General features: G+C 54.2%; 64 protein-coding genes, 1 tRNA gene, 2 pseudogenes and 1 other annotated feature (1 of these 68 only partly in view). Of the genes and pseudogenes, 51 read left to right on the plus strand and 16 right to left on the minus strand.

Going from position 1 to position 54,459, the window contains the following annotated elements:
- Positions 1–157: 157 nt before the first annotated feature.
- Both NI21_RS0107595 and NI21_RS0107600 read left to right on the plus strand, forming a co-directional pair.
- Positions 158–1,093 (plus strand): alpha/beta hydrolase, encoded by a 936-nt coding sequence (locus NI21_RS0107595; protein ID WP_242842827.1) that lies wholly within the window; start codon positions 158–160, stop codon positions 1,091–1,093.
- Positions 1,094–1,112: 19 nt separating this feature from the next.
- Positions 1,113–2,414, plus strand: a complete 1,302-nt coding sequence (locus tag NI21_RS0107600; protein WP_033125647.1) for an SLC13 family permease — start codon at positions 1,113–1,115, stop codon at positions 2,412–2,414.
- Positions 2,415–2,558: 144 nt separating this feature from the next.
- On the opposite strand, the gene NI21_RS0107605 is transcribed toward NI21_RS0107600, so the two are convergent.
- Positions 2,559–3,245, minus strand: coding sequence for a YoaK family protein (locus NI21_RS0107605; protein ID WP_033125648.1), 687 nt, complete (start codon positions 3,243–3,245; stop codon positions 2,559–2,561).
- A gap of 168 nt (positions 3,246–3,413) precedes the next feature.
- On the opposite strand from NI21_RS0107605, the gene NI21_RS0107610 reads away from it, so the two are divergent.
- Positions 3,414–4,304 (plus strand): LysR family transcriptional regulator, encoded by an 891-nt coding sequence (locus NI21_RS0107610; RefSeq protein WP_033125649.1) that lies wholly within the window; start codon positions 3,414–3,416, stop codon positions 4,302–4,304.
- Here the strand turns inward: NI21_RS0107610 and NI21_RS0107615 are convergent.
- Both NI21_RS0107615 and NI21_RS0107620 read right to left on the minus strand, forming a co-directional pair.
- Positions 4,285–4,572: a phage holin family protein gene (locus NI21_RS0107615; protein WP_033125650.1), complete on the minus strand. Its 288-nt coding sequence runs from the start codon at positions 4,570–4,572 to the stop codon at positions 4,285–4,287. The two genes, NI21_RS0107610 and NI21_RS0107615, sit on opposite strands and share 20 nt — an antisense overlap.
- A 210-nt stretch (positions 4,573–4,782) precedes the next feature.
- Positions 4,783–4,855 (minus strand) — tRNA-Ala (locus NI21_RS0107620).
- A gap of 138 nt (positions 4,856–4,993) precedes the next feature.
- Here NI21_RS0107620 and NI21_RS0107625 point away from each other — a divergent pair.
- The 12 genes from NI21_RS0107625 (at position 4,994) to NI21_RS0107680 (ending at position 13,948) form a co-directional block, all read left to right on the plus strand.
- The gene (locus NI21_RS0107625; RefSeq protein ID WP_147581174.1) at positions 4,994–5,503 is read left to right on the plus strand and encodes an HD domain-containing protein; all 510 of its coding nucleotides are present in this window, start codon (positions 4,994–4,996) and stop codon (positions 5,501–5,503) included.
- Positions 5,504–5,612: 109 nt separating this feature from the next.
- Complete coding sequence (gene arcC, locus NI21_RS0107630; RefSeq protein WP_033125651.1) at positions 5,613–6,542, plus strand: carbamate kinase; 930 nt, start codon at positions 5,613–5,615, stop codon at positions 6,540–6,542.
- 223 nt (positions 6,543–6,765) lie between these two features.
- The gene (locus NI21_RS0107635) at positions 6,766–6,978 is read left to right on the plus strand and encodes a helix-turn-helix transcriptional regulator (RefSeq protein WP_033125652.1); all 213 of its coding nucleotides are present in this window, start codon (positions 6,766–6,768) and stop codon (positions 6,976–6,978) included.
- 1 nt (position 6,979) lies between these two features.
- The gene (locus tag NI21_RS0107640) at positions 6,980–7,429 is read left to right on the plus strand and encodes a hypothetical protein (protein WP_033125653.1); all 450 of its coding nucleotides are present in this window, start codon (positions 6,980–6,982) and stop codon (positions 7,427–7,429) included.
- Between the two features lie 172 nt (positions 7,430–7,601).
- Positions 7,602–8,375 carry an ABC transporter ATP-binding protein gene (locus tag NI21_RS0107645; protein WP_033125654.1) on the plus strand — a complete coding sequence of 258 codons (774 nt, stop codon included), beginning with the start codon at positions 7,602–7,604 and terminating at the stop codon, positions 8,373–8,375.
- Complete coding sequence (locus NI21_RS0107650) at positions 8,376–9,593, plus strand: ABC transporter permease (RefSeq protein WP_033125655.1); 1,218 nt, start codon at positions 8,376–8,378, stop codon at positions 9,591–9,593. It abuts the gene before it with no gap.
- 104 nt (positions 9,594–9,697) lie between these two features.
- Positions 9,698–9,952 (plus strand): PRC-barrel domain-containing protein, encoded by a 255-nt coding sequence (locus NI21_RS0107655; RefSeq protein ID WP_033125656.1) that lies wholly within the window; start codon positions 9,698–9,700, stop codon positions 9,950–9,952.
- A 68-nt stretch (positions 9,953–10,020) separates the two neighbouring features.
- Positions 10,021–10,482 (plus strand): transcriptional regulator NrdR, encoded by a 462-nt coding sequence (nrdR, locus tag NI21_RS0107660; RefSeq protein ID WP_033125657.1) that lies wholly within the window; start codon positions 10,021–10,023, stop codon positions 10,480–10,482.
- A gap of 4 nt (positions 10,483–10,486) precedes the next feature.
- Positions 10,487–11,725, plus strand: a complete 1,239-nt coding sequence (locus NI21_RS0107665) for a threonine/serine exporter ThrE family protein (RefSeq protein ID WP_033125658.1) — start codon at positions 10,487–10,489, stop codon at positions 11,723–11,725.
- A gap of 127 nt (positions 11,726–11,852) precedes the next feature.
- Positions 11,853–12,587, plus strand: a complete 735-nt coding sequence (gene truA, locus NI21_RS0107670) for a tRNA pseudouridine(38-40) synthase TruA (RefSeq protein WP_033125659.1) — start codon at positions 11,853–11,855, stop codon at positions 12,585–12,587.
- Between the two features lie 21 nt (positions 12,588–12,608).
- The gene (xth, locus tag NI21_RS0107675) at positions 12,609–13,361 is read left to right on the plus strand and encodes an exodeoxyribonuclease III (RefSeq protein ID WP_033125660.1); all 753 of its coding nucleotides are present in this window, start codon (positions 12,609–12,611) and stop codon (positions 13,359–13,361) included.
- A gap of 47 nt (positions 13,362–13,408) precedes the next feature.
- Entirely contained in the window at positions 13,409–13,948 is a 540-nt protein-coding gene (locus NI21_RS0107680) for an isochorismatase family protein (protein WP_033125661.1), read from the plus strand.
- 43 nt (positions 13,949–13,991) lie between these two features.
- Here the strand turns inward: NI21_RS0107680 and ymfI are convergent, their stop codons facing one another.
- The 3 genes from ymfI to NI21_RS0107695 are packed head-to-tail and all read right to left on the minus strand — an operon-like array spanning position 13,992 to position 16,208.
- Positions 13,992–14,738, minus strand: a complete 747-nt coding sequence (gene ymfI, locus NI21_RS0107685; RefSeq protein WP_033125662.1) for an elongation factor P 5-aminopentanone reductase — start codon at positions 14,736–14,738, stop codon at positions 13,992–13,994.
- A 59-nt stretch (positions 14,739–14,797) separates the two neighbouring features.
- Complete coding sequence (locus NI21_RS0107690) at positions 14,798–14,998, minus strand: hypothetical protein (protein WP_138302850.1); 201 nt, start codon at positions 14,996–14,998, stop codon at positions 14,798–14,800.
- The gene (locus NI21_RS0107695; protein ID WP_369792780.1) at positions 14,985–16,208 is read right to left on the minus strand and encodes a sugar MFS transporter; all 1,224 of its coding nucleotides are present in this window, start codon (positions 16,206–16,208) and stop codon (positions 14,985–14,987) included. The genes NI21_RS0107690 and NI21_RS0107695 overlap by 14 nt, the downstream gene beginning before the upstream one ends.
- Positions 16,209–16,323: 115 nt before the next feature.
- Between NI21_RS0107695 and NI21_RS0107700 the strand changes: the two genes are divergently transcribed.
- Positions 16,324–17,214, plus strand: coding sequence for an AraC family transcriptional regulator (locus tag NI21_RS0107700; protein ID WP_052084007.1), 891 nt, complete (start codon positions 16,324–16,326; stop codon positions 17,212–17,214).
- Between the two features lie 174 nt (positions 17,215–17,388).
- Positions 17,389–17,925 (plus strand): HD domain-containing protein, encoded by a 537-nt coding sequence (locus tag NI21_RS0107705; RefSeq protein ID WP_033125665.1) that lies wholly within the window; start codon positions 17,389–17,391, stop codon positions 17,923–17,925.
- Positions 17,926–18,001: 76 nt separating this feature from the next.
- Here the strand turns inward: NI21_RS0107705 and NI21_RS0107710 are convergent, their stop codons facing one another.
- From NI21_RS0107710 to NI21_RS0107730, 6 genes and pseudogenes are all read right to left on the minus strand, one after another.
- Positions 18,002–18,337: a hypothetical protein gene (locus NI21_RS0107710; protein ID WP_033125666.1), complete on the minus strand. Its 336-nt coding sequence runs from the start codon at positions 18,335–18,337 to the stop codon at positions 18,002–18,004.
- A 31-nt stretch (positions 18,338–18,368) separates the two neighbouring features.
- The gene (gene bcp, locus NI21_RS0107715) at positions 18,369–18,821 is read right to left on the minus strand and encodes a thioredoxin-dependent thiol peroxidase (protein ID WP_033125667.1); all 453 of its coding nucleotides are present in this window, start codon (positions 18,819–18,821) and stop codon (positions 18,369–18,371) included.
- An 84-nt stretch (positions 18,822–18,905) separates the two neighbouring features.
- The gene (locus NI21_RS0107720) at positions 18,906–19,514 is read right to left on the minus strand and encodes a helix-turn-helix domain-containing protein (RefSeq protein ID WP_052084008.1); all 609 of its coding nucleotides are present in this window, start codon (positions 19,512–19,514) and stop codon (positions 18,906–18,908) included.
- Between the two features lie 165 nt (positions 19,515–19,679).
- Positions 19,680–19,763: pseudogene (locus NI21_RS17175) on the minus strand (DNA alkylation repair protein); the annotation flags it as partial.
- A 64-nt stretch (positions 19,764–19,827) separates the two neighbouring features.
- On the minus strand, positions 19,828–20,193 hold the full coding sequence (locus NI21_RS0107725; RefSeq protein WP_033125668.1) for a helix-turn-helix domain-containing protein: 366 nt from the start codon (positions 20,191–20,193) through the stop codon (positions 19,828–19,830).
- 113 nt (positions 20,194–20,306) lie between these two features.
- Entirely contained in the window at positions 20,307–21,122 is an 816-nt protein-coding gene (locus tag NI21_RS0107730; protein WP_033125669.1) for a DUF3658 domain-containing protein, read from the minus strand.
- Positions 21,123–21,494: 372 nt separating this feature from the next.
- Between NI21_RS0107730 and NI21_RS0107735 the strand changes: the two genes are divergently transcribed.
- On the plus strand, positions 21,495–22,304 hold the full coding sequence (locus NI21_RS0107735) for a hypothetical protein (protein ID WP_147581175.1): 810 nt from the start codon (positions 21,495–21,497) through the stop codon (positions 22,302–22,304).
- Here NI21_RS0107735 and NI21_RS0107740 read toward each other — a convergent pair.
- The 3 genes from NI21_RS0107740 to NI21_RS0107750 all read right to left on the minus strand — a co-directional run bounded on the left by NI21_RS0107740 (position 22,273) and on the right by NI21_RS0107750 (position 23,660).
- Positions 22,273–22,749: a GNAT family N-acetyltransferase gene (locus NI21_RS0107740; protein ID WP_033125670.1), complete on the minus strand. Its 477-nt coding sequence runs from the start codon at positions 22,747–22,749 to the stop codon at positions 22,273–22,275. The two genes, NI21_RS0107735 and NI21_RS0107740, sit on opposite strands and share 32 nt — an antisense overlap.
- Entirely contained in the window at positions 22,746–23,075 is a 330-nt protein-coding gene (locus NI21_RS0107745; protein ID WP_033125671.1) for a hypothetical protein, read from the minus strand. The genes NI21_RS0107740 and NI21_RS0107745 overlap by 4 nt, the downstream gene beginning before the upstream one ends.
- Positions 23,076–23,315: 240 nt before the next feature.
- Complete coding sequence (locus NI21_RS0107750; RefSeq protein WP_033125721.1) at positions 23,316–23,660, minus strand: TIGR04076 family protein; 345 nt, start codon at positions 23,658–23,660, stop codon at positions 23,316–23,318.
- A gap of 145 nt (positions 23,661–23,805) precedes the next feature.
- On the opposite strand from NI21_RS0107750, the pseudogene NI21_RS17025 reads away from it, so the two are divergent.
- The 21 genes and pseudogenes from NI21_RS17025 to NI21_RS0107850 all read left to right on the plus strand — a co-directional run.
- Positions 23,806–24,135: pseudogene (locus NI21_RS17025) on the plus strand (Crp/Fnr family transcriptional regulator); the annotation flags it as partial.
- A gap of 151 nt (positions 24,136–24,286) precedes the next feature.
- Entirely contained in the window at positions 24,287–24,475 is a 189-nt protein-coding gene (locus NI21_RS17030; RefSeq protein WP_033125673.1) for a helix-turn-helix domain-containing protein, read from the plus strand.
- Between the two features lie 257 nt (positions 24,476–24,732).
- The gene (locus NI21_RS0107765) at positions 24,733–25,659 is read left to right on the plus strand and encodes a DUF1848 domain-containing protein (protein ID WP_033125674.1); all 927 of its coding nucleotides are present in this window, start codon (positions 24,733–24,735) and stop codon (positions 25,657–25,659) included.
- Between the two features lie 23 nt (positions 25,660–25,682).
- Positions 25,683–26,486, plus strand: coding sequence for a protein-ADP-ribose hydrolase (locus NI21_RS0107770; protein ID WP_033125675.1), 804 nt, complete (start codon positions 25,683–25,685; stop codon positions 26,484–26,486).
- A 157-nt stretch (positions 26,487–26,643) separates the two neighbouring features.
- Positions 26,644–26,901 (plus strand) — a binding site (T-box leader).
- A gap of 100 nt (positions 26,902–27,001) precedes the next feature.
- Positions 27,002–29,665, plus strand: coding sequence for a valine--tRNA ligase (locus NI21_RS0107775; RefSeq protein ID WP_033125676.1), 2,664 nt, complete (start codon positions 27,002–27,004; stop codon positions 29,663–29,665).
- Between the two features lie 72 nt (positions 29,666–29,737).
- Complete coding sequence (locus NI21_RS0107780; protein WP_033125677.1) at positions 29,738–31,951, plus strand: LTA synthase family protein; 2,214 nt, start codon at positions 29,738–29,740, stop codon at positions 31,949–31,951.
- A 2-nt stretch (positions 31,952–31,953) separates the two neighbouring features.
- Positions 31,954–33,315, plus strand: coding sequence for a folylpolyglutamate synthase/dihydrofolate synthase family protein (locus tag NI21_RS0107785; RefSeq protein WP_081958012.1), 1,362 nt, complete (start codon positions 31,954–31,956; stop codon positions 33,313–33,315).
- Entirely contained in the window at positions 33,309–33,452 is a 144-nt protein-coding gene (locus NI21_RS16880; RefSeq protein WP_164488608.1) for a hypothetical protein, read from the plus strand. The genes NI21_RS0107785 and NI21_RS16880 overlap by 7 nt, the downstream gene beginning before the upstream one ends.
- A 44-nt stretch (positions 33,453–33,496) precedes the next feature.
- On the plus strand, positions 33,497–34,825 hold the full coding sequence (locus NI21_RS15860) for a hypothetical protein (protein WP_052084011.1): 1,329 nt from the start codon (positions 33,497–33,499) through the stop codon (positions 34,823–34,825).
- Positions 34,826–34,932: 107 nt separating this feature from the next.
- Positions 34,933–35,244 carry an anti-sigma factor antagonist gene (locus NI21_RS0107795; RefSeq protein ID WP_033125678.1) on the plus strand — a complete coding sequence of 104 codons (312 nt, stop codon included), beginning with the start codon at positions 34,933–34,935 and terminating at the stop codon, positions 35,242–35,244.
- Position 35,245: 1 nt separating this feature from the next.
- Complete coding sequence (spoIIAB, locus tag NI21_RS0107800) at positions 35,246–35,713, plus strand: anti-sigma F factor (protein WP_033125679.1); 468 nt, start codon at positions 35,246–35,248, stop codon at positions 35,711–35,713.
- Entirely contained in the window at positions 35,692–36,405 is a 714-nt protein-coding gene (gene sigF, locus NI21_RS0107805; protein ID WP_033125680.1) for an RNA polymerase sporulation sigma factor SigF, read from the plus strand. Before spoIIAB ends, sigF begins: the two co-directional genes overlap by 22 nt.
- 79 nt (positions 36,406–36,484) lie before the next feature.
- Positions 36,485–36,685, plus strand: coding sequence for a hypothetical protein (locus NI21_RS0107810; protein ID WP_033125681.1), 201 nt, complete (start codon positions 36,485–36,487; stop codon positions 36,683–36,685).
- The gene (locus NI21_RS0107815; RefSeq protein ID WP_033125682.1) at positions 36,655–37,341 is read left to right on the plus strand and encodes a stage V sporulation protein AA; all 687 of its coding nucleotides are present in this window, start codon (positions 36,655–36,657) and stop codon (positions 37,339–37,341) included. The genes NI21_RS0107810 and NI21_RS0107815 overlap by 31 nt, the downstream gene beginning before the upstream one ends.
- Positions 37,301–37,723: a stage V sporulation protein AB gene (locus NI21_RS0107820; protein WP_033125683.1), complete on the plus strand. Its 423-nt coding sequence runs from the start codon at positions 37,301–37,303 to the stop codon at positions 37,721–37,723. Before NI21_RS0107815 ends, NI21_RS0107820 begins: the two co-directional genes overlap by 41 nt.
- A 91-nt stretch (positions 37,724–37,814) precedes the next feature.
- Positions 37,815–38,282: a SpoVA/SpoVAEb family sporulation membrane protein gene (locus NI21_RS0107825; RefSeq protein ID WP_330635886.1), complete on the plus strand. Its 468-nt coding sequence runs from the start codon at positions 37,815–37,817 to the stop codon at positions 38,280–38,282.
- The gene (locus tag NI21_RS0107830) at positions 38,279–39,313 is read left to right on the plus strand and encodes a stage V sporulation protein AD (RefSeq protein ID WP_207750573.1); all 1,035 of its coding nucleotides are present in this window, start codon (positions 38,279–38,281) and stop codon (positions 39,311–39,313) included. Before NI21_RS0107825 ends, NI21_RS0107830 begins: the two co-directional genes overlap by 4 nt.
- 1 nt (position 39,314) lies before the next feature.
- The gene (gene spoVAE, locus NI21_RS0107835) at positions 39,315–39,671 is read left to right on the plus strand and encodes a stage V sporulation protein AE (RefSeq protein WP_033125685.1); all 357 of its coding nucleotides are present in this window, start codon (positions 39,315–39,317) and stop codon (positions 39,669–39,671) included.
- Between the two features lie 161 nt (positions 39,672–39,832).
- Positions 39,833–40,552, plus strand: a complete 720-nt coding sequence (locus tag NI21_RS0107840; RefSeq protein ID WP_081958013.1) for an ABC transporter ATP-binding protein — start codon at positions 39,833–39,835, stop codon at positions 40,550–40,552.
- Entirely contained in the window at positions 40,536–42,080 is a 1,545-nt protein-coding gene (locus NI21_RS0107845; RefSeq protein WP_033125687.1) for a COG1361 S-layer family protein, read from the plus strand. Before NI21_RS0107840 ends, NI21_RS0107845 begins: the two co-directional genes overlap by 17 nt.
- Positions 42,049–43,518 (plus strand): ABC transporter permease, encoded by a 1,470-nt coding sequence (locus NI21_RS0107850; RefSeq protein ID WP_033125688.1) that lies wholly within the window; start codon positions 42,049–42,051, stop codon positions 43,516–43,518. The genes NI21_RS0107845 and NI21_RS0107850 overlap by 32 nt, the downstream gene beginning before the upstream one ends.
- Positions 43,519–43,555: 37 nt before the next feature.
- Here the strand turns inward: NI21_RS0107850 and NI21_RS0107855 are convergent, their stop codons facing one another.
- Positions 43,556–43,822, minus strand: a complete 267-nt coding sequence (locus tag NI21_RS0107855) for a hypothetical protein (RefSeq protein ID WP_033125689.1) — start codon at positions 43,820–43,822, stop codon at positions 43,556–43,558.
- Between the two features lie 393 nt (positions 43,823–44,215).
- Here NI21_RS0107855 and NI21_RS0107860 point away from each other — a divergent pair, with 393 nt between their 5' ends.
- The 12 genes from NI21_RS0107860 to NI21_RS0107915 form a co-directional block, all read left to right on the plus strand.
- Positions 44,216–44,731 (plus strand): cysteine hydrolase family protein, encoded by a 516-nt coding sequence (locus NI21_RS0107860; RefSeq protein ID WP_033125690.1) that lies wholly within the window; start codon positions 44,216–44,218, stop codon positions 44,729–44,731.
- A gap of 93 nt (positions 44,732–44,824) precedes the next feature.
- Positions 44,825–45,349, plus strand: a complete 525-nt coding sequence (locus NI21_RS0107865) for a cob(I)yrinic acid a,c-diamide adenosyltransferase (RefSeq protein ID WP_033125691.1) — start codon at positions 44,825–44,827, stop codon at positions 45,347–45,349.
- Positions 45,350–45,512: 163 nt separating this feature from the next.
- Positions 45,513–46,163: a GTP pyrophosphokinase family protein gene (locus NI21_RS0107870; RefSeq protein WP_033125692.1), complete on the plus strand. Its 651-nt coding sequence runs from the start codon at positions 45,513–45,515 to the stop codon at positions 46,161–46,163.
- Between the two features lie 87 nt (positions 46,164–46,250).
- Positions 46,251–47,138, plus strand: coding sequence for a YitT family protein (locus NI21_RS0107875; RefSeq protein WP_033125724.1), 888 nt, complete (start codon positions 46,251–46,253; stop codon positions 47,136–47,138).
- A 285-nt stretch (positions 47,139–47,423) separates the two neighbouring features.
- On the plus strand, positions 47,424–48,341 hold the full coding sequence (locus tag NI21_RS0107880) for a substrate-binding domain-containing protein (RefSeq protein ID WP_033125693.1): 918 nt from the start codon (positions 47,424–47,426) through the stop codon (positions 48,339–48,341).
- Positions 48,342–48,373: 32 nt separating this feature from the next.
- A complete protein-coding gene (gene pstC, locus NI21_RS0107885; protein WP_033125694.1) occupies positions 48,374–49,267 on the plus strand; it encodes a phosphate ABC transporter permease subunit PstC in 894 nt (297 codons plus the stop codon).
- Positions 49,260–50,120: a phosphate ABC transporter permease PstA gene (pstA, locus tag NI21_RS0107890; RefSeq protein ID WP_033125695.1), complete on the plus strand. Its 861-nt coding sequence runs from the start codon at positions 49,260–49,262 to the stop codon at positions 50,118–50,120. Before pstC ends, pstA begins: the two co-directional genes overlap by 8 nt.
- A 14-nt stretch (positions 50,121–50,134) precedes the next feature.
- Positions 50,135–50,884 (plus strand): phosphate ABC transporter ATP-binding protein PstB, encoded by a 750-nt coding sequence (gene pstB, locus NI21_RS0107895; RefSeq protein WP_033125696.1) that lies wholly within the window; start codon positions 50,135–50,137, stop codon positions 50,882–50,884.
- A 3-nt stretch (positions 50,885–50,887) separates the two neighbouring features.
- Positions 50,888–51,544 carry a phosphate signaling complex protein PhoU gene (gene phoU / locus NI21_RS0107900; RefSeq protein WP_033125697.1) on the plus strand — a complete coding sequence of 219 codons (657 nt, stop codon included), beginning with the start codon at positions 50,888–50,890 and terminating at the stop codon, positions 51,542–51,544.
- A gap of 23 nt (positions 51,545–51,567) precedes the next feature.
- A complete protein-coding gene (locus NI21_RS0107905) occupies positions 51,568–52,242 on the plus strand; it encodes a winged helix-turn-helix domain-containing protein (RefSeq protein ID WP_033125698.1) in 675 nt (224 codons plus the stop codon).
- Between the two features lie 8 nt (positions 52,243–52,250).
- Positions 52,251–53,561, plus strand: coding sequence for an ATP-binding protein (locus tag NI21_RS0107910; protein WP_033125699.1), 1,311 nt, complete (start codon positions 52,251–52,253; stop codon positions 53,559–53,561).
- 377 nt (positions 53,562–53,938) lie between these two features.
- On the plus strand, positions 53,939–54,459 hold the 5' portion of the coding sequence (locus NI21_RS0107915) for an FprA family A-type flavoprotein (RefSeq protein ID WP_033125700.1). The gene runs 700 nt beyond the window's last position; the window shows 521 of its 1,221 coding nt (coding positions 1–521); the start codon lies at positions 53,939–53,941; its stop codon lies beyond the right edge, outside the window.

Here is a 54,459-nt window from a genome sequence, read left to right on the forward strand (position 1 = left end):
ATACAAACAAAAATTTTCGGTTTAAGCGAAATTCTATAGATTATGAGAATGGAAAACGGATTGACATGAAAGCTGGAGATAGTTATAAAATTAACAATATCAAGAAGGTGCGACACAAAAGAGAGACATAAGAAAAGAAAAATATGAAGAGAAAGGAATGGAGAAAATGACGCGCGAAGAAGTAAAAAGCATGGATTTTGAAGCCTTCAAGGCGGCGCTCCCCACTATGGAGGACGTGCATTATCTGGAGGCGGACGGCACAGAGGTATACGGTATCTACAAGCATGATGTGTGCTACATGGAAAAGGACGGCATACAGCGCACTCTGCAGATGATCGTGCCGGAGATGAAGCCGGACAAAGGCTACACCTACCCGGCAGTCCTGTATGTACAGGGATCTGCCTGGATGAAGCAGGACAACTACAAGCGCCTGGGTGTGATGGCAAGGCTGGCCCAGCGGGGCTATGTGACGGCCATCCTCCAGTACAGAGAGAGCTCTCTGGCTTCCTACCCGGCGCCGGTGGAGGACGCCAAGACGGGCGTGCGCTTCCTCAGGATGCACGCAGAGGAGTACCACATTGATCCGGAGAACATTGTGATCATGGGTGACTCAAGCGGCGGACACACGGCTCTGGCAGCAGGACTCACCGCAGATGACGACTGCCTGGACGGGGGGATCTACCCGGAGGTGTCCTGCGGCGTGAAGGCCATCGTGGATCTCTACGGCGTGACCGATATCTGCCAGAAGGGCGATTTCCCCACCACTCCCAACCAGGGCGAGGCGGACAGCCCGGAGGGCATGCTCATCGGCGGCAACAATGTGTACGAGCACCCGGAGCTCTCAGGCCCGGTCATCCTGACAAACTATGTCAGGGCAGACAAAGAGATCCCGCCGATCCTGATGATGCACGGGATCGCGGACGATATGGTCTCCTACAATCAGAGCGTGCGGCTGTACAAGAAATTTCTGGAGGAGGGCAAGGACGTGACCCTGTACCTTGTGGAAAACGCGGGCCACGGGGATATTGCTTTCTGGACAGAGAAAAATATGGATATTGTGGAAGGATTTATCCGGAAACATACCGGCAGATAAACAGGAGGGGCGGTAGAAAATGAATACAATATTGTTAATGGCCATTATTCTGATCTTGATCGTGGTGGCCACAGTTATAACGAAAAAGGTTCCCTTTAACTTTGTGCTTCTCATCGTGCCCATTGTCTGTGCCCTCATCCTGGGACACAGCGTGGAGGAGACCAGCACCTTTGTTGTGGAGCAGCTTTCATCCATGATGCAGTCGGCATGCTTCATGCTTCTGTTCGCATTTCTGTATTTCCAGATGCTGACAGAGGCGGGCGTGTTTGACACTATCGTAACGGCAGTGACGACAAAGCTGGGACACAAGATGAACGTCATCGTGATCATGATCCTGACCACCCTGATCGGCGGCTTCAGCATCCTGACAGGTAACTTCACACCTGCCTACCTGATCACCTTCCCCATCCTTGTGCCTCTGTACAAGAGATTTGATTTTGACAGGGAGGCGGCCTTCATCATCGCCCAGACAGCTATGTCCGCCCTGTGCTTCATCCCGTGGGGCATCGGCATGGCCTACACAGCCTCCTCCGCAGGGCTGGACGCCAATGAGCTGGCGGCAGCCTCCATGCCCTGGGGCCTGTGCTTCATCCCGGCCATCATCCTCCAGTGGATCTACTTTGGCCTGCAGCACAAGAAACGTGTGGGAACCTTCCAGGCAGTGGCTGAGGTGGAGACCGCTGAGGAGAAGAAGGAGGAGAACCCGAACCTTCGCCCGAAGCTCTTCTGGGTCAACCTGATCATCTTTGTGATCGCCCTAGTGGCCCTTGGCGTGTTCGGCATTGCGCCCTACTTCGTGTTTATCGTGGCCACGGTTGTGACCGCCATGCTCAACTACCCGAAGAACTTTGGCGAGATATTCGCCAAGGTGGGCCCCATGTACCTGAATATCCTCATCATGCTGATCGCCATCAACGTGTATCAGGCTGTGTTCAACAACACCGGAATGGTGGGAGCTATCTCAGACGCGCTCATGCAGTTCTGCCCTGAGTTCCTGCTCCGCTACATCCACATCATCCTGCTGCTCCTGTGCGTGGTGATCATATACGTGATCCCCTTCCAGATCTTTAACGCACTGTACCCGATCTTCATTTCCATCGGGGCAGGCTTTGGGATCCCGGCCGTGGCAGTCATCGCACCCTTTGTCTGCAACCTGTCACTGGCTACCAGCTCCACGCCGACCAACTCATCCACATACACTGGCTGCGCGCTGACGGAGACGGAGGTACAGCACTTCTGCAAGAAGGCAGTGCCCATCCAGACCGTGACCAACGCGGTGGTCGTGCTGACAGCGGTGATCTTCGGGGTGCTGCAGCTGTAGTACTGAACATATCGCAGAATTATATTAAGAAATGGAAAGGCTCCTGCCGGATGTGGCGGGAGCCTTTTGCACTGGGAAAATGCCAGTCTGATGTAGAATGGAGACATGGCATGACAGAAAGAGAAAGGAAGGCGTCTTGCCTGCCTATCCCTGTTCCTTTGCGCCCTCTGTCACAGCCAGAGGAAGCCACTCATTTGCCAGGCATACGGTGTACAGAGCGATGCCCAGGGGCAGCAGGGCGCACCAGATGCTCCTTGGCCCGATGAGCGACCTGGCGGCAAAGGAGCAGGCCACACCCACATGGAAAGAGAGCAGAGTACATCCGAAGAACTTTGCCTTTACCGTGTGGGTTTTATCTTTATTTAAGAAGACTTCCGTGACAGCCATTGTGAACTGTTTCAGGTTGTTGGTGGAAAATAAAGTGGAGCTGGCAAAGCCCTTTGCCCCCTTAAAGCTGTTCCACTGGAAGGCGGTGGCGAAGAAGAAGGGGTAGAGAGCCAGAACCGGGTGGATGTCCATGGGAAAAAGTCCGATAAGGACTGCTGCGGCCCCGTCCAGGAAAATGCTGGCCACCTGAAGGTTGATGGAGCTGTGTCTGGGAAGCCATACTGTCAGGGCGATGGCAGCCATAAAGAGGAGCACGCCGCCCAGCCGCAGACAGGCGTCCGCGAAATCATGGCCGAGAAGGTCGGTCACAAAGTAGATCATATTGGCAGTCTGGGCATTTCCGAAGAGGTCGCAGAAGCTCAGGATCGCATAGACCCCGAAAAAACCGCCTACAAAGGCCATCATATAATGAAGGGGAGTTTCATATTTTTTCTTGTTTTCCATCTGTGTTCACCATTTGAATAAAGATTTTCTAAAATGCGGTGTAAACCGCTGTCCTGTGTATTATAGCATATTGCATACATATATAAAAATACATATAATATATGAATAAACATATAAAAAAAGTATGGGAAAGGTGCGGCCCGTTTGGCAGGGAGAAAGGAGAGGCAGATGGATATAAAGTCTTTGAAGTATTACCTTGCGGTGGTGCAGGAGGGAAATATTACCCAGGCGGCAAAAAAGCTGTGCATCGCCCAGCCGCCTCTGAGCAGGCAGATCCGGCTTCTGGAGGAGGAGCTGGGTGTCACTTTGTTTCTGCGTGGAAAAAAAGAGATACAGCTGACAGAGGAGGGGAGGTTCCTCAAGCAGCAGGCAGAGGAGATCATAGAGCTCATGGAGAAGACGAAGGAGCAGCTCGGGAAATTTGGCGGCACCGTCCACGGACTTGTCTCCGTGGCGGCGGCGGAGTCCTTCGGCATTGGGCTTCTGTCGGAGATGGTGGAGGCGTTCCACAGGGAATATCCCCAGGTGCATTTCCAGATCTGGTGCGGAAACAGCGACGAGGTCCGGGACAAGCTGGAGCGGGGCCTTGCGGATGTGGGGATCGTGAGGGCGCCGGTCTATATGGAGCAGTGCGAGCAGATTTTTCTGCGGAGCGAGCCCTGGGTGGCGGCCATGAGCCGGAACCATCCTCTGGCCGGGGAGGCAGGGGACGAGGTGCGCCTGGAGCGGCTCGGCGGAGAGACGCTGATGGTCCCTGTCCGGGCCTCCCTCCAGGAGGAGATCAACCACTGGTTCAACGAGATTGCCCAGGACAGGGAGATCCTCTGCTACTACAATTCCTCCGCCTCCATGCTGCCCATGGTGGAGCGGGGCATGGGCATTGCCATCTGCCCCGGCTCCGCCCGGTATTTTACAGGGGGCGATGGGATCGTGTACAAGACCATTGTGGAGCCCAGGAAGGAGTCCCGGCTCTATATGGTGAAGCGCCGATACCAGATGCTTCCCCAGGCCGCCGGGGCCTTCTGGGATTTTGTCTGCTCTACTTTCCCGCCTGCTTGATGATCTGATTGACGTAGGTGGAAAGCCCCGCTACCAGCACGCCCTGGACAATGGCAGTAAATGCGGCCATGGCGATCTCCGGTCCGGTGCGCAGAGGGCTTGTGGCCAGGACCCAAACGGCGCACAGAGCGATGCCAAGCCCGCCTAGAATGAGGGGGATATACTTGTCTTTGACGGTCTGCGCCTGTTTGAGCCAGATGCCGATGAAATACAGGATGACAGATACTATGAGAAGCTCCGGTTTGATATATTGAACGATCTGTTCCATGAGATTACCTCCGCTGTTTTTTTGAGGCGGTTGCATGTCGCCGCTGCTTTAATCTATGCGGAGGACTGCCGGAATGTGCGAGGGGCAGAACAAGGCGGCTCAAAACCGGCTGCCAGATAGTCATGGATGATCGTAGATATAAAGTGGGAAAATAAAGAAAATATAAAAAACGGAACTGCCGGTCTGATACCGGAGCTCCGTTTTTTGTCCTGGAGCATACGGGATTCGAACCCGTGGCCTCCACAATGCGAATGTGGCGCGCTCCCAACTGCGCTAATGCCCCATAAGGAAATTATACCACTTCAGGGGAAGAAATCAAGATGAATTTATGATAGAATACTTCTGTCAATATTTAAGCGGAAGATGGCAGGCCGGCAGATGAGGGCCGGCGCTGCGGGAAGAAAAGGAGATGGACAGGCATATGAAGAGGAATATGGATTTGGATAAAATACAGGCGCTGAAGGAGAAGATGGTGGAATTTTACAGGGGATGCCCGGAGCAGATCCAGCATTTCCTGAAGGTGTACGCATTTGCGGAGATGATCGGTGAGGCGGAGGGACTGGATGAACACACCTTGTTTCTTTTGAAATCCACGGCTCTTGTGCACGACATAGGCATCCGCCCGGCAAAGGAAAAGTACGGGTACTCCAACGGAAAGCTGCAGGAGCAGGAGGGGCCGGCTGAGGCCGGGAGGCTGCTGGACGAACTGGGCTACGGGGAGGCGGACCGGGAGCGGATCTGCTATCTGGTGGGACATCACCACACCTACACAGGGGTGGACGGCGCGGATTACCGGATCCTTCTGGAGGCGGATTTCCTGGTCAACGGCTACGAGGAGAAAATGTCCCGGGAGGCCCTCACACACGGTCTTTCCGCCGTTTTTGAGACGGAGACGGGGAAGAGACTTCTAAAGACTATGTTTGACGTGTAAAATCCATTGCATTTTCTGTGAAAAAATAATATAATTTCCTTATATTTACTACAAAAGACAGACAAAACAGAGGTCTGAAAAGTCATAGAGGCGTAAAGGAGAAAGAGCGATGAAAAAAAGAGTAGTAGTTGCATTAGGACACAGAGCGCTGGGGATCACGCTGCCGGAGCAGAAGGAGGCCGTGAGGAGGACGGCGGTATCCATCGCGGATCTGATCGAGGAGGGATACCAGGTAGCCATCACCCACAGCAACGCACCCCAGGTGGGGATGATCCACACAGCTATGAATGAGTTTGGGAAGGTGCACCAGGATTACACGCCGGCTCCCATGTCTGTGTGCTCAGCCATGAGCCAGGGGTATATCGGATATGACCTTCAGAACGCGATCCGGGAGGCGCTCCTGAACAGGGGCATTTACCGTACCGTCAGCACCATACTGACGCAGGTGACAGTAGATCCCTACGACGAGGCCTTCTACACGCCCACCAAGGTGCTGGGCCGCTACATGACAGCCGAGGAGGCGAACGAGGAGCGCAAGAAGGGGAACTATGTGATCGAGGAGCCGGGAAAGGGCTTCCGCCGCGTAGTCTCTGCCCCCAACCCGGTGAGCATTGTGGAGATCGACGCCATCAAGGCGTTGATAGGCGCGGATCAGGTAGTCATTGCCTGCGGAGGCGGCGGCATCCCTGTCATGGAGCAGGATCACCGCCTGAAGGGCGCCAGCGCGGTCATTGAGAAGGACCTGACAGCCGGAAAGATGGCAGAGGAGATCGACGCGGACGAGCTGATCATCCTGACAAGCGTGGAGAAGGTGCGCATCAACATGAACACCCCTCAGGAGTCCGAGCTGGGAGAGATCTCCCTTGCTGAGGCCAAGCAGTACATGGAGGAGGGGCACTTCGGCGTGTACAACATGCTTCCCAAGTTCAAGGCCTCAGTGGAGTTCATTGAGAAGAGAGAGGGGAGAAGCGCCCTCATCACTTCCTTTGACAAGCTGAAGGACGGACTCAAGGGAAAGACCGGCACAATCATCCGGTAAGAAAAAAGCAGTATATCGATCTATTGATCCCGGCCGCGCAAGAACCGCGGCCGGGATTTTTCTATGCAAGAAGTGTGTTAAAAATGTAACAGGAGACGTAACACTTTTTAAAAGTATTACGTCTGAAATGAACAATTGTAAAACACACTTGACATTTCATGTAAAGCCAACTATACTGAAAATGTAAAGTAAACTATACGATTGTGAAGGGGATGTCGAGCCTATGAAGACCCGGATTCAGGAGCTGCGCAGGAAATACAAGCTCTCCCAAGAGGAGCTTGCCCTGGCGGTGGGGGTCACCCGGCAGACGATCATTTCGCTGGAGAAGGAGAAGTACACGGCTTCCCTTGTGCTGGCCCACAAGATCGCCAGATATTTCGGGGTGACCATTGAGGATGTATTTGATTTTTCAGAAGTGGACGAGGAGGAGATGTGAGATGAAGGAGTACAGAGCAAAGCTGAAGAGACAGATCATCTGGATGATCGTCGGTATCATTTTTTCCTGCATGATCATTGTGATCTGCTGCGTCAGCGCCATGCGGCTGGGGGCGGATGAGCATGAGGCCAGCTTTATGAGAGGATTTCAGAGCGGCCTGTTCCTGGCCTGGGCGACCATCGCGGTCTACGGGATCGTGGTGAATGTCCGGGCGCTGCGGGATGAGAAGCGGCTGCGGGCGCTCTACATCAAGGAGCACGACGAGCGGCTGCAGGCCATCCAGAGGGAGTCGGGCCGGGCAGCCTACTGCATCAGCCTGTTCGGACTTCTGACAGCGGCCATTGCGGCGGGATTTTTCAGCATGACTGTGTTCGCGGTGCTGATCGGAGCTGTGCTCTTTGTGAGCCTGGTGGGCCTGGGTGCGAAAATCTGGTTCCACAGGACGATGTGATGCAGCCCTGTGTCATACGGGCCTGGAAATTGTGTAAAATTTAGGGAAAAAGTGTTGACAAATTTTCGGAAGATGTATATTATTGTACTAAATTAATAATACAGACGTCTGAGGAAATAGAATTGAAAAATAAGGAAGATCATCCCATGAGGGGAGAAAGGAAACAGAGGCTATGATTGAGATCAGAGACCTGACCAAGGTGTACAGACTGAACAAAAAACAGATGGCTGAGTCCCACACGAAAAATCCGAAGAAGACGGCTGTGGACCACCTGAGCCTGACGGCGAAAAAGGGGGAGATCTACGGACTTCTTGGGCCAAACGGGGCAGGGAAGACCACCACTTTGCGGTGCGTTTCCACCATTATAAAGCCTACCGGCGGCGAGATCTACGTGGACGGCCACGAGGTGCAAAGGGAGCCGGAGGCGGTCCGCAACTGCATCGGATTTCTCACAAGCGATATCAAGCTGGACGACCAGTTTGACGCGGATTACATGTTCCGCTTCTTCGGCCGTCTCCACAAGGTGCCTGAGGAGAAGCTCAGGAAGCGCAGGGAGGAGCTGTTTGACTATTTTGGCATCAGCGAGTTCGCCCACAAGAAGATCAAGGAGCTGTCTACAGGTATGAAGCAGAAGGCGGCTATCGCGGTCAGCCTTGTGCACGACCCGGATATCGTCATCTTTGACGAGCCCACCAACGGGCTGGATATCATCACTGCGAGAAATGTGACGGACTATCTGAAAAAGCTTCGGGACGAGGGCAAGCTGGTCATCGTTTCCACCCACATCATGTCCGAGGCGCAGAAGCTCTGCGACCGCATCGGCATCATTATCGACGGGCAGAAGGTGGCAGAGGGCACCCTGGATGAGCTGCTCACGCAGACATGCACGAACGACCTGGAGGATGCGTTCTTCCAGCTCTACTCGGCCAGAAAGGGGGAGAGGTAGATGTTAAACGGTATTAAACAGATATTTGGAAAAGAGATGGCCAGGATATTGAAGGACAAAAAGATGGTTTTCTCCGTCTTTTTTCTCCCGGTCATCATCATGGTAGCCCTGCTCACCATCATCAACAGCCTGGCGGGACAGATGCAGTCAGATATAGAGGATCACAAGTCCATTGTCTGGATGCAGAACGAGCCGGAGAGCTTTGAGGCCTTTCTCTCCTCCGCGGGGATGGAGTACAGTGTCAGGACAGTGGACTCTGACAGCGACCGGGCGGAGGCGGAGGATCAGATCCTGAACGGGAAGGCGGACCTTCTCATAGAGTTCCCGGAAAATTTTGATCAGCTGGTCGCCGGCTTCCAGGAGGGAGACCCGGTCCCACAGGTCAAGACCCACTATAATCCCTCTGAGGATTACTCCGCTCAGGCATATCAGGAGATTTCCGTGGGTGTGCTGGAGTCCTATCGCCAGACCCTGCTGGCAGGGCGGGTGGGAAACCCGGACGCCATCACTGTATTTACCGTCAATTCGGACAATGACGATATGGTGATCCAGGACGACGAGAAGGCCAGCGGCCGGGCCCTGGGCATGATGCTTCCCTATTTCATCACGATCCTTCTCTTTGCCGGAGCCATGGGAATCGGCACTGACATGATCGCCGGGGAGAAGGAGAGGGGAACCATGGCCAGCCTTCTGGTGGCGCCTGTAAAGCGATCCTCCATTGTCCTTGGAAAGGTGTTCGCCCTGATGGCGGTATCGGGAATTTCCTCCCTCATCTACGTGGCAGGTATGGTGGTGTGCACGCCCTTTATGATGGACTCCATGACTGGTATGGACGAGGCCCTCAACCTGAACCTGGGAGCGGACCAGATCATCATGATGGGACTTCTCCTCATTGCCATCGCCTTCCTGTACTCCGCCGTTGTGGCGCTGATCTCCGTCTTCGCGAAGACGACGAAGGAGGCCAGCAGCTATATCATGCCGGTGTACATGGTGGTTCTGGTTGTGGGACTTCTGACCATGTTCCGCATGGGAGACGGAGGACGCTGGGATTTTTATATTCCATTCTACAACAGCGCCGTTGCCCTCCAGTTGATACTGAGCCATGAACTGACTATGTCCCAGTACCTGATCACTCTGGTGGAGACCCTTGCGCTGGGCGGTATCCTGACCGTGCTCATTGCCAGAGCCTTCAACAACGAGAAGGTCATGGCGCTGTAGGCAGGAAAGCGGAATAAAAGAACAAAAAGTCAGGACAGGATAAAGAGCCTTGTGCCCTCACCGTCCCTTTTCCATCAGCATATGATGAAAGGGGAGGTGACAGCATGAGGCTCTGTGATTTTCAGCAGAAGGAAGTGATCAATGCCTGCGACTGCCGGAAGCTGGGGTATGTGGCGGACCTGGTCTTTGACGAGTGTACAGGCTGCATTGAGTCGGTGATCGTGCCAAGAGGAGGATTTCTGTGCGGCTGGTTCGGGGATACCGGGGAGTACGTCATCCCCTTTGACTGTATCAGGAAAATCGGCCCGGATATCATCCTTGTGGAGATCCACGAAGAAAAAAGGCACAGGTCGAAGTAATAAATTGACAAGTCCGGCCGGCGGGATATATACTTGTCTTAATATTTGAGAAAGGACGGAAGACCAAGATGAAATGCCCATATTGCAACCATCCGGATACGAGAGTCATCGACTCCAGACCGGCAGACGACGGTAATTCCATCCGCAGAAGGCGCTCCTGCGATGTATGCGGAAAGCGGTTTACCACCTATGAAAAAGTAGAGACTATCCCGCTGATCATTATAAAGAAGGACAACAACAGGGAGCAGTACAACCGCGGAAAGATCGAGACGGGCATCCTGCGGGCCTGCTACAAGAGGCCAGTGTCCGCAGCTGAGATACAGAAGTGCATCGACAGGGTGGAGACAAAGATATTCAGTCTGGAGGAGAAGGAGATCCCCAGCAGCGCTATCGGCGAGATCGTCATGGATGAGCTGAAGAAGCTGGATGAGGTGGCCTACGTCCGTTTCGCTTCGGTGTACAGGGAATTTAAGGATGTAAACACATTTATGGACGAGATTAAGAAAATACTGGACAGAGGAAATGCGTAAAACAATGGATTATCAGCGGATTTTGGAAGGCATACTGGACATTGGAGAGGCCATGCTCTGCAGCGGAGCGGAAAATTTCAGACTGGACGACACCATGTACCGGATGTGCAAAAGCTACGGCTTCAAGAGGTACGATGTGTTTGTCATCCCCAGCAACATCCAGATTACAGTGGAGACGCCGGAGGGGGAGATCCTCACCCAGATCCGGCACATCGAGTCCACGGGCATCAACTATGACCGGCTGGACTACATGAACAATCTGGCCAGATACGTGTGCGCCCACACGCCGGACGCGGATGAGCTGCACAGGAGGTATGTGGAGGTCATGAACCGGAAGGAGCAGCCGCTTTGGATCACCTACCTGGCGGGAGTCATGGGCGGCACCGGGTTCGCCGTCTTCTTTGGATGCGGGCTGACGGACGCGGTAGTGGCAGTGCTTGTGTCCCTCATGATCGTGTTTGTGGGAAACTGGCTTGGAAAGCGGGAGGACAATCTCCTGATATACAACTTAATCCTGGCCTTTCTGTCGGAGACGGTGATCATCGGCATGGATTTCCTGGGGATCGGCACCCACCCGGACCGGATCATGATCGGCATTGTCATGCTGCTCATCAGTGCCCTGAGCACCACGAACGGGATCCGGGAGATCCTGCAGAGAGATTTTCTCTCCGGTCTTATCAATATCATGAACTCTGTCCTGGGAGCGGCGGGCATTGCCTTTGGCATCGCCATCGCCATGCAGCTTCTTGGGGAGGGCGCCTACGACGGCTTCACGCTGAACCACAGCGTGCCCATCCAGCTTATCTCCTGTACCGTAGCCTGCGTGGGATTTGCCATGTGGTTCAAGATCCAGGGGAAGCAGGTGCTCTTTTCCGGCATCGGTGCTTTTTTCACCTGGGCTATCTACTGCCTGGTGTATGCGGTCTGGCCCAGCAACTTTGTGGCCACTATGGCAGGAGCTGTCTTTGTAGCGGCGTTTGCCTTCATCATGGCCAGGGTCAACAAGGCGCCGGCGACTATTTTCCTGACTGCGTCAGCCTTTCCGCTCATTCCCGGACCGAATCTCTACTATATGATGTACGGCTGGGTGAGCGGCGACAGTGTCCTGGCAAGCCAGGAGACAAGCGTGCTGCTTGAGACCTGCCTTGGCATTGCCCTGGGTTTCCTGATCGTGGACGTGGTGTCCAGGTGTGTCCTTTACGCGGTGAAGCGAGAGGGCTTCCGGGGAGAAAATATCATCTGACCCGGTGAGAAATAAATTGCGCATCCTACTGGAAAGTGCTATGATAAAAGAGGAAGCATATACAGCTTCTTCTTTTTTGATATGCAAATTTATTTTCAAGTTTTACAGATAGATCGGGTGTGTGTATATGAGAAACTATAAATTGACCATTGCCTATGACGGAAGCCGCTACCAGGGGTGGCAGCGGCAGGCCACGACGGACAATACGATCCAGTATATTATAGAGTGGAGCCTTGGAAGAATTGTGGGCTACCGGGTGCAGGTGGACGGCTCCGGACGGACGGACAGCGGCGTCCACGCCAGAGGGCAAGTGGCCAGCGTGAAGCTGTCCGGCCTCTACGACCCGGAGGAGCTGAAGGCTGCGCTAAACCGCTACCTCCCGGAGGATATCCGCATTCTCAAGGTGGAGCTGGTAAAGAATAATTTTCATGCGAGAAAAAGCGCCAAGGGAAAGAAATACGAGTACTATATAGACTGCAGGGAGAAGCCGGATGTGTTTTCCCGGCGCTACTGCTACCACTATCCGGAGAAGCTGGATATAGAGGCCATGCGGGATGCGGTGAAATACCTCATCGGCGTCAAGAATTTTGCCAGCTTCACGGACAACAAAGAGACAAACGATACAGTCCGCAGGATCTACAATATCAAGATCGTGCGTTCCGGGGAGAAGGTCAGGATCACCTACTACGGGTCCGGCTTCCTCTACCACATGGTCCGCATCCTGACAGGGACTCTGATCGAGATCGGGACAGGCAGGCGGGACGCCAGCAAGCTGCCGGTGGTCATCGCAGCGGAGGACCGCAGCCTGGCGGGATTTCTGGCGCCGGCCAGAGGGCTGTTCCTGCGGAAAGTGTATTATTAGACGACAAGGAGAACAGAGCATATGAAATTCATTTCCTGGAATGTGAACGGCCTGCGGGCCTGTGTGCAGAAGGGCTTTACAGACTTTTTCAAAGAGGTGGATGCGGATATTTTCTGCATCCAGGAGACAAAGCTGCAGGAGGGGCAGATCGACCTGGAGACGCCGGGCTACCATCAGTACTGGAACTATGCGGTGAAAAAGGGCTACTCCGGCACGGCTGTGTTTACAAAGGAGGAGCCTCTTAGCGTGTCCTGCGGCATCGGTATGGAGGAGCACGACCAGGAGGGGCGGGTCATCACCCTGGAGTACCCGGAATTTTACTTTGTCACTGTGTACACGCCCAACTCCCAGAACGAGCTGGCCAGGCTTTCCTACCGGATGCAGTGGGAGAGCGATTTCCTGGCCTACCTTAAGAGGCTGGAGGAGAAAAAGCCGGTGATCTTCTGCGGGGACCTGAATGTGGCCCACAGGGAGATCGACCTGAAAAATCCCAAGACGAACAGAAAGAACGCGGGATTTACAGACGAGGAGAGACAGAAATTTACGGAGCTTCTGGAGGCTGGGTTTATCGACACCTTCCGGTACTTCTACCCCGACAGGGAGGGGATTTATTCCTGGTGGTCCTACCGGTTCAAGGCCAGGGAGAAGAACGCAGGGTGGCGTATCGACTATTTCTGTGTGTCCAGATGTCTGGAGGACAGGCTGGAGGACGCCAAAATACTGACCGATGTGATGGGATCCGACCACTGTCCCGTGGAGCTGGATCTGAAATAGCAGGGAAAAGAGAGAAAAAGAAAAGTAAGGGAAAGAGGCGGGCGAATATGAGGATTGAGAGAGAACACGCGGCGGCAGTTGTCATTGATTACCAGGAGAAGCTGATTCCTGCCATGGACAGGAAGGAGACGCTCATAGAGAACTCCTCCATCCTGCTGGCGGGTCTTCGCGCGCTGGGCATCCCCATGGTGTTCACCCAGCAGTACACAAAGGGGCTGGGCAGTACAGTGAGGGAGCTGACCCAGGCTGCGGGGACGGAAGAATTTGTGGAGAAGATCCGCTTCAGCGCCTGGCAGGATGTGGTCAGCAGCCATCCCTGGATACAGGGGAAAAAGTACATTATCCTCTGCGGCGTGGAGTCCCATATCTGCGTGCTGCAGACCCTGATAGATCTGCGTGCCGCAGGCTTTGTGCCCGTGCTGGTGACAGACTGCGTTTCCAGCAGGAAGAGGACAGACTATGAGACGGCTCTGATCCGGGCCAGGCAGGAGGGGGCTATCCTCACCACATACGAGGCGCTGCTCTTTGAGCTGCTTGAAAAGGCCGGTACAGAGGAGAGCAAGAAGATCCAGCGGCTTGTGAAATAGGAAAGACAAAAGAAAAGGGAGGGTATATCTGATCTGTTCCGGATCAGATATACCCTCCGTCTATTCCGATGATTTGCCCGGTCATGTAGGCCGGGGCATGGGCGGTCTGCCACACAAGGTCCGCTGCCTCCCGGGGCGTCCCGAACCTTCCGGCGGGGATCTCCTCCTCCAGCGCCTCCCGCTCCACGGGGGAGAGCCAGGAGTTCATAGATGTGTCGATGACCCCGCAGGCGATGGCGTTGACCTGGATGTTGCTGGGGGCCAGCTCCTTTGCCAGGGCCCGGGTCAGGCCGTGGATCCCGGACTTGGCGGCCGAGTAGGCGGCCTCGCAGGAGGCGCCCACTGTCCCCCACATGGAGGAGATGTTGATGATCCGCCCTTTTTTGCGCGTCACCATGGGCGGGACGGCGCTGCGGCAGCAGTAGAAGACAGAGGACAGGTTGGTGTCCAGCATTCTCTGCCACTCCAGGTCCGTCATGTCGGTGAGGAGCCCGGTGTGGGAAATGCCGGCATTGTTCACCAGCACGTCCAGACGGGGACAGAGCTGATAAATTTTCTTAAAGATCTGCCGGACCTCCTCCGGGTTTCCCACGTCCCCGGGGACAAGCGTGCACTGGCCGGGGAGCTGCTCCTGGATTTCCTGCCAGACCTTCTCCAGCTCCTCCAGCGAGGAGCGGCAGTTGAGAAAGACGTGCCACCCCTCCTCGGCAAAGCGGAGGGCGCAGGCGCGGCCGATGCCCCTGGAGGCTCCTGTGACGAGTACGTATTTTACAGACTGTGTTGCAGACATGAACATTCTCCTTTTGTCTTTATCGTTTCTCCCATTTTACACCAGAGTATACCTGCTGTCTACCTGTCCGGGCAGGCGCGTATTTTCAGTCCGCTTTCTTCTGTGCATACAAAGCAGCTCTCGTACATGCCGCCAATGTTTTTAGGTTCATAGAGAACGTCCAGACCTGTTTCTATCATGTCAATGGTCAGCGCATTTACCTCCTCTGTGCTTTCTACAGAAAATACGATAAAAATAAATCCATCCTTACGCTTTTCCAAGGACAGCATCCCTTTCATTGCTGCATTTCACCTCCGGCCTTTTTGCAAGCACGATCCCTGCTGACAGAAGGAGCGGGAACAGTACGCCTGCTAAAATACCTATTCTCAGATCGTTATCCATAGCGTCTGAGACAAGGCCCACCAGCGTGGGGCCTCCTGAGCATCCGATATCCCCGCCAAGGGCCAGCAGCGCAAACATAGCTGTCCCGCCTTTTGGAAGAGAGGCGGCCGCCTTGCTGAAGGTACCCGGCCACATGATCCCCACAGACAGGCCGCAGACAGCGCAGGCGGCCAGACTGAGCTGGGGAACCGGAAGGAGGGAGATCCCCAGGTAGGATACAATACACAGAAGCCCGCTTGCGGCCATAAAGCGCTCCAGGTTGATCCGGTGTCCGTATTTTCCGTAAAACAGACGTGACAGCCCCATCAGCAGGGCAAATGCCATCGGGCCGGCCAGGTCCCCGGCGCTTTTGGAGATGCCTAGGCCCTTCTCGGCAAATACGGATGCCCACTGGCTCACCGCCTGTTCACTTGCCCCGGCGCACACCATCATGACAAGCAGGACCCAGAACAGCTTGTTTTTAAAAAGTGAGCCCGGCGTCATTTCGCTTTCACCGTCCTCAAGCAGGGGAGCCATGGGAACCCTTGTAAAGGCGAAAGCGTTGCAGATGGGCAGAAAAGCCCAGGCCAGCGCCAGGAACTTCCAGTTTTCCATGCCCGCCAGATGGAAAAAGAGGGTGGATACGAGCACGACTCCCGCATAGCCCCAGCAGTAGAAGGAATGCAGCATACTCATGGTTTTTTCTTTGTGGCCGGTGGGGCAGGCTTCCACGACTGGGCTGACAAGTACTTCCAGCAGCCCGCCGCCGACTGCGTAGACCATGACGGAGATCAGTATGCCGGCAAACGGTACCGGCAGCAGGTCCGGCAGAACGGTGAGAAGGATCAGGCCTGCGGCTGAAAAAATGTGTGCCGCAACCATGGAGGCCCGGTATCCTATCCTGTCTGCGAATCTGACGGACAGAAGATCGACCAGGAGCTGTATCCCGAAATTAAAAGTTACAAGCAGCGTGATCTGAGAGAGGGGGATATGATAGGTTTCCTGAAACAGTAAAAAAAGAAGCGGCGCGAAATTATTGACAACAGCCTGGACGATGTAGCCCGTGAAGCAGGCTGCAATGGTTTTGTTATACTGATTTTTTATTCTCATTTTGTCTCCTCCTGTTCTGAATATGGATTATATCATATAGAGAATGCCAAATCATTGAATATAATTGCTTTTATATGGTACAATATCACAAAATGAGATGAATCGGAGGATGAGTATGGATCATTGCGTGACAGTTACGGACGAAACGCTCCGGGAAACGGCAGTCCATGGAAGCAGCGGTTATCCGTTTGCCTATTATCCGGAAAATATCTGGCAGTTTGACTTCCACCGGATAGACTGGCACTGGCACCATGAGGTGGAATTTATATATTTTTCTGAAGGAAGTGTATTCTGTTTTGCCGGGGAAGACCGGATAGAGATGCGGCAGGGAAGCGGGATCTTTATCAACAGCGGCGTGCTGCACCGATTTGAAGCGCAGGAGAGCGCATGGGCGCCCAACATCGTCTTTTCCCCGTATCTTCTTGCGGCAGAAGACACTTTTGTCTACCATAAGTACATCATGCCTGTCATCAGCTCATCTGTCCCTTACCAGGTTCTGGAGCCGCAGACAGGCTGGCAGGAACAGATCCTGCAGATCCTCCTGCAGATTTTTGATCTTCAGGAGACAGGGGAGGACTGCGAATTGTCCACTGTGAGAATGCTTCTGGAAATATGGGAGCTGCTGGCAGGGAATATGGATCTGCCGGCGGGCGGTTCCCGGCTTCGCCGCCTGACCCACAAACAGGCTAAACTGCAGACCATGATGCAGTTCATCCACGATCACTATATGGAAGAAATAACGCTTGAACAGATTGCCGCGTCTGCCTCTTTGAGCAAAAGCGGCGCCCTGCACATTTTCCGGTCAGGAATACATATATCCCCGGTGGCTTATCTCATCCGCCACAGGCTGGCACAGGCGGCAGAGCAGCTTCAGGCAACCCAGAAGTCCATATCTTCCATTGCCGCGGATACGGGATTTTCGGATGCCGGCTATTTTTGCAGGAAATTCAGGCAGCAGTATCATATGAGCGCCAGTGCGTACCGACAGAAAAAATGGGGAAAATGACTGCGTCAGGGAAAATCTGGAGGAGGGGTTTAAATTTTACAAGGGAGTTGCTATTTCTGTCCACTGATGCTATGATGTAGGCATGATTCAGACAAGCGATATTTGCCGAGAGAGGAGATTTTAAAGGAAATTATCATTAGCGATGGAAGCAGAGGATGAAAAAGAGGTATGAATATGATCGACAGGGCAATTGAATTTGCGACGAAGGCTCATGAAGGGCAGTTCCGGAAGGGGACAAGGCGTCCCTATATCGTGCACCCCATTGAGGTGAAGGAGATCGTGTCCACTATGACCCGGGATGAGGAAGTGATCAGTGCCGCGGTACTCCACGACACAATTGAGGACTGTAAGGGAGTGACCAGGGAGGTGCTGGCGCTGGAGTTCAGTCCCAGGGTGGCGGCCATGGTGGCCGGAGAGAGCGAGGATAAGTCCAGGACCTGGATGGAGAGGAAGACCGCAACGATCCAGTCCATTGGGAACGCTCCCAGGGAAGTGCAGATGATCGGGCTTGCAGATAAATTGTCCAATATGCGTGATATCGACCGGGATTACCCCAAGGTGGGCGAGGAGCTCTGGAACCGCTTCCGGATGAAAGATAAGAAAATGATCGGCTGGTACTACAAGGGTGTCCGGGATGCCCTTGCGAAGGACTTTCAGAAGGAACCGGTATTCCAGGAGTACTGCCGGCTGATCCGGAAGAATTTCGATTAGAAGCATAGCAAGAGGGCCGGATATGCGGGATGTGACGCCTGCATATCCGGCCCTAATGATTTATCTGTCAGCTCTTCTACCCGCGCAGCTTCCTTTGAAGGACAGCCCTGAAAACACACCCCAGTCCAAGCCCCATATATCCGTCCGCCAGGTACCAGAGGGCGTGGGAAAGGGCAGTGGCATTGTAGTGGATGGGAACTGTGGGCAGAAACAGGGCGCACACGAGAAGCGGATAGGCATACTTGAAAGGCGTCCGGGACAGAGCACCCAGAAGAAGAGACAGAAGAAAGGAGGAGAACAGCAGGACAACCACCAGTCCCATCATATCAGTGGGGCCGGCGGTCAGGGGAAACAGATAAAACATGACAGCCTGTATCGCAGTGATCACAAGCTCTTTCCTGTACTTTTTCATTGTCCTGCCCTCCTTTCCGGGACGGGGGAGACTACAGCTCTGCCAGCATCTGGGCCGGATTGTCGGCTGCCTTCACCTTTCCGAAGGCTTTGACGATGGTGCCCTCCTCATCGATCAGGTAGGTAGTGCGCACCACGCCCATGGTCTTCCTCCCGTACATATTTTTCTCCTTCCACACATCGTAGGCCTGGATGCAGGTGAGCTCCGGGTCAGAGAGCAGTGTGAAGGGAAGGCCGTATTTTTCCTCAAATTTCTTGTGGGAGGCCACGCTGTCCTTGCTGACGCCAAGGACGACAGCGCCCTTTTCGGCAAACTGGGGATAGAGATCCCCGAAGCCGCAGGCCTGCTTGGTACAGCCGGGAGTGTTGTCCTTGGGATAAAAATAGAGGATGACCTTCTTTCCCCTGTATTCCTCCAGCGTGTGCATGTCTCCGTTCTGGTCCGGCAGAGAAAATGCCGGCGCCTTTGTTCCGATTTCTAACATAGTGGTTCCTCCTTTAGTCTGAAATTTTATTCTGAAATGAAAGGGATCCCTCAGCTTGCGCAGGGAAGGTGTCCATGCGAAGCCTTATGATCCTATGTCTGTATCCCTTTCTTTTTCAGGAGCGGTGTTTTCCTCTCTGACGAGACTGACCCGCAGAAAGCTTTCTTTTACTTTGGCGGCATACTGCAGCTCATAGAACGTCTTTCCCTCCAGCATGGCCTGTGAGATAGCTTCTGTCTCCCTCTGGACATCCGCCCCGTGGGCATACCAGCCGAGCATGGTTCTGTTCTCGCCCCAGAAGGAGGAGCTGTCCACTCCGAAAAGGGCAAAATGAGGTACGTCCGGGCGGGTGGACACACGCATGGACATTACCTTATAGCAGTTGACCAGCTGTTTGCCGTCATGGCTGCGGATCATGATCTTGCCCGTGGACACTGGTGTGGGGGCGGGCTGTGACTGACCATCAGGAGCGGTGCCTGGATGCTCCGGGCTGTCAGACTGGTCTGAAACAAGATAGTCCAGGGAGACCTTCAGTATCCGGGAGAGGGATATCATTTTCTCCATCTCCGGGTATCCGTTTCCCTGCTCCCAGCGGGAAATAGCCTGCCTGCTGACGTGTAGCTGCTCGGCCAGCTCCTCCTGGGAAATCTTTCTTTCTTTTCTTACTGTGCGAAGATTTTCACCAAAGCTCATAGGGGTGCTTCCTTATATGTATGATATGCTGTCAGAGCCGGCCGCTTCCATGTGCGGCTGGCATTCGTGGTATGCCTGGATTATAGCGGAAATGCCCTGAGCAGGCCACCAACCCTGGCTTGCAGAAGCGCAACCTGGGGTTGCATCTTATATATCAGAGGCATATCAGAGGTATTTTGATCCCTCCCGGATGCTCAGACTGTCCATCTTCGCCTCATAGGTGCGGATAAAGTCTCTCACCCACTCAGGATCCGTCTGTCCTCCTGTCCCTCAAATTTCTTTTTGATGGCGAGATATTTTTCCGTGTTCCGGTTCATTTCTGCACCTCCCGCAGCAGATCCTCTGGCTCCACTCCAAACAGCTTTGCCAGGGCAATGAGGTTGGTGGTGGTGGGCTCTGAGGTTCCATTTTCCCATTTGGACACAGCCTGCCTGCTGATGCCCAGCGCCTGGGCCACGAATTCCTGGGTCATTCCCCTGTCCGTGCGGTGCTTCTTCAGCACTTCGCCAAGAGATTTTCTTGTCCTGGCCGTTTCCGGGTTCACATTGCCGGACCGGATGTATTTCCTTAGGGCCTTCACGACCAAAATGAAGAGATAGACGCCGCCCACAAAGCTTCCAAGGACAAAGATGAGATTAAAAAATGCAATGACAACAGATAATGAGGATAAAATTTCCATATATGCTCCCTCCTTTTGATAGAAACAGCATAGCATGTATGTGCAGTTGCCTCTATCAACCCGGGCGCAACTTTGCGGTTGCGCGCAAAATTTCTGTGTCCTTGGCCTCCGGGTCAGGCTCTGCAGATTGTCCTTGCGTACTTTTTTTCGGAGTCTTGGGTTACCCTTATCTTTCCCTGTTCTATGAATGTGTCAATCCTTTGGGCATACCACCAGTCGTAGGTCCCCACCGGGTATTTCCCCAGGATATTCCCGATGAGAAAGGCCTGCTTTAGGGGCTTGTCGGTGAGCTCCCTCCATATAAGAAAATCATAGAACTCTTCAGGGACGCTGAGCAGGTTCCCGTTGATGACAGCGCGAAGAGGGGCGTTTTCCCCTCGCAGTTCTTCCCACAGCAGCGCGTACATTTCCCGTTCTGAAGAGGAAAGCGGTCTTTCCAGAGGCAGAAAGTGCCGGAATTCATCGTGGGAGACCTCGGCCCAGCTCCGGCAGGATACAATGCGGCTGCCGTTTGCCCTGCATCTTGGAAGCTCTACTGCGGAGACGGGATTTTTGTAAGACTTCATCCAAGCGCAGAGGAAGCAGAGACCACAGAGGGAGTAGGGGCTGTGACTGTACCAGATCCTAACAGCCCGGCCCTGCCTTAGATATTCTTCCAGCCGGGCCAGCTGGCGGATGTAAGAGGCGCCGGCTTTCTTTAGCTCCCGGCAGGCCGCCTCGTCATGCCCATCCTGGTCCTGGCTGTACATGGAGAAGATCAGCTCCTGCCGGTAGGAGCTGTCCATCGCTTCCTGGATATCGCCGATGTCCAGCATGAAGGCAAGGCATATGACCGTGTCCGGTTCGCCCTCCTCTGCCGGGAGTGCGCAGATGGTTTTGGCATATTTCATGCAGGCAGCGTCGCTCTCGCCAAACAAAATGTCAATCATGATCTGCCTCCTCTTTCGTATCCTTCTCATTGCCTGTAGTATTATCCATAGTGTATCATCTCTGCCCCCCAGTGTCTATTATTTCCACAAAATCGTTTTCATAAATTTGTGCAATGTGTCCTATTGCCATCCGCGTCTGTTTTCTATATAATGTAAACCATCTACAGAGGAAATCTTTTCTCTGAGGCTGCTTGGCAGCCATTCTTATTTATGATCATCCGGCGTTTGTCCGGGGCGGGTTCCGCCACATGAAATTCCTTTTTTTGAAGTCTGCAGACAGGTGAAAAGGTTGCAGTCCGTTGTTTTTATGTCTATAATGGAGGTGTGACATCTTTATGTGCACGACGAAAAAAGTAAATATGATAAATGTGGATGACTCAGAATATCCCACTGCTGACCGGGAGTACAAGAAATGTGCTCTATCTTTCCATGAAAAACGACATTTCCTTCCTTGTCAGCGGCACATTGAACCTGTACGAGCATCAGAGCACCTACAATCCCAATATGCCCATGCGGGGTGTGCTGTACTTTGCAAAGCTGTACGGGAAGATCATTGCCCGGGACAACATCAATATCTACAGCTCCAGCCCCAAGAAGTTCCCCCTTCCCCAGCACATCGTGTTTTACAATGGGACGAGAGACCAGCCGGACCGGACAGTCCTGCGGCTCTCCGACCTTTTTGAGAGGTGTGGGGAGGGAAAGACCCCGGCGCTGGAATGTACTACAGTGATGCTGAACATCAACTACGGCCACAACCGGGCTCTTATGGAGAAGTGCCGGCGGCTGGAGGAGTACGCCATCTTTGTGGATAGGGTGCGGAGGAACTTGGAGACAGCAGGGCCTCTGGAGGAGGCGCTCATGCAGACTATTGACGACTGCATCCAGGACGGAATTCTGAGGGACATCCTGATCCAGCAGAAGGCGGAGGTGATGCAAATGATACTGGAGACGTTTGACAAGGAAAGCTATGAAAAGGCTGTAAAGAGCGAGGCCTACGAGGACGGCTACCAGGCCGGAATGGATGAGGGCTACCAGGCCGGGAAAGAGTCTGTGCTGAAGGAACAGGTAAAGAAAAAGCTGTCCAGGGGAAAGACAGCACAGGAAATCGCGGAGGATTTAGAGGAGAGCCTTGAGACGGTGGAAGAGCTGATCACTCAGCTTTCCGACAAGGCTTCTCCATAGTGTAGTTCGTCAGCTGGATACCGCAGCGCTCCACGGTCTGTTCTTTTATAACGCGGTATCCTCTTTTTTCAAAAAAAGGCTTTGCGGTGATGGAAGCGTGGGTTGTAAACCGGGCACAGAGAAGCTCCGGGGAGAGGTAGGACTCCAGGCGGTCGCAGATGGCAGTGGCTATGCCCTGGCGCTGAAAATCCTTATGCACATAGAGGCGGTCCAGGTAGCCGGCGTTGTCCATATCGCCAAATCCGGTGATGATACCGGCTTCCTCCGCAATAATAGTGTGGTGGGCCAGGAGCGTGGCCTGCCACCTTTCCATATCCAGCTCCTGTGGAGCCCACGCATCCAGCTGCTTGGGGGTGTAATCCCGGGCGCAGACCGCGTGGACCGTATCATGGAACAGGCGGATGACGGCGGCAAGGTCGTTTGAGGTATATGCTCTGTAAATCATAGGTCTTTTCTCAGAACCTCCTTTGGCGGCTCGATCTCATTGGCCAGCGTGTGCTCGGTGAGCTCAGACAGGAGACGGAGCTTTTTGTTCAGCATGGGCCTCATGCAGTTGGGGACATGCTCCTGGTGTGCCCTGTGTATGGCCACGCATTCCTTGCAGTTGCCGTGATAGCGGCACGCCTTTTTGCAGGGGCAGTGATCCTTATCTTTGTATTCCTCTCTGAACTGAGCGGCAAATTCTTCCTGGAGCTTCAGGCCTTCGGCCCGATTTCCCCTGTGAAACTCTCTCATTGCTTCCAGCTCTTTTGGATTGTTTTCTATGATCATAGGTTCCTCCTGAAATAATGGGGCTTATTTGCGGCTGCTGTTATCTTACAGGGGACAGTGTATCACTGCCCCCTGGGAATGTCCACATTTTTCAGGAAATTACTGAAGGGAATTCACTACAGGTCGATCCTGTAGTACTGGGAAAGTCTTCCCTTTTCCTATCTGTCACACTCACAGACCAGCCTGCCGCCCTGCCTGCGTTTCCTGGCCGGTCATAGGGGTACCTCCCGTTCTACCTATCTACCTGACGGGCGTGTAGTCAATCTCTGACTCTTCCTCAGTGGCCTCCAGCTTGAAGATGACAGGACGCAGTCCGTCATTGCAGGAGACAATGGCGACGCCCGGTTTTCTGATCCAGTCTCCGTAGTAGAAGAGATCCTTCCCGGCACCGTGGGCCAGGGCGAATACATACTGGTAGATGGCCTTCCAGGCCTCATCGCACATGCCATCAGGCTTTGCGTAGTCCGCATAGAAGACCTGGCCTGCCTTCAGCATGGGACAGGGGGTCAGTCCCTCAATGCCGTACTCATCGGCCAGCTCCTTGTCAAGAGTGGTTTTCAGAACAGTGATCTTTACGCGTTTCATCATCAAATATTACCTCCGTTTTTATGCTTTTTTGATGGCCTCTGCCGCGGCGCTAGGAGCGGACAGGATCAGACCTTGCAGGCGGACGCCGGAATGTATTATTATGAAATTATCTTAAAACGCAGTCCAGAAAGGGGGAGCTGCCATGCAGACGCCCAGATATATTTTTGCAGATGATTTTTCTGCATTTGAAACCTTTTTTAAGTCTGTTCCGGGGAGACGGTGTTCCTTTAAAAAGGGAGACAGTCTGTGGGCACCGGGACAGCCCTTCTCGCCGGTCTATTACATCCTGTCCGGGCTGGCCCTGACCTGCATCCACCACGAGGAGGGGCACAGGAAGATCCTCTCCTTTCACGGAAAAGGAACCGTTTTCCCGGTCTATCACAGCAATCGGTTTAAAATAGAAAAATCCATTGTCACCCAGGCCCTGGAGGATGTGGAAGCGCTGGAATTTTCCCCGTCCCAGTTCCGCCGCATGATGGAAGAAAGGTTTCCTCTCACAGAGACGGTCATTGACTGGTATGCATCCTACGTCAATCTGCTCCTCTATGAGACGGCGCACCAGGAATACAACAGCGCCTTCATAAAGCTATGCAACCTGCTCTATCTCCTGGCAGAGAGAGGAGATGGAGGCGGGCCCAGTGATTTATCTGAGCCAGGAGGAGTTGGCGGATATCCTTGCTGCCAACCGGGTCAATCTTTCCAGAAATCTCTCTCGTCTCCGGCAGGAGGGCATTATTGCCACAGGACGGAAGCAGATCCGCATCCTCCGGCCGGACCTGCTGGCAGCCCACTGCTCCAGCGAGACGCTGTGACAGCGGAACACAGCCGTCCGGCTCCCGCTGTTCCGGATATTACATTATTATTGCACATGATTATCATACACGAGATCAGAAGGATTGTCTGTAGTCCAGGCTACAGAGAGTACTCTGATTTTTCTGTCATTCAAAAACGGGATGTGCTATAATTGATGATGTATGATGCGGGGCAAAAATCCATGCATTTTTGGTGGTATGCAGACGGCATGTGACGATGCGGCTACGTGCGGACCCCGCAGTGCCAGGGAGGACTTATGATCATCAGCGCAAGCAGGAGGACCGACATTCCTGCCCTGTATCCGGAGTGGTTCATGAACCGGCTGCTGGCAGAGGAAGTCCTGGTCCCCAATCCCTACAACAGAAAAAAGGTGAGCCGTATCCGCCTTACGCCTGAGGTGGTGGACTGCTTTGTGTTCTGGACGAAAAATCCGGAGCCAATGCTGCCCTATCTGAGGATGATCGACAGGCTGGATTACCGGTATTATTTTCAGATGACGATCACGGACTATGAGAAGGACATTGAGCCCCATCTGCCGTCCACGGAGGAGTCCATTGCCACCTTTATCCTTCTGAGCCAGCGGCTGGGGAAAAACAGGGTGGATTTCCGCTTTGATCCCATCCTCCTGACGGAGAAATATACCATTGACTACCACCTGGAGAAATTCGACATGATGTGCGAGTGGCTGCATCCCTATACGACCCGTTGCATTTTCAGCTTTGTGGACTCCTACAGAGGAAGCCCTTTCCGTGAGCTGGAGGATGAAGAGAAGATCACGCTGGCGGAGGGGCTTGCAAAGATTGCCGACCGATACGGCCTGCCCCTGTACACCTGTGCGGAGAAGATCGATCTGGAGAAGTACGGCATCCGCCATGCTGCCTGTATTGACAAAGAAAAGATAAGGGAGATCATCGGATACAAGCTGGATCTGAAGAAGGACAGGGGACAGAGGAAGGAGTGCGGCTGCTGCGAGAGCATAGATATCGGCATGTACGACACCTGTGTCCACGGATGCCACTACTGCTACGCCACGGCCAGCCTTGCCAGCGCAAAGAGCAGGAGGGATGAGCACGATCCAAAGTCCCCCATTCTGATCGGGCATCTGCAGGGGGATGAGACGATCACAGACAGGGAAGTGGAGTCCAGCAGGGACATTCAGCTGTCGCTGTTTGATTTTATGTGAAAATGATTTTTTGGAGGAAGGCCATGAACCGTTCTGAGAAAGTATCCTGGCTGATCCGGGAGCTGAAAAAAGAAAATCCAGGCTATGAGGTCATCCGGGAGCCGGTGAACGAGACAGAGAAGAGAAGGCTTCTGCGAAGCCTTATGAACGTGCGGTGGCCCGGTGGAGTGAGCCCTGAGTTCCTGCGGGTGCAGGATGAGCTGCTTCAGGAGGAGCTGGAGGAGAAGGGGATCACAGATGGAGGGGCGCTGCCGGTGATCCGGGAGCAGTATCCCTGCACGGCTGTAAAGAACGACGACCGCATCGTGCTCTGGAGAGGAGACATTACCACTCTGGCTGTGGACGCTGTAGTCAACGCGGCCAACTCTCAGATGCTGGGATGCTTTGTGCCATGCCACGGCTGTATCGACAATGCCATCCACTCGGCGGCGGGCGTCCAGCTCCGGAACGAGTGCGCGGAGCTGATGGAGGCCCAGGGTCATGAAGAGCCTGTGGGAAGGGCAAAAATCACAGGGGGCTACAATCTGCCTGCCAGGCATGTGATCCACACGGTAGGGCCTGTGGTGGGCGTGGAGGTGACGGAGAAGCAGAAGGCGGAGCTGGCATCCTGCTACAGGAGCTGCCTGAAGCTGGCGGAGAAGAGCGGCCTCAAATCGGTGGCCTTCTGCTGCATCTCCACAGGGGAGTTCCATTTTCCAGGTAAGCTGGCAGCCCGGATCGCTGTGGAGGCGATCGACCGATATTTGTCCGGCTCCAGGCTTGAGCGAGTGATAATTGATGTGTTTAAGGAGGAGGATCTGCATATTTATCAGAAGATTTTCCGGTAATTGTGTGAAAAAACAGGTTACTTATCCCCCGGATTGAAATAAGTTATCCACATCTGTGGTGGATAAGTGGGTCATCCCAGTTCTTAAGAGTTTATGAAAATTCAGTGAATTCCTTGACAAAACTACACTGTCTGGCTATGATTATGAATAGTTTATGAAAAAGGCGGAGAAGAAGAGGAGTACGCAGGTGTTACCGCTCCATGAAAGAGAGGGCTGCTCGTGGGCTGAGAGGCGGCCTGGAGAAGGGACTGCGGAAGGTAGCTTTGGAGCCGGATGGCCGAATGGCGGGCAGATACAGGCAGCAGGTAAGTCATCCCGGAGTCGTTCACGTTACAGAATAAGAGAAGATGTATGGAGGAGTTTCTTCCATATTAAATAAAGGTGGTACCGCGGACAGATAGAATTCGCCCTTTACGTTTCAGTGAGGGGTGATTTTTTATTCAATAATAACCCTTCACCGCATCAGTTACATGAGCTGCGCAGCAGCCGGAAGAATGATTATGAGGAGGAAGAACATGAGTCAGAACCTGGAGAAGACCTACAATCCAAAAGAGATCGAACCAAAGCTATACGACAAGTGGTGCGAGAAAAAATATTTCCACGCGGAAGTGGACAGGAGCAGAAAGCCCTTTACAACGGTGATGCCGCCACCGAACATTACCGGAAAGCTGCACATGGGCCACGCTCTTGACAACACCCTGCAGGATATCCTGATCCGCTATAAGAGGATGCAGGGCTACAACGCCCTCTGGATCCCGGGAACAGATCACGCTGCTATCTCCACGGAGGTGAAGGTGACCAACCAGCTGAAAGAGGAAGGCATTGACAAGAAGGAGCTGGGACGGGAGAAGTTCCTGGAGCGCACCTGGCAGTGGAAGGAAGAATATGCGGGAACCATCGAGGCGCAGCTGAAGAAGCTGGGCGTCTCCTGCGACTGGGACAGAGAGCGGTTCACCATGGACGAGGGCTGTTCCAAGGCAGTGGAGGAGGTTTTCATCAGCCTGTATGAGAAAGGCTATATCTATAAAGGCTCCAGGATCATCAACTGGTGCCCGGTGTGCAAGACATCCCTCTCCGACGCGGAGGTAGAGCATGAGGAGCAGGAGGGACATTTCTGGCACATCAAGTATCCCATCGTGGGAACTGACGATTACCTGGAGATTGCGACCACACGTCCGGAGACCATGCTGGGAGACACAGCCATCGCGGTACATCCGGATGACGAGCGCTACAAAGACCTTGTGGGCAAAAAATGTCTGCTCCCTCTGACTGACAGGGAGATCCCCATTGTGGCGGACTACTATGTGGATAAGGAGTTCGGAACCGGAGCGGTGAAGATCACGCCGGCCCACGACCCCAACGACTTTGAGGTCGGAAAGCGCCACAATCTGCCTGAGATCAATATCATGAACGACGACGCCACCATCAATGAGCAGTATGGTGGAAAATACGCAGGCATGGACCGCTACGAGGCCAGAAAGGCCATGGTGAAGGATCTGGAGGAGCAGGGATACCTTGTGAAGGTAGAGCCCCATTCCCACAACGTGGGAACCCATGACCGCTGCCACACCACAGTGGAGCCTCTCATCAAGCAGCAGTGGTTTGTGAAGATGGACGAGCTGGCAAAGCCGGCCATCGAGGCGGTCAAGAACGGCGACCTGAAGTTTGTGCCGGAGCGGTTTGACAAGATCTATCTGCACTGGCTGGAAAATATCCGCGACTGGTGCATTTCCCGTCAGATCTGGTGGGGACACCGGATTCCGGCCTACTACTGCGACGAGTGCGGCGAGGTAGTGGTGTCAAGAGGCATGCCTGAAAAATGCCCGAAGTGCGGCTGCACCCATTTCACACAGGATGAGGACACGCTGGATACCTGGTTCAGCTCCGCCCTGTGGCCCTTCTCCACTCTGGGATGGCCCGAGAAGACCGAGGATCTGGACTACTTCTATCCGACAGACGTGCTCGTGACAGGCTACGATATTATTTTCTTCTGGGTGATCCGTATGGTATTTTCCGGGTATGCCCATACTGGAAAGTGCCCCTTCCACACTGTGTTTATCCACGGTCTTGTGCGGGACTCCCAGGGACGCAAGATGAGCAAGTCCTTAGGAAACGGTATTGACCCGCTGGAGATCATTGACCAGTACGGAGCCGACGCCCTGAGAATGACTCTTGTGACAGGAAATGCCCCCGGAAACGACATGCGCTTCTACAATGAGAGAGTGGAGGCCAGCCGTAACTTTGCCAATAAAGTGTGGAACGCTTCCAGGTTCATCCTCATGAATATGGAGGGCAAGGAAATCACAGAGCCGGATCTCCTTAAGCTGCTTCCCGCTGACCGCTGGATCCTTTCCAAGTGCAATAAGCTGATCCGGGAAGTGACGGAGAACATGGATAAATTCGAGCTGGGCATTGCCCTCCAGAAGGTGTACGACTTTATCTGGGATGAGTTCTGCGACTGGTATATCGAGTTTGTAAAACAGAGAATGTACAATGCCAAGGAAGATCCTGAGTCCGCGGGCATGGCTCTCTGGACTCTGAGAGAAGTGCTGAAGAACGCGCTGAAGCTGCTCCATCCCTTCATGCCCTTTGTGACAGAGGAGATCTACAGCAAGCTCATTCCCCAGGAGGAGTCTCTGATGATGTCCGACTGGCCGCAGTATAAAGAGGAGTGGGAGTTCCCCCAGGCGGAGAATGTGGTGGAGCACTTAAAGCTCCTGGCCAGCGGTGTGAGAAACATCCGGGCGGAGATGAACGTGCCTGCCGGCAGAAAGATCAAGATCTACGTGGTGAGCCAGGATCAGGAGCTGCTGACCGGCTTCCAGATGCTGAAGGACGCTGTGCAAAGGCTCACAAACGCATCGGAATTTATTGCGCAGCAGGACAAGTCGGGCATTGCGGAGGATGCCATCTCTGTGGTGGTTCCGGATGCGACTGCCTACCTGCCGCTTGAGGATATGATCGACTTTGACCAGGAGCTGGAGCGCCTCACAAAGGAGGAGGCCCGCCTGACAAAGGAGATCGCCCGCTCTAACGGTATGCTGGGCAACGAGAGGTTTGTCAGTAAGGCGCCGGCTGCCAAAGTGCAGGAAGAAAGAGAAAAGCTGGAAAAATATGAGCAGATGATGGCTCAGGTAAAAGACCGTCTCGCCTCTCTGAAAGAGAAGATATCCAGGTAAGCGGCATCCGGGCGGCAATGCCGGGAGATTGCAGGGAGCAGATGAACCACAGGGAAAAGGAAAGGGATGACAATGAAAAAAATTCACTTGAAAAAGCCGGATATCAGAGGCACCCTTTATAAAATCAGACATTTGAAAAAAGAAGATATCAAGGCGTGGCACCGCGCGAGAAAGGAGCGCCGGGAGAGGATCCTGGAGGCCCGGCGCAACGGGCCCTTTGCCCGGAAAATGAAGCCGGTCTACGCGTTCATGAACCGCTTTTCGCTGGTGTTCCATGCCCTGCTGGCGTGTCTGATCAATTTTGTCATAGAAGCGATCTCCAGGCACTCTGCCTTTGAGGCCTGGGACTATATGGTGGGATCGCCCCTCGTATTTCTATACAATGCCTTTATGATTTTTATGACCTTCACGGTCGTGTACCTGGTGAGGAGGCGGGTCTTTGCCCGCATTGTCATCAGCGTGCTCTGGCTGGTGCTGGGTGTGGCCAACGGCTATATGCTGATGGTCCGGGTGACGCCCTTCAATGCCCAGGACCTGAAGGCCGCGGGAGAGGGACTGGCTCTGATCAACAACTATTTTGAACCAATGGAGCTGGTACTGGTGATCGTGGGCCTTGCGGCTGTCATCGTGTGGAGCGTGTCCATGTGGAGGCGGGGCGGCCAGTTTGAGGGAAAGATGCACCGCGTCCTGGCGCTCATTGGCGTGGTGGTGTGCTTCGGAGCCTACACGTTCATTTCCCAGGTGGCTCTGGACAAGAGGGTGGTGTCCAATTATTTTGGAAACATTGCCTTCGCCTATGAGGACTACGGACTCCCCTACTGCTTTATGGCCAGCCTTTTCAACACAGGCATTGACGAGCCCAACGGCTACAGCCGGGAGACCATGGAGGCCATCAGTAATAACGGGGAGATCACAAAGAACGAGACTGGCCGGTCCCAGGAGGATCTGCCGAACGTGATCTTCATTCAGCTGGAGTCCTACTTTGACGTGGCCGAGGCGGAGTTCTTTACCACCTCCGAGGATGCCACTCCCAATCTCCACGCCATGGCTCAGAAGTATTCATCCGGCTATTTCAAGGTGCCCTCTGTGGGTGCCGGGACGGCCAACACAGAGTTCGAGGTGCTTACGGGCATGAACATGCGGTACTTCGGACCGGGTGAGTATCCCTACAAGACGATTGTAAAGTTCCAGCCCACGGAGAGCGCGGCTACCGCCTTTTCCGCTCTGGGCTACGGGACTCATGCTCTTCACAACAACGGAGGCAATTTCTACAGCCGGGCCAGAGTGTACAATATGATGGGCTTTGACACCTTCACCAGCAAGGAGTTCATGAACATCCTCCAGACCACGGAAAACGGATGGGCCAAGGACGAGGTGCTCATCGACAACATCCTGGAAGCCATGGATACCACGGAGCAGGAGGACTTTGTGTTCGGAGTCAGTGTCCAGGGACATGGAGATTACCCGGAGGAGCAGGTCATCGAGAACCCGAAGATCAAGGTGGAGGGCATCGAGGACGAGGCCCTCAAGAATAAATGGGAGTACTATGTGAACCAGGTCTACGAGATGGACAAGTTTGCCGGGGATCTGGTAGCTGCCATCGAGAAGAGGGGAGAGCCCACAGTCATCGTGTTTTACGGGGACCATCTCCCCACTATGGGGCTGGAGGCGGAGGATCTAAAGAGCCGCTACCTCTACAATACAAACTATGTGATCTGGGACAATATCGGTCTTGCCAAGGAGGACAGGAATATTCCCTCCTATCAGATCATGGCGGATGTGATGGAGCGTCTGGACATCCATTCCGGAACAGTCTTCAACTATCATCAGGAGCGCCGCCAGACAAGGAATTATCTGGCCGACCTGGAGCTTCTCCAGTACGATATCATGTACGGGGAGCAGTATGTCTATAACGGAAACCCGCCTATCACGGAGGGCCACATGCAGATGGGCGTGAAGGACGTGGAGATCACGGATCTGGTGCCCAAGCTGGACGAGGGCTACAGCCTCTACGGAGAGAATTTTACAAAGAACAGCAGGGTCTATGTGAACGGGGAGAGGCAGAAGAGCACCTTCCTGAACAACACAAGGATCGAGCTGCCGGAGACGACTCTGGAGAACGGGGACGTGGTGACAGTCAGCCAGGTGGGATCCAGCAACACTATTTTCCGCACCTCCTGCCAGTATATTTACCAGGATGGCACCCTGACCAAGGTGCCGGGGACGGGAAGCGCGGATCAGGAGGGTGTATCCTGGCTTGCGGCAAACGGAGAAGAGGAAGAGTAGACATGACCTATGAAGAGGCATCTGCGTATATAGAAGAAATACCGAAATTTACAGAGAAGCATTCCCTGGCCTACATCCGGGATTTCCTGGAAAGGCTGGGAAATCCCGGACTGGACAGAAAGATCATCCATGTGGCGGGGACCAACGGAAAGGGCTCTGTCTGCGCCTATATGCGGGCTGTGCTCCTGAAGATGGGGCGGTGGACAGGCTTTTTCACCTCCCCCCATCTGATTGCCTTAAATGAGCGGATCGTGATCGGCCGGGAACAGATTGATAACGGGAAATTCCTTGCCGTGTTTGAGCAGGTGAAAGCGACAGTGGATGGGATGGCGGCGGACGGCGTCTCCCATCCTTCTTATTTTGAGTTTCTTTTCGGGATGGCCATGGTGGCCTTTGAAAGGGCGGATGTGGAGTATATCATCCTGGAGACGGGCATGGGAGGCAGGCTGGACGCCACCAACGCGGTGGAGCGCCCGGCTGTCACTGTGATCACCTCCATCAGCCTGGATCACACAGCGTACCTGGGGGATACCGTGGAGCAGATCGCCGCGGAGAAGGCGGGAATTATCAAGGAGGGAGTGCCCGTCATCTTCGACGGGACGGATCCCAGGGCCGCCGCGGTCATAGAGGAGCGGGCACAGGCCCTGCACGCACCGTGTAGAAAGCTTGGGAAAAATGCGTTCGAAATCCGGGAAATTACAAGGAAACATATTGCATTTTCAAGGGCCAGTGCGTATGATAAAGATGAACTCTGGACGATACGGGGCTGCGGGACCTATCAGATGATGAACGTGTCCCTGGCTCTGACAGCGCTGGAGACAGTGCTTCCGGAGGAATATATCGATTATAAGAGATGGAAAGAGGCGGTGGCCTCCGTTGTCTGGAAGGGACGGATGGAGGAGGTACGGCCCGGGATCTTCCTGGACGGAGCCCACAATCCGGGGGCTGTGGAGGCTTTTGCGGACACCCTGGAGGCCCTGGGCGAGAGGGAGCCGGTGATCCTGTTTTCCGCCGTGTCGGACAAGGAGTATGAGAAGATGGCATCCATCCTGTGTGACAGGGTGAAGGCCAGTCTGTATATTGTTACAGAAATCAGCGACGGCAGAAGAGTTCCCGCCGGGGAGCTGAAAGAGGTGTTCACGCGCTACACGGACAGGCCGGTGCTTGTCTGCCCTGAGCCGGCAGCGGCTCTTGGAACGGCTGTCAGCCGCAGGGAGGGCCGCAGCCTGTACTGCATCGGTTCTCTGTATCTGATCGGAGAGCTGCGCAGGCTCATCACAGAGGGAACTGCCTGTATATCAGAGGAGGCAGCCCGCACATCAGAAGGGCCGTCTGCACATAGAGGAGGTACAGATTTATGCTGAACTATGAAGAAGAACTGAAAAAATTCCAGCCAAGCGTGGAAGTGGAAGATATAGAGGACGCAGTATATCAGGAGGATCTGACAGATATGAGCGATATCCTGCGGGAGATGATCGAGCAGACAAACAACAGTAAGTAGAACAGACAAAGGAAGTCAGAAATAAGAAAGAATACGGGGATTATATGGAGTATACACAGAAACTGGTGTACCAGTCCAATTACTGGTACAATGACGGACTTAAGAGGGCCAGGATCAGGGATATGTCCGGGGCGGTCACATCCCTGAAGAAGAGCCTTCAGTACAACAGGGAAAACATTGCGGCGAGAAACCTTCTGGGGCTTGTCTATTATGGACGGGGAGAAGTCGGGGAGGCGCTTGTGGAGTGGATCCTCAGCAAGAATTTCCAGTCCCATGAGAACATCGCCAATTACTATATAAAGAAGCTGCAGGAAAATCCGACAGAGCTTGAGAAAGTAAACCAGGCTATCCGAAAATTCAACCAGAGCCTCTCCTACTGCTACCAGGACGGTGAGGATCTGGCCATCATACAGCTGAAGAAGGTGGTGGCAGACCACCCCTCCTTTCTGAAGGCCTATCAGCTCTTATCCCTGCTCTATCTCCACACCCAGCAGTACGGGAAAGCCAGGCACACGCTGAAGGAGGCCCACAGGCTGGACACCACCAACGATATCACCCTGCGCTACATGCACGAGCTGAACGAGCTGCGCAGGAACCGGGCCGTGCGCCAGGCGGAGAAGGAGGGGAAAAAGGAAAAGCCCCAGACTGTCACATACAACATCGGCAACGAGACCATCATCCAGCCTGCCTCAACGGGAGCCAAGGAAAATGCGGGTATCATGACGATCGTGAACATTGTCATCGGACTGGTGGTGGGAGTGGCTGTCATGTGGTTTCTCATCATGCCCGCCGTGAACAGCTCCACGGCGAAGAGGACCAACCACCAGGTGAAGGAGTTCAGCGACCAGATCGCAGAGCAGGACGCCCAGATCAGCGCGCTGCAGACAGAGCTGGAGCAGTACCGGGCCAACAGCGAAGCCACCCAGACGGCCCAGCAGACGGCGGCCTCCACCCAGGAGAGCTATGAGATCGTCCTGAATATGTACGATCACTACCGGTCGGAGGACATGAGCGACGCCGCCATGGTCACAGAGCTTCTGAAGGTCAACCCGGACTCGCTGGGCACGGTCGGAAGGGAGCAGTTCGACTCCATGACAGAGGACATTTACGGCCGGTACTGTGAGACCCTCTACTACACGGCCCAGCAGAACTATGAGGTGGCCAACTACGCGGACGCCATCACAAACCTGAACACAGTCATGCAGATGAACGCAGGCTATGACGACGGTCAGGCCATGTGGCTTTTGGCCCAGGCATACTCTGCCTCCGGGGACACAGAGAATGCGAACACATGGACAGAGCGGGTACAGACCGAGTATCCCAATATTGATACATCCGGAGACGACAGCTCCGGGGATGAGTCCTCCCAGTAGAGGGCTTATGACAGAGAAAAAGCGGAATAAAAAGACACGAAAGAGAAGGATATACGAAAAGGTATATCCTTCTTTTTTGTAAAAAGAAAAGGATGGAGGAATGACAATTGAAGTATCAGGTACAGGAGAACTGTCTCACTATTTTTCTGCCGGAGGATGTGGATCACCACAACGCGGAGGAGATCAAGAGGGAGGCGGACAGGCTCATTGACAGGGAGCACATCCGCTATATCATTTTTGACTTTGCGGACACCGGCTTTATGGACAGCTCCGGCATAGGAGTCATCATGGGGCGCTATAAGAAGGTGTACATGATGGGCGGCGAGGTGTGGGCTGTCCACACCAATGAGAGGATGAAAAAGATCCTCACCATGTCCGGCGTTATGAAAATCATGCAGATCTATGAGGAGGATAAATAAGATGGAGCGTATAGGGGATATTACAAATGAGATGGAGCTTTCTTTTGACAGTCACTCGTCCAACGAGGCCTTTGCCAGAGTGACGGTGGCGGCCTTTATGACCCAGTTAAACCCTACGGTGGAGGAGGTGTCGGACGTGAAGACAGCGGTGTCGGAGGCGGTCACCAACGCCATCATACACGGCTATGAGAACACCCTCCACAAGGTACATATCCGGGCCTGGATCCAGGGGAAGAGCCTGTTCCTGGAGGTGTCCGACGAGGGTGTGGGAATACCGGATGTGAAAAAAGCCATGGAGCCCCTCTTTACCACCAAGCCGGAGATGGAGCGGTCCGGCATGGGCTTTTCCTTTATGGAGGCATTCATGGACGAGCTGGAAGTGGAGTCGGAGCCGGGCAGAGGGACCACGGTGAAAATGAGAAAGGAGATCGGAAGAGGAAGGGAGATATGGACCACACAATCGCTTTGATACAGAAGTCTCACGAAGGGGATGAAGAGGCGAAGGCACAGATTGTGGAGGAAAACACAGGACTTATATGGTGCATTGTAAAGCGTTTCCGTGGACGGGGAGCGGAGGTGGAGGATCTGTTCCAGATCGGAAGTATCGGCCTTCTGAAGGCCATCGACAAGTTCGACCTGTCCTACGATGTGAAATTTTCCACCTACGCGGTGCCCATGATCTCCGGGGAGATCAAGCGGTTTCTGAGGGATGACGGCATGATCAAGGTGAGCCGCTCCCTGAAGGAGACCGCCGGCAGGGCCAATGCGTGCAGGGAGAAGCTGCGGGAGAGGACCGGGAGGGAGCCGACAGTGGAGGAGGTGGCCCGGGAGGCCGGGGTGGAGACCGAAGAGCTGGTGCTGGCCATGGAGGCCGGGGCGGAGGTGGAGTCTCTCCACAAGACCATCTACCAGAAGGATGGGAGGGAGATCCAGCTTCTGGACAAGCTGGAGGAGAGGGAGGCAAGGGAGGAGAGGCTTCTGGACCACATGCTCCTCTCTCAGCTTCTTGAACAGCTTGAGCCTCAGGAGAGAAGGCTTATCTACCTGCGCTATTTTGCGGACAAGACCCAGACGGAGGTGGGGAAGCTGATGGGGATCTCCCAGGTCCAGGTCTCACGGATGGAGAAAAAAATACTGGAGAGGATGAGAGAAAAAATTTAAAAAAGGCATACCCTGACGTATATTTTCCTTTGGGCTTATCCATACTATTTCCAGAAACGGCAGTGAAGGAGGAGTGGATATGGAGAAAGCCAGGAAAAAGATAAGGGTATGCCTTCTCTGTGTAGTGGCTCTGGCCGTTATCCTGGGTGTGGTCTGGTATTTCCAGGAGATGAAGAAAAATACAAGTGTGACAGAAGGAACCCTGGTGGAGCGGCAGGAGGCCATGCCGGGGGCAGGTGGAGAGCAGCTATGGCGGACAGGACAGATACAGTCTATTTAAAGGCAGACGGCAATGTGGAAGTGGATAAGACGGCTGTGACTGTGGGGGATGTATTTCAGATAGAGTGCGCCGGCGCCCTCCAGAAGGCGAAGATAAAGACCATACGCCTGTTCCGGTTCCGGGATGGGGAGAGACCGGCCGGGAACAAGAAGATTATGAGAAAAGCCATCTCTGCCCTGAAGGCGATTGAGGCCATACATGGGGAATTCCCAAAGGCCGATGTGGTATGCCTTGGAAGTCCGGATGTGATCGTCACCTACAGGGAACCCGGGTCGGGAGGAAAGCTGCTGCACGCGGTAAAGACAGCCGGAGTGGCTGCGCTGACATTTGCGGGGGCGGCCTTCTCCATCATGGCCTTCAACAATGATGTGGATGTGACAAGGCTTTTCGGCCAGGTCTACGAGTTGATGACAGGGACGAAGGAGCAGGGCTTTACCATTTTGGAGCTGAGCTACAGCCTCGGGCTTGTGGCAGGCATACTGGTTTTCTTCAATCACTTTGGAAAAAAGCGCTTCTCCGAGGATCCCACGCCCATCGAGGTGCAGATGCGCACCTACGAGGGAGAGATACAGAACGCGCTCATCGAGACTTACTCCAGAAAGGGGAAGGAGCTGGATGTGGATACAGCAGATCGTCCTGGGAATTCTGGGACTTAGCGCCGGGATCACCGTGGCGGGGGGACTGTTTTCCTTTATCATAGAGCTTGGCATCCTGGCCGACTTTGCGGACAGGACCCACACGGGGGACAACATTCTCCTCTACGAGGACGCGGCGGCCCTGGGAGGGGCGCTGGGCAATCTGTTTTTCGTCTACCAGATCCCGCTGCCCGGGGGAGCCCCCCTGCTGGCGGTCTTCGGACTGCTGGCGGGGATTTTTACCGGGTGCTGGGCCATGGCCCTGGCGGAGGTGCTGAATGTATTCCCGGTTTTCATCCGCAGGATCAATCTGACAAAGTGCGTGTCATTGGCAATCCTGGGCATGGCCCTGGGAAAGGGAGTGGGAGCGTTGCTCTTCTTCTGGAACCAGTGGGGAGGATAGGCCTTTTTGTGCCGGGGAGTGGCAAAGGACAGCGGCGGGAGGCAGCGGCAGGGAGGCAGCAGCAGGAAAAGACAGGCAGGAGGAGATGGATATGGCAAACAGGACAGAAACGGAAGCGCAGGCGTACAGGGACTATGTGAAAAAGAAGACTCCCGTGCACTGCCTGCCTCTGAATATGGCAAAGGCTTTCTTCACAGGGGGTGTGATCTGCACCCTGGGGGAATTCATTTTAAATTACGGTGAAAGGCTGGGGCTGGACAAGGATGTGAGCGGAGGCTGGTGCTGCGTCCTCTTGATCTTTTTGAGCGTGCTCCTGACAGGCCTTAACCTGTACGGAAGGATCGCCAAGTGGGGCGGCGCGGGAGCCCTTGTTCCCATCACAGGATTTGCCAACTCCGTGGCGGCTCCCGCCATTGAGTACAAGAAGGAGGGGCAGGTCATGGGGATTGGCTGCAAGATCTTTACCATCGCCGGTCCTGTGATCCTTTACGGGATCTTTACCAGCTCTCTTCTGGGGCTGGCCTGGTGGATTGCGGAAGAAATGGGGGTGATCCAATGATCCAGCGGACAAAGGGAGCTCAGAGTCTCGCCTTTGCCGAGGCGCCCTGCATCATAAGCAGCGCTTCGGTGGTGGGGAAGAAGGAGAGCGAGGGGCCCCTGGGGGAGCTCTTTGACATGGCCGGGGAGGATGACCTCTTTGGGGAAAGGACATGGGAGGAGGCGGAGAGCCGCATCCAGAAGGAGGCCTGTGTGCTGGCTTTGGGGAAGGCCCATCTGACCCCGGACAGGGTGCGCTGCCTGTACGGCGGGGATCTTCTCCGCCAGGGGATCGCCACCTCCATGGGGGCGGAGGAGCTCCAGATCCCTCTGTTCGGCCTCTTTGGCGCCTGCTCTACCTCCGGGGAGGCGCTGGCGCTGGCGGCCATGAGTGCAGCGGCAGGGTACGGGGAGTACATGCTGGCAGTCACCTCCAGCCACTTCGGGACGGCGGAAAAGGAGTTCCGCTTTCCTTTGAGCTACGCCAGCCAGCGGCCTCTGTCGGCCCAGTGGACAGTGACAGGAAGCGCCGCCTTCCTGGTGGGAGGCAGGCCCGGCCCGGTTCGGATCGCCGGCGTGACGGTGGGGAAGATCGTGGATTTCGGTCTCAAGGACTCCCAGAATATGGGAGCCTGCATGGCCCCCGCGGCGGCGGACACCATTGCCTGCAATCTGGAGGATTTCGGGCGGGAGGCGCAGGAGTACGACCGGATCATCACCGGAGACCTGGGGTATGTGGGCCAGAGCATCCTTCTGGATCTGATGCGGGAGAAGGGCATCGACATCAGCGGACTCCATCTGGACTGCGGCAAGCTCATCTTTGACCAGCAGTCCCAGGATACCCATGCGGGAGGAAGCGGCTGCGGATGCGCGGCAGTGACCCTCTCTGCCTACATCCTGCCCAAAATCATATCCGGGGAGTGGAGGCGGGTCCTCTTTGTACCCACAGGGGCTCTCATGTCCACAGTCAGCTACAACGAGGGGGCCAGCGTCCCGGGAATCGCCCACGGTATTGTGCTGGAGCAGTGCCCGGACTGGAAGGAGGATGAATAGGATGGAGTATATCAACGCGTTCTGGGTGGGCGGCGCCATCTGCGCCCTTGTCCAGATCCTGCTGGACCGGACAAAGCTCATGCCGGGGAGGGTCATGGTCCTTCTCGTGTGCACCGGGGCGGTGCTGGGCTTTCTGGGCATCTATCAGCCCTTTGTGGAGTTCGCCGGAGGCGGCGCATCAGTCCCGCTGCTTGGATTTGGAAACACTCTCTGGAACGGAGTGAAGGAGGCGGTGGAAAAGGAGGGCTTTATCGGTATTTTCCTGGGTGGCTTCAAGGCCAGCGCCGCCGGAATTTCGGCTGCCCTCATTTTCGGGTATCTGGCCTCCCTCGTGTTTGAGCCCAAGATGAAAAAGTAATGGAAAATGCGGTTCGCTTATCTTCATAAAATCTTAAATAAATTGCAAGCAAAGCCTTAGGATTTATGTGATACCCTCACCTTGTCGTGCACTCATTCCTGACCGGGATATGGGAGGCGGACACAGAAGAATAAAACAGAAGGATAAAAGGAGGGTTGAACGTGCAGAGCGTGATCAGAGTCAGAAATCTGTATAAGCTGTACCACCTGGGAGAGGAGACGGTGAGGGCCCTGGATGGCGTGGATTTTGAGATCCAGAAGGGTGAGTTCTGCGCCATCGTAGGAACATCCGGATCCGGGAAATCCACACTCCTGAATATGCTGGCGGGGCTTGAGAAGCCTACCAAGGGGGAGGTGGTCATCAGCGGGTGCCACCTAGAGAGGATGAACGAAGAGCAGCTTGTCAGCTTCCGCAGGCGCCGCGTGGGCTTTATCTTTCAGGCCTACCAGCTCATCGCGTCCATGGACGCGGAGGAAAATGTGGCGCTCCCCTTAAGCTTCCGGGGGATGAAGAAAAGAGAGAGAACGTTGAGGGCCCGGCGGATGCTGGATAGGGTCATGCTGGGGAAGTACAGAAAGCACTTTCCCAATCAGATGTCGGGAGGCCAGCAGCAGAGGGTAGGCGTGGCCCGGGCTCTTGTGTCTGACCCGGAGATCATCTTCGCGGACGAGCCCACGGGCAATCTGGACTCCCGCACATCCAGGGAGATCATGTCCCTGATGCAGAAGGTGGTAAGGGAGCAGGGATGCACCCTGGTGATGGTGACCCACGACCCCCAGCTCGCGTCCTGGGCAGACAGGATCATCAAAGTCATTGACGGGAAGATCGTGAGTATTGAAGTAAAGAAAAAGGAGAGTACAGAAGATGAAGAAATGGTTTAAGAGGATCACAGCAGGAGCTGTGGCGGCAGTTGTGTTTGGAATGGCGCTGATGCCCCAGGGAGAGGCCAGGGCGGCATCCGCCAGGATACAGGTATCTGTTCCGGAGAACAAAGTCACTACATACAGGCAGGGAGAGACGAAGAGCTTTGTCCTGGAGCTGAAGAACAGCGGAACGGAGGAGCTGAAGAATGTAAAGGCAGTCCCGAGGCTGGAGGGAGAGGAAGGACAGTGGCCCTTTGCGACAGAATACCAGAGCTATGAGGCGGAGAAGGAAAGCATGGCGCCCGGGGAGACGTGGCAGGCGTCCTTCGGGTTTACGGCCAGACCGGACGCCGCCCCGGGACGGTACAGGGTGGTTTTTGACGTGTCCGCTGTGGGAGACGGACAGGAGGACATCGGCGGCAGCAGCTCCTTCTATGTAAATGTGGCCGCACAGGAGAGCGGAAAGACGCCGGACAGTTCTCAGCCTCAGGGAAGCGCCGGGGAGAGCTGGCAGGGATCCGGAGGGGATCAGGACGGATCCGGGGGATGGACGCCGGCGGCCGCAGTGGCGCAGGCTGATGACGGTTCCATGCCGGCCCTGGCGGGAGGCTTTGAGAACGGTCCTGTGACAGGCGGCGGACAGTCTGCGTCAGGCACAGTGCCCAGGGTGATCGTCACCGGATTTGACACAGACCCGGGAGAGGTGAAGGCGGGAACGGATTTCAAGCTGACGATCCACCTGAAGAACACGTCTAAATCCTCCAGGGTGAGCAACATTCTCTTTGAGCTTGCAGCCCCCACGGAGGGGAGGGACGAGCAGACAACAGCCCCCGCCTTTCTGCCGGCATCAGGCGCCAGCTCTCTCTATCTGGACCAGATTGGGGCAGGAGGCACCGCGGATATTTCCATACAGCTGAACGCCAAGGCGGACCTGGTGCAGAAGCCCTACAGCATCAATCTTGCCATGAAATATGAGGATCAGAACGCGTCTCAGATCGAGGCCCAGTCCAGCATCTCCATCCCGGTCAGGCAGGAGGCAAGGTTCGAGTTCAGTGATTTTGAGGTGACGCCGGCTGTCATCAGTCCCGGCGAAGAGTCCAACGTGTCCTGCAGCCTCTACAATCTGGGGAGAGTAAAGCTCTACAATGTAAAGGCTGTGTTTGAGGGAAAGGGCATCAAGAAGGAAGAGCTCTTTGTGGGCAGTGTGGAGCCGGGGGCGAGCGCTGCTATAGACGCCATGCTGGAGGGCGAGAAGGAGACCAAGGGACCGGAGAAGGTGAAGATGACCCTGACCTATGAGGATGAGACGGGAAAGGTCTCTAAGGCGGAGAAGGAGCTGCAGCTGGAGGTGGCGACGGCTGTGGAGACTGTAGATTGGAGCCAGACAGATATGGAAGCGGCCCGCCCGTTTCCCGTTCTGCCCGCGGCGGCAGCGGTGCTGGCGGTCGCGGCTGGGACAGCGGCAGCGCTGATGTGGAGAAGAAAGAAAAGGGCAGCGGAAGAGGAGGTGCAGTATGAGCTGGATGGACCTTCTGAGGATGAGTAGCAGCAGTCTGCTGAAGAGAAAGCTGCGAACCTTCCTGACTGTGCTGGGAGTCATCATCGGCACCACCTCCATTGTGGTCATGTTCTCTCTCGGGCTGGGGATGCAGAGAGCCATGTACAGGCAGATCGAGGAGACAGGGGGGCTAAACACCATCACCGTCACCGGAAGGGAGGCGGGAGAGAGAGCTCCTGCCAGCTCCGGCGGAAAGACAGGGCAGGAGCAGAAGCAGGTGACAGATCAGCTCGTAACCCAGCTGGCCGGAATGGAGCACGTGCAGAGCGTGCAGCCTGTCTACACTGTGTCGGCTGTCCTCCTGAAAGGCGGCTATGAGGCGATGGTCCAGCTCACCGGCATGACGCCGGAGGGACTGGAGGGCAGGAACATAAAGCTGGCCCCCGGCGGGCGTCTTCCGCAGACCGGGGCGGGAAAGCTGGAGCTTGTCTATGGGAACGGCGTCCTCACCTCATTTACGGACAGCAGGGGCGGCAGCTTCTACGATGGATCCGGGGGACAGCCGGATATCGATCTGGCCCGTGATACCCTGTTTCTTGTGCTGGACGAGAGCGGCTACAGCCGGAGCCGGGAAGGTGGTATGTCCCCGGCCGGCCTCCCCGGAGAGAACGGAGGAGGCGAGGGAGCCCAGGTATCGGTCCAGGGGAGCGGCTCCGGACAGAGCGGCGCCGACACTGGCGGAGGAGCGGGGAAGCCAGTGCGCAAGTACGCGGTGCAGGCCAGTGGCGTGGTAGAGGGCAGCCTGGAGGATTACGGCGAGCATTTCTCCAGTGTATACTGTGATCTGGACACGCTGAAGCAAATGCTGAAAAAGGAATTCGCGGGCCGCCCTCTGCCGGGGCAGCCGGTCACAAAGTCGGGAAAGCCCTACAGGGAATTCTGCTACACCCAGGCCCTTGTGCGGGTGGACGACATCCACCAGGCGGACAGCGTGGCGGCCGCCATCCGGCAGATGGGATACAACGCAGAGACGAACGCCGAGTTCATGAAGAGCATGAAAAGCCAGCTGGCCATCATCCAGGCGGTGCTGGGAGGTATTGGCGCAGTGTCTCTCCTGGTGGCGGCCATCGGTATTGCCAACACTATGATGATGTCGATTTACGAGAGGACAAAGGAGATCGGCGTCATCAAGGTGTTGGGCTGCAGCCTGAAAAATATCCGCCAGATGTTTCTCCTGGAGGCGGCCTTCATCGGACTGATGGGAGGCGCGGCGGGATGCGTGCTGAGCTTTGCCGTGTCCGCTGTCATCAATGCCCTGACGGCGGCAAAGAACGTCATGGGGGCGGACGGAGGGATTTCCTTCATTCCCCCCTGGCTGGTTCTAGCGGCAGTGGGATTTTCCATGCTGGTGGGGATGGGAGCAGGCTATGCCCCGGCCCTGCGGGCCATGAAGCTGAGCCCGCTGGCGGCCATACAGAACGGGTGAGATAAAAAAGACAAAAAGAAGACTGGTCCCTTGGGGATCAGTCTTCTTCTATTACCTGGATTTCCAGATAGTCAAACTCAATGGAGTCCACAAAATTGTCCTGATAAAACCTTGTCTTGCTGTGTCTCTTGAACTCGGCGATGGTGGAGTCCAGCCAGATCGGCTTGCTGAGGTCAAAGGCATAGCATATCTCATCCAGCGCGCGGAAAATTTTGTGAGTGCGGGTGTCCTCTCTGTCATCGCAGATCACCGTATCCTGCACCATCCGGCCCCCTTTAAACTCTTTTGCCCATAAACGAAACATGTGCTCCATCCTTTCTGAGGTATTTGTCTAACCATTATAGCACCGGGGAGGGACAAAAGGAAGAGGCAGCCGCTTCCGGCTGCCTCAGAAAAAAGGAAATAAGAGAAAAAAGTAAATCTATCTAAATATAACTTAATGTCTTTAGGCGAAGCTGGCGAAAATCCAAGAACCAATATCTATGTACTCCCGTCAACTTCATTTCTTTGATGGTTCTTAGTATATAGGGGAAATATGTCCAATCTGTGACGGTCATCTAAAGAAAAAATGAAGATATGATTATTAAGTTCTAAAATTTCTGAAGAAAATCTAAAACAGGAATATCCGGACAAGGCACTTGCAAATTTATCCGGGATAGTGTATCTATTAAAGAAAGAGGAAAGAGGTGTACAGAGCATGAAAAAGCTTTTGATCGTGGTAGATATGCAGAAGGACTTTGTGGACGGGAGCCTGGGGACAAAGGAGGCGCAGGCCATCGTTCCCCTGGTGAGGGACCGCATCCTTCAGGCTGTGGAGGCGGGCTGGGAGGTTCTCTTTACCCGGGATACCCACCCGGCGGACTATCTTCAGACCCAGGAGGGCAGGAAGCTCCCGGTGGAGCACTGCATCCGGGGCACGGAGGGCTGGGAGATCGTCGGCGAGCTGAGAGAATTTGCCGGGCGCGTGATAGACAAGCCCTCCTTCGGGAGCCTGGAGCTGATGGGGTATGTGGCAAAGGGAGGCTACGATGAGGTGGAGCTGACAGGGCTGTGCACGGACATCTGCGTGGTGTCCAACGCCCTTCTCATCAAGGCGGCTGCCCCGGAGCTGCCAGTGAAGGTGAGAAGCTCCTGCTGCGCGGGCGTCACCCCTGCCAGCCACGAGGCGGCCCTCCAGACCATGGCCATGTGCCAGGTGGAGATCCTGTCTTGACTTCCCGGGCGATAGATTTTAAAATAGCTTACAGAGTGCCTTGAGGAGGAAAACAGTAAGGGAATACAGAAGAACTGTCAAGGGGGTATAGAAATGAAAGGTACCGGACTGATACACATCTATTACGGAGACGGGAAAGGGAAGACCACGGCGGCCATGGGGCAGGCGATCCGGGCAGCGGGCAGCGGGCTGAAGGTCCTTGTCTTCCAGTTTATGAAAAATAATACTTCAAATGAGCGGAAGATCCTGGAGCAGATCCCCAATGTGACCTGCCTGCCGGGAAAACGGCATGTGAAGTTCTACAACCAGATGAACAGGGAGGAGAAGGCAGAGTACAGGCATTACAACACAAAGGCACTGGACGAGATCGCCAAATTCTGCATCAATTTTGACGTCCTTGTTCTGGATGAGGCGGTCTGCGCGGCGGACTTAGGGCTCCTGAGCGAGGAGAAGCTGATCCATTTCCTGCAGCACAAGCCCAGAGGGCTGGAGGTGGTCATGACAGGCCACCACGTGTCAGACGAGCTGATGCAGCTTGCCAATTACGCCACGGAGATGCGGAAGGTGAAGCATCCCTACGATGAGGGCAGGAGCGCCAGGGCGGGGATAGAGTTTTAAACTTTGTCCCTGCCCGGAGCGAATATAATTACTTTCTTAAATAAGTGTGAAGTCTATGACATTGTTTCCGGATTGTGATATACTATTATGTAAGCAGTCTGCCATAGGGATAAAAGAAATATACATACGGCCCGTGGCATAGTAAGGAGTACAGATAGCAGCTATGGAAACACCAATCAAGATTTACGAGGATGTAGACAGCTGGAAGACGATCATGTTCCTCTATTCTTCGGCGTTGAAGGAGGTAGGGACGAAGCTGGAGATCCTCAATGATGAATTCCAGCATGTCCATCAGTACAATCCCATCGAACACATCAAGACGAGGATCAAGACGGCAGAGAGCATTGTCAAGAAGCTGAAGAGGTACGGCTACGAGACATCCATTGAGAATATGGTAAAGTACGTCAATGACATCGCCGGGGTGCGGCTGATCTGCTCATTTACGTCAGATATCTACAAGCTGGCTGAGATGATCGGCAATCAGAGCGACCTGAAGGTGCTGTCCATCAAGGACTACATCAAAAATCCAAAGCCCAGCGGGTACAAGAGCTACCACATGCTGGTGTCCGTACCTATCTTCCTCTCAGACAGTGTGGTGGACACAAAGGTGGAGATCCAGATCCGGACCATCGCGATGGATTTCTGGGCCAGTCTTGAGCATAAGATCTATTATAAATTCGAGGGAAATGCGCCGGAATATATCAGCCGTGACCTCCGCGAATGTGCGGAGATGGTATCTACACTGGACGAGAAAATGCTCTCGCTCAACGAGGCGATACAGGCGTGTCTGGAAGAACAGCAGTCAGGGACTTAAGCAGGAGGCTTAAGTCCCTTTTGCTCTAAAGGAAGAAAAAGGAACTACAAAGACACAGGAATGAGAAAAAATACGGGGGTAGGAGAAATGAACGGTAAGTTGGATGCGAGAAAAAAAGAACTGATCACCCAGGGGGTCTACGCGGTGGGAGGCAGCTTTCTGTTTGCCTTTGGCGTCAATGTGCTGATCACTCCGCTGGGCCTGTACAACGGCGGTTTTATGGGTATTGCCCAGCTGCTTAGGACCTTCATCGTCCAGGGGCTGCACGTGCCGGTGCCGGCGGGTGTGGATCTTTCGGGCTTTATCTACTTTATTATGAACATACCGCTTTTTTACATGGGCTACCGGGTTCTGGGGCGGGGCTTTGCCGTAAAGACGCTGATCACGGTCGGCATACAGAGTGTGTTCCTCACCATTGTCCCCATACCTGCCGCCCCGCTTGTGGACGACTACCTGACGTCCTGCATCATCGGCGGCATCGTGGCTGGCACCGGGACAGGGCTTGTGCTTCGGGGCAGGAGCTCCGGCGGCGGGCAGGATATCATCGGCCTGTGCTGTACGAAGAAGTATCCCGGCTTCAGCGTGGGCAGGATCAATATCCTGATGAACATCTTTGTGTACGCCATCTGTCTTTTCATGTTCAACATAGAGATCGTCATCTACTCGCTGATCTACACTACGATCCTGTCTGTGGCCATTGACCATGTCCACATCCAGAACATCAATATGAGCGTCATGATCTTTACGAAGAAGACAGGCATTTCCCGGGCCATCATGGAGCAGCTGGGCCGGGGCGTCACCAACTGGGACGGGGAGGGGGCCTACACCAACAAGACCTCCTACATCCTGTTCGTCATGATCTCCAAGTATGAGATGGGGCAGATCAAGCAGATCGTGCACAGCATTGACCCCAATGCGTTTATGATATTTACAGAGGGATGTGCGGTGGATGGAAACTTCGAGAAGAGACTCTGATACGCTGGATCTGACAGTGGGCAGCGTGCGAAAAAGGGAATTCCTGTAAAATAGCTGAAAATGTGTAATATGCGGAAAAATTGGATATCCTTTCCATATGGGGACACCGGGTGTGCCCTGTGTGGGAAGGGTATTTTTTTGACAGTATAATTTCTACAAGGCTTTCAAAATTTTACGTAGATTTAACATTCAGCTGATTTCAGATTTAACATTGCTCTTATAAGATAGCTACTGTCAAGAAAATACATAGAAAATTTCGCAGGAAACAAAAGGAGATTAAAAACCATGAAAATGAAAAAGTTTATGGCAGTACTGGCAGTAGCAGGAATGATGACAGGCATGCTCGCAGGATGCGGCAGCAGCTCTTCTGACGACACATCCTCAGACAGCGGCAGCGCAGACGCGGCAAGCGAATGGGATGCCTCCAATGATATCACCATCGTATCCCGTGAGGATGGATCAGGTACAAGAGGAGCTTTTGTGGAGCTCTTTGGAATCGAGGAGGAAGTAGATGGCGAGAAGGTCGACATGACAACAGCAGACGCCCAGATCACAAACAACACCTCCGTTATGATGACAACCGTAGCTGAGAACGAATATGCCATCGGATATATCTCTCTTGGCTCTCTCGACGACAGCGTGAAGGCTCTTTCTATTGACGGGGCAGAGGCCACAGCAGAGAACATTGAGAACGGATCCTACAAGGTATCCAGACCTTTCAATGTAGCAGTAAAGCCTGACAGCACAAACGAGGTTGCCGCAGACTTCATGAGCTTCATCATGAGCACAGAGGGACAGCAGGTTGTATCTGACGAGGGCTACATCCCGGTGGCAGACGTTGAGGCATATGCAGGAACAGCGCCGGCAGGCGACTGTGTAGTAGGTGGTTCCTCTTCTGTATCTCCTCTGATGGAGAAGCTGGTAGAGGCTTACAAAGAAGTGAACCCCAACGCAAACATTGAGCTTCAGACATCTGACTCCACAACAGGTATGACATCCACTATCGAGGGAAGCTACGACATCGGTATGGCATCCAGAGAGCTGAAGGAGGATGAGGCTGCTGAGCTTACACCGACCGTGATCGCTACAGACGGTATTGCAGTCATCGTAAACAACAACAACCCGACAGACGAGATGACATCTGACCAGGTAAAACAGATCTACACAGGCGAAGTATTCTCCTGGGATGAGATCGCTGAGTAATCCTACTATAAGATAAGAGGAAAAAGTAAAAAATGAAATCTAAAGCATGGACTGAAAAATTCATGCAGGGAGTGTTCTTAGTTGCCGCCTGCGCTTCGGTGCTGGCGGTAGCACTCATTTGTATCTTTCTTTTTGCAAATGGTATCCCTGCAATTGGTGAAATTGGCTTTGTAAAATTTATTACGGGAGATATCTGGCGTCCCAACAACAACCTGTACGGTATCTTCCCGATGATCATCGGCAGTCTCTATGTGACAGCAGGCGCCATCATCTTCGGTGTGCCCATCGGAATTTTCACCTCTGTCTTCATGGCTATGTACTGTCCGAAGCAGATTTATAAACCGCTGAAGGCAGCCACAGAGCTGCTGGCAGGTATTCCCTCTGTTGTGTACGGCTTCTTCGGCCTGGTAGTCGTGGTGCCGCTGATCCGTGAATTCGGACGGACCTTAAAGAGCCTGGGACTGGTGGACCGGGCGGGCGACGGAAACAGTATCCTGACCACCTCCCTTATCCTTGGCATGATGATCCTCCCGACCATCATCGGAACAACGGAGAGCGCCATGAGGGCGGTGCCCGCCCACTACTATGAGGGCTCTCTCGCTCTGGGAGCGACAAAGGAGAGAAGTATCTTCCGGGTCATCATCCCGGCCGCGAAATCAGGCGTGATCGCGGGCATTGTCCTGGGAATCGGCCGTGCCATCGGCGAGACCATGGCAGTCATCATGATCGTGGGCAACCAGCCCCGTCTGACAGCCAGCATCCTCCAGGGGATCCGTACTCTGACAGGAAACATCGTCCTGGAGATGGGCTATGCCACAGGCCTGCACAGGGAGGCGCTGATCGCCACAGGCGTTGTGCTCTTTGTGTTCATCCTGATCATCAACTTCAGCGTGGCATTACTTAAGAGGGGGGCGGATCATGAGTAATAAAATGACAATAAAAGATAAGTTCAATACCTATCTGAAGCATCCGGGCTCCTTCGTGGTATTCCTTCTTGTTATGCTCGCGGCGGTCATTACCTTTGCGGTGCTGATCTTCCTGATCGTATACATCCTTGTAAACGGGCTGCCCCACATCACCCCGTCCCTGTTCTCGCTGGAATATTCCTCTGAGAACGCGTCGGTAGTGCCGGCCCTCATCAACACAGTGATCATGACGCTGCTCTCCCTGATCATTGCCATCCCCTTTGGTATCTTTTCCGCTATTTTCCTTGTGGAATATGCCGGCAAGGGCAACAAGTTCGTGGAGGTCATACGTCTTACAACAGAAACACTTTCCGGTATTCCCTCCATCGTGTACGGCCTGTTTGGTATGCTCTTCTTCGTAAACACGCTGGGGTGGGGCTTCTCACTTCTGGCCGGTGCGTTTACCCTGTCCATCATGATCCTTCCGCTTATCATGAGGACCACGGAGGAGGCGTTAAAGGCAGTTCCGGATTCCTACCGTGAGGGAAGCTTCGGGCTGGGGGCAGGTAAGCTGCGGACCGTGTTCCGCATCGTGCTTCCGTCTGCTATCCCCGGTATCCTGGCAGGTATCATCCTGGCCATCGGACGTATCGTAGGCGAGACAGCCGCTCTGATCTACACTGCCGGTACAGTGGCACAGGTGCCCACCAGCGTGTTCGGTTCCGGACGTACACTGGCTGTGCACATGTACAATCTGTCCAGTGAAGGTCTCTACATGGACCAGGCGTACGCGACGGCAGTCATCCTGCTCGTCCTCGTTGTAGGCATCAACGCGCTGTCAAGCGTGATCGCAAGAAAACTGACTAAAGCATAGGAAAGGTAAAGGAAATGTCGAAGATAAGTATTAAGAACCTTGACTTGTACTACAGTGACTTCAAGGCTCTGAAAAATGTAAATCTTGAAATAGAAGCCAATAAGATTACCGCTTTTATCGGACCTTCCGGATGCGGGAAATCTACCCTGTTAAAATCTATCAACCGCATGAACGACCTGGTGGAGGGCTGCCGGATCGAAGGGAGCATCGAGCTGGACGGACAGAACATCTTCAAAGGGATGGATGTCAATCTGCTGAGAAAGCGTGTGGGAATGGTGTTCCAGAAGCCCAATCCCTTCCCCATGAGCATTTACGACAACATCGCCTACGGTCCCAGGACCCACGGCATCCACTCCAAGTCAAAGCTGGACGACATTGTGGAGAAATCCCTGCGCAACGCGGCTATCTGGGACGAGTGCAAGGACCGTCTCAAGACAAGCGCCCTTGGCATGTCCGGCGGACAGCAGCAGAGGCTGTGCATCGCCAGAGCCCTGGCTGTGGAGCCGGAGGTGCTCCTCATGGATGAGCCAACATCCGCCCTGGATCCCATCTCTACATCCAAGATCGAGGACCTTGCGATGGAGCTGAAAAAGGACTATACTATTGTCATGGTTACACACAACATGCAGCAGGCTGTGCGTGTGTCTGACAACACGGCGTTCTTCCTTCTGGGAGAGGTAATTGAGTACAATGACACAGAGAAGCTGTTCTCCATTCCTTCAGACAAGAGAACAGAGGATTATATCACAGGGAGGTTTGGTTAGAATATGCGTAATAAATTTGATATGCAGCTTGAGCTGCTCAACGAACAGCTGACACGTATGGGAGAGCTCTGCGAACTGGCCATCAACCGGGTGACAAAGGCCCTTGTGGAGGGAAACCTGGAACAGGCAAAGAAAGTCATGGCCGCAGATGAGGAGATCGATCAGATGGAGAAGGACATCGAGCGCCTCTGCCTGAAGCTCCTCCTCCAGCAGCAGCCGGTGGCAAAGGATCTGCGCCAGATCTCCGCCGCCCTGAAAATGATCACGGACATGGAGCGCATCGGTGACCAGACGGCCGACATCGCTGAGATTATCATCTCTGCCGGCATGTCCGAGGCGGGGGATGTGAAAAAGATCGAGGAGATGTCCGCAGGTGTTGCCAGGATGGTGAACGACAGCGTGACTGCCTATGTGGAGCGGGATCTGGAGCTGGCAAGAAAGGTCATGGAGGCGGATGACAACATCGACAAGCTCTTTGATGAGATACGCGCCAGCATTATCAAGCTGATCGCAGAGGGAAATAAAGGAGAGCAGGGCGTGGATCTTGTCATGATCTCCAAGTACCTGGAGCGTATCGGCGACCATGCCACCAACATTGCCGAGTGGGTGGAGTTCTCCATCACAGGCGTCCACAAGGGTGCCCAGGCAGTCGAGGCATAATATATAAACAAGGGAGAAAACTGATGATTTTTTGTGTGGAGGATGACAACAACATCCGGGAACTGGTTGTATATACATTGGAGACAACAGGATTTAAGGCCCGTGGATTTGAGGACGGGAGCAGTTTTCTTGAGGCTCTGGCGCTGGATACGCCAGAGCTTATTCTTCTTGATATCATGCTCCCGGGGGAGGACGGCATCTCCCTGCTCAAACAGCTGAAGGCGTCGGTGAAGACCCAGGACATCCCGGTGATCATGATGACCGCCAAGGGGACGGAGTACGACAAGGTCATGGGGCTGGATCTGGGGGCGGACGACTATGTGACAAAGCCCTTCGGCATGATGGAGCTGATCTCCCGGATCAAGGCGGTGCTGCGAAGGAGCAAGAAGAATGCTGTGAAGATCGACGACAAGATTGCCCTGGGCCGCATTGTCATGGATGTAAAAAAACATGAGGTGCAGGCGGACGGACAGGTAGTCACCCTGACCCTAAAGGAGTTTGAGCTTTTAAAGCGGATGATGAAAAACCCGGATATCGTGCTGACAAGGGATCAGCTCCTGGAGGATATCTGGGGGTATGATTTTGACGGGGAGACAAGAACGGTGGATGTCCACGTCCGGACTCTCAGGCAGAAGCTTGGAAGTGCGGGAGAACAGATACAGACTGTCCGCGGTGTGGGCTACCGCATGAGCGAATAGGAGATTTTATGAGACGAAAAATACAGCGGAGCATGATCCTTGTTATTGCGGCCACGCTCCTGGTCTCCATGGCCCTCCTGACGTTTGTCGTGTACAGGCAGAACGTGGGGCTGATGGAGGAGGAAGCAAGGCAGGAGGCAGGGTATATCTGTGCGGCGATAGAGGCGTCCGGGTCCGCATATCTGGAGGAGATGGATGCCCAGCAGGAGGAGACCAGGGTCACCTGGATCGGCAGTGACGGAGATGTCCTGTATGATTCCTCAGAGGGACAGGAGGATATGGAGAACCACGCGGACCGGCCGGAGGTGCGGGAGGCGTTCCAAAGCGGAGCGGGACAGGACATACGCGAGTCCGATACGCTGGGCAGACAGATGTTTTACTATGCGCAACGTCTCTCGGACGGCTCGGTCCTCCGGGTCTCAAAAACAATCTCCAGCGCTCTTGGCTCGGCGCTGCAGATCCTGCCGGGAATGGCAGTGATAGCAGTGCTGATGGTAGGCCTGGCCTGGATGCTGTCAAAATGGCAGGTGTCAAAGCTGATAGAACCTATCAATAAACTGGATCTGGAACATCCCCTGGAAAATGATGTTTATGAGGAATTGACTCCATTGTTAGAAAGTATGGACAAGCAAAATAAGGAAAAAGAAGCAATTGCAAATATGAGAAAGGAGTTTTCGGCAAATGTTTCTCATGAGCTGAAAACGCCGCTCACGTCCATTTCCGGATATGCGGAGATCATGATGAACGGGCTCGTCAGGCCCGAGGATGTGCGCGGATTTTCCGAGAGGATCTACAATGAGGCCAGCCGCCTTATCGTGCTCATTGAGGATATCATCCGGCTCTCCAAGCTGGATGAAGGCGGCGGTGAGGTCGAGAAGGAAGAGGTTGATCTCTATGCCCTCACAAGAGAGGTGTGCTCGCGTCTGGCCCACAAGGCGGAGAAGCACAGTGTACATGTGGAGGTGTCCGGGGAGCCGGTCAGCATCGTGGGTATACGCCAGGTTCTCAACGAGATGATCTACAATATCTGTGAGAACGCGATCAAGTACAATAAACCCGGCGGAAAGGTGGACGTCTGGGTGGGGAGCACTCTGAAGGGAGTGAAGGTGATCGTCACTGACACTGGTATAGGCATACCGGAGGACCAGCAGGAACGGATATTCGAGCGCTTCTACAGGGTGGACAAGAGCCACTCCAAGGAGACCGGAGGCACGGGACTGGGGCTTTCCATTGTCAAGCACGGAGCTATTCTCCACAATGCCTCCATCCATGTGGACAGCAGCCTGGGAAAGGGTACCAGGATGGAGCTTACATTCTGAACAGCCGGAAAAGTACGAGGGACAGGGAAAGGCCTGTCCCTTTTTGTGTAAATTGCCGCTATGCTGCGAAAAATACGTCAAAAATTCAGCATACACAGAAGGATAAGTATGGTATAATAACCACAGCGTGGTTATTATACCTGCGCATAGAGCGGTTTCTGCGGAACCGCAGAAATCCGCCGCGCATCTGCCAGAGGTCCATGGCCGCCGTGCGGCCATGGTATAATAACCACAGCGTGGTTATTATACCTGCGCATAGAGCGGTTTCTGCGGAACCGCAGAAATCCGCTGCGCATCTGCCAGAGGTCCATGGCGCCGTGTGGCCATGGTATAATAAAGTGGCAAAAAAACGGATAGATAAACAGGAGGTTTAGTATATGCAGATCACAAGAAAGGTAACAAACGACATTACATGGGTTGGCTGCAATGACAGAAGACTGGCTCTCTTTGAGAACCTGTTTCCCATTCCCCGCGGAGTCTCCTACAATTCTTATCTCATCCAGGATGAGAAGACTGTCCTGATGGATACAGTTGACAGCAGCGCATCCCAGCAGTTCCTTGAGAATGTGGCCTATGCCCTGAAGGGGCGAGACCTCGATTACCTTATCGTGCAGCACATGGAGCCGGACCACTGCGGGACGATCGTGGAGGTCATGAGGACCTATCCCCGGGCAAAGGTGGTGGGCAGTGTCAAGGCACTCCAGATGATCGGCCAGTTTTACGATGTCAGCGGTTTCGACGCTGAAGAGCGGATGATGGCTGTAAAGGAGGGCGATACATTGGCCACAGGGGAGCACACCCTCCATTTTCTCATGGCGCCCATGGTACACTGGCCGGAGGTCATGGTTACCTATGACGAGAAGGACAAGGCCCTCTTTTCGGCGGATGCCTTTGGCAC

The sequence above is a fragment of the Eubacterium sp. ER2 genome (genome assembly GCF_000765215.1).
Taxonomy (GTDB): Bacteria; Bacillota; Clostridia; order Lachnospirales; family Lachnospiraceae; genus Claveliimonas; species Claveliimonas intestinigallinarum.

What these genes read in the sequence shown, in the direction of transcription:
- NI21_RS0107595 (WP_242842827.1), top strand. Translation starts at nt 158, where the DNA reads ATGGAGAAAATGACGCGCGAAGAAGTAAAAAGCATGGATTTTGAAGCC.
- NI21_RS0107600 (WP_033125647.1), top strand. Translation starts at nt 1,113, where the DNA reads ATGAATACAATATTGTTAATGGCCATTATTCTGATCTTGATCGTGGTG.
- NI21_RS0107605 (WP_033125648.1), bottom strand. Translation starts at nt 3,245, where the DNA reads ATGGAAAACAAGAAAAAATATGAAACTCCCCTTCATTATATGATGGCC.
- NI21_RS0107610 (WP_033125649.1), top strand. Translation starts at nt 3,414, where the DNA reads ATGGATATAAAGTCTTTGAAGTATTACCTTGCGGTGGTGCAGGAGGGA.
- NI21_RS0107615 (WP_033125650.1), bottom strand. Translation starts at nt 4,572, where the DNA reads ATGGAACAGATCGTTCAATATATCAAACCGGAGCTTCTCATAGTATCT.
- NI21_RS0107625 (WP_147581174.1), top strand. Translation starts at nt 4,994, where the DNA reads ATGAAGAGGAATATGGATTTGGATAAAATACAGGCGCTGAAGGAGAAG.
- arcC (WP_033125651.1), top strand. Translation starts at nt 5,613, where the DNA reads ATGAAAAAAAGAGTAGTAGTTGCATTAGGACACAGAGCGCTGGGGATC.
- NI21_RS0107635 (WP_033125652.1), top strand. Translation starts at nt 6,766, where the DNA reads ATGAAGACCCGGATTCAGGAGCTGCGCAGGAAATACAAGCTCTCCCAA.
- NI21_RS0107640 (WP_033125653.1), top strand. Translation starts at nt 6,980, where the DNA reads ATGAAGGAGTACAGAGCAAAGCTGAAGAGACAGATCATCTGGATGATC.
- NI21_RS0107645 (WP_033125654.1), top strand. Translation starts at nt 7,602, where the DNA reads ATGATTGAGATCAGAGACCTGACCAAGGTGTACAGACTGAACAAAAAA.
- NI21_RS0107650 (WP_033125655.1), top strand. Translation starts at nt 8,376, where the DNA reads ATGTTAAACGGTATTAAACAGATATTTGGAAAAGAGATGGCCAGGATA.
- NI21_RS0107655 (WP_033125656.1), top strand. Translation starts at nt 9,698, where the DNA reads ATGAGGCTCTGTGATTTTCAGCAGAAGGAAGTGATCAATGCCTGCGAC.
- nrdR (WP_033125657.1), top strand. Translation starts at nt 10,021, where the DNA reads ATGAAATGCCCATATTGCAACCATCCGGATACGAGAGTCATCGACTCC.
- NI21_RS0107665 (WP_033125658.1), top strand. Translation starts at nt 10,487, where the DNA reads ATGGATTATCAGCGGATTTTGGAAGGCATACTGGACATTGGAGAGGCC.
- truA (WP_033125659.1), top strand. Translation starts at nt 11,853, where the DNA reads ATGAGAAACTATAAATTGACCATTGCCTATGACGGAAGCCGCTACCAG.
- xth (WP_033125660.1), top strand. Translation starts at nt 12,609, where the DNA reads ATGAAATTCATTTCCTGGAATGTGAACGGCCTGCGGGCCTGTGTGCAG.
- NI21_RS0107680 (WP_033125661.1), top strand. Translation starts at nt 13,409, where the DNA reads ATGAGGATTGAGAGAGAACACGCGGCGGCAGTTGTCATTGATTACCAG.
- ymfI (WP_033125662.1), bottom strand. Translation starts at nt 14,738, where the DNA reads ATGTCTGCAACACAGTCTGTAAAATACGTACTCGTCACAGGAGCCTCC.
- NI21_RS0107695 (WP_369792780.1), bottom strand. Translation starts at nt 16,208, where the DNA reads ATGAGAATAAAAAATCAGTATAACAAAACCATTGCAGCCTGCTTCACG.
- NI21_RS0107700 (WP_052084007.1), top strand. Translation starts at nt 16,324, where the DNA reads ATGGATCATTGCGTGACAGTTACGGACGAAACGCTCCGGGAAACGGCA.
- NI21_RS0107705 (WP_033125665.1), top strand. Translation starts at nt 17,389, where the DNA reads ATGATCGACAGGGCAATTGAATTTGCGACGAAGGCTCATGAAGGGCAG.
- NI21_RS0107710 (WP_033125666.1), bottom strand. Translation starts at nt 18,337, where the DNA reads ATGAAAAAGTACAGGAAAGAGCTTGTGATCACTGCGATACAGGCTGTC.
- bcp (WP_033125667.1), bottom strand. Translation starts at nt 18,821, where the DNA reads ATGTTAGAAATCGGAACAAAGGCGCCGGCATTTTCTCTGCCGGACCAG.
- NI21_RS0107720 (WP_052084008.1), bottom strand. Translation starts at nt 19,514, where the DNA reads ATGAGCTTTGGTGAAAATCTTCGCACAGTAAGAAAAGAAAGAAAGATT.
- NI21_RS0107725 (WP_033125668.1), bottom strand. Translation starts at nt 20,193, where the DNA reads ATGGAAATTTTATCCTCATTATCTGTTGTCATTGCATTTTTTAATCTC.
- NI21_RS0107730 (WP_033125669.1), bottom strand. Translation starts at nt 21,122, where the DNA reads ATGATTGACATTTTGTTTGGCGAGAGCGACGCTGCCTGCATGAAATAT.
- NI21_RS0107735 (WP_147581175.1), top strand. Translation starts at nt 21,495, where the DNA reads ATGACTCAGAATATCCCACTGCTGACCGGGAGTACAAGAAATGTGCTC.
- NI21_RS0107740 (WP_033125670.1), bottom strand. Translation starts at nt 22,749, where the DNA reads ATGATTTACAGAGCATATACCTCAAACGACCTTGCCGCCGTCATCCGC.
- NI21_RS0107745 (WP_033125671.1), bottom strand. Translation starts at nt 23,075, where the DNA reads ATGATCATAGAAAACAATCCAAAAGAGCTGGAAGCAATGAGAGAGTTT.
- NI21_RS0107750 (WP_033125721.1), bottom strand. Translation starts at nt 23,660, where the DNA reads ATGAAACGCGTAAAGATCACTGTTCTGAAAACCACTCTTGACAAGGAG.
- NI21_RS17030 (WP_033125673.1), top strand. Translation starts at nt 24,287, where the DNA reads ATGGAGGCGGGCCCAGTGATTTATCTGAGCCAGGAGGAGTTGGCGGAT.
- NI21_RS0107765 (WP_033125674.1), top strand. Translation starts at nt 24,733, where the DNA reads ATGATCATCAGCGCAAGCAGGAGGACCGACATTCCTGCCCTGTATCCG.
- NI21_RS0107770 (WP_033125675.1), top strand. Translation starts at nt 25,683, where the DNA reads ATGAACCGTTCTGAGAAAGTATCCTGGCTGATCCGGGAGCTGAAAAAA.
- NI21_RS0107775 (WP_033125676.1), top strand. Translation starts at nt 27,002, where the DNA reads ATGAGTCAGAACCTGGAGAAGACCTACAATCCAAAAGAGATCGAACCA.
- NI21_RS0107780 (WP_033125677.1), top strand. Translation starts at nt 29,738, where the DNA reads ATGAAAAAAATTCACTTGAAAAAGCCGGATATCAGAGGCACCCTTTAT.
- NI21_RS0107785 (WP_081958012.1), top strand. Translation starts at nt 31,954, where the DNA reads ATGACCTATGAAGAGGCATCTGCGTATATAGAAGAAATACCGAAATTT.
- NI21_RS16880 (WP_164488608.1), top strand. Translation starts at nt 33,309, where the DNA reads ATGCTGAACTATGAAGAAGAACTGAAAAAATTCCAGCCAAGCGTGGAA.
- NI21_RS15860 (WP_052084011.1), top strand. Translation starts at nt 33,497, where the DNA reads ATGGAGTATACACAGAAACTGGTGTACCAGTCCAATTACTGGTACAAT.
- spoIIAB (WP_033125679.1), top strand. Translation starts at nt 35,246, where the DNA reads ATGGAGCGTATAGGGGATATTACAAATGAGATGGAGCTTTCTTTTGAC.
- sigF (WP_033125680.1), top strand. Translation starts at nt 35,692, where the DNA reads ATGGACCACACAATCGCTTTGATACAGAAGTCTCACGAAGGGGATGAA.
- NI21_RS0107810 (WP_033125681.1), top strand. Translation starts at nt 36,485, where the DNA reads ATGGAGAAAGCCAGGAAAAAGATAAGGGTATGCCTTCTCTGTGTAGTG.
- NI21_RS0107815 (WP_033125682.1), top strand. Translation starts at nt 36,655, where the DNA reads ATGGCGGACAGGACAGATACAGTCTATTTAAAGGCAGACGGCAATGTG.
- NI21_RS0107820 (WP_033125683.1), top strand. Translation starts at nt 37,301, where the DNA reads ATGTGGATACAGCAGATCGTCCTGGGAATTCTGGGACTTAGCGCCGGG.
- NI21_RS0107825 (WP_330635886.1), top strand. Translation starts at nt 37,815, where the DNA reads ATGGCAAACAGGACAGAAACGGAAGCGCAGGCGTACAGGGACTATGTG.
- NI21_RS0107830 (WP_207750573.1), top strand. Translation starts at nt 38,279, where the DNA reads ATGATCCAGCGGACAAAGGGAGCTCAGAGTCTCGCCTTTGCCGAGGCG.
- spoVAE (WP_033125685.1), top strand. Translation starts at nt 39,315, where the DNA reads ATGGAGTATATCAACGCGTTCTGGGTGGGCGGCGCCATCTGCGCCCTT.
- NI21_RS0107845 (WP_033125687.1), top strand. Translation starts at nt 40,536, where the DNA reads ATGAAGAAATGGTTTAAGAGGATCACAGCAGGAGCTGTGGCGGCAGTT.
- NI21_RS0107850 (WP_033125688.1), top strand. Translation starts at nt 42,049, where the DNA reads ATGAGCTGGATGGACCTTCTGAGGATGAGTAGCAGCAGTCTGCTGAAG.
- NI21_RS0107855 (WP_033125689.1), bottom strand. Translation starts at nt 43,822, where the DNA reads ATGTTTCGTTTATGGGCAAAAGAGTTTAAAGGGGGCCGGATGGTGCAG.
- NI21_RS0107860 (WP_033125690.1), top strand. Translation starts at nt 44,216, where the DNA reads ATGAAAAAGCTTTTGATCGTGGTAGATATGCAGAAGGACTTTGTGGAC.
- NI21_RS0107865 (WP_033125691.1), top strand. Translation starts at nt 44,825, where the DNA reads ATGAAAGGTACCGGACTGATACACATCTATTACGGAGACGGGAAAGGG.
- NI21_RS0107870 (WP_033125692.1), top strand. Translation starts at nt 45,513, where the DNA reads ATGGAAACACCAATCAAGATTTACGAGGATGTAGACAGCTGGAAGACG.
- NI21_RS0107875 (WP_033125724.1), top strand. Translation starts at nt 46,251, where the DNA reads ATGAACGGTAAGTTGGATGCGAGAAAAAAAGAACTGATCACCCAGGGG.
- NI21_RS0107880 (WP_033125693.1), top strand. Translation starts at nt 47,424, where the DNA reads ATGAAAATGAAAAAGTTTATGGCAGTACTGGCAGTAGCAGGAATGATG.
- pstC (WP_033125694.1), top strand. Translation starts at nt 48,374, where the DNA reads ATGAAATCTAAAGCATGGACTGAAAAATTCATGCAGGGAGTGTTCTTA.
- pstA (WP_033125695.1), top strand. Translation starts at nt 49,260, where the DNA reads ATGAGTAATAAAATGACAATAAAAGATAAGTTCAATACCTATCTGAAG.
- pstB (WP_033125696.1), top strand. Translation starts at nt 50,135, where the DNA reads ATGTCGAAGATAAGTATTAAGAACCTTGACTTGTACTACAGTGACTTC.
- phoU (WP_033125697.1), top strand. Translation starts at nt 50,888, where the DNA reads ATGCGTAATAAATTTGATATGCAGCTTGAGCTGCTCAACGAACAGCTG.
- NI21_RS0107905 (WP_033125698.1), top strand. Translation starts at nt 51,568, where the DNA reads ATGATTTTTTGTGTGGAGGATGACAACAACATCCGGGAACTGGTTGTA.
- NI21_RS0107910 (WP_033125699.1), top strand. Translation starts at nt 52,251, where the DNA reads ATGAGACGAAAAATACAGCGGAGCATGATCCTTGTTATTGCGGCCACG.